At 63.9% G+C, this 40,628-nt stretch carries 40 protein-coding genes (1 of these 40 cut by a window edge); 23 read left to right on the top strand and 17 right to left on the bottom strand.

What is annotated here, in order from left to right:
* The first annotated feature begins 137 nt into the window (after positions 1-137).
* Entirely contained in the window at positions 138-1,253 is a 1,116-nt protein-coding gene (locus P0D71_RS28345; RefSeq protein WP_408483162.1) for a succinylglutamate desuccinylase/aspartoacylase family protein, read from the top strand.
* A gap of 122 nt (positions 1,254-1,375) precedes the next feature.
* On the opposite strand, the gene P0D71_RS28340 is transcribed toward P0D71_RS28345, so the two are convergent.
* Positions 1,376-2,182, bottom strand: coding sequence for a MetQ/NlpA family ABC transporter substrate-binding protein (locus P0D71_RS28340; RefSeq protein ID WP_091802796.1), 807 nt, complete (start codon positions 2,180-2,182; stop codon positions 1,376-1,378).
* Between the two features lie 296 nt (positions 2,183-2,478).
* Here P0D71_RS28340 and P0D71_RS28335 point away from each other — a divergent pair, with 296 nt between their 5' ends.
* From P0D71_RS28335 to P0D71_RS28300, 8 genes are all read left to right on the top strand, one after another.
* A complete protein-coding gene (locus P0D71_RS28335) occupies positions 2,479-3,642 on the top strand; it encodes a porin (protein ID WP_091802799.1) in 1,164 nt (387 codons plus the stop codon).
* Between the two features lie 185 nt (positions 3,643-3,827).
* Positions 3,828-4,394 (top strand): TetR/AcrR family transcriptional regulator, encoded by a 567-nt coding sequence (locus P0D71_RS28330; protein WP_091802805.1) that lies wholly within the window; start codon positions 3,828-3,830, stop codon positions 4,392-4,394.
* 157 nt (positions 4,395-4,551) lie between these two features.
* Positions 4,552-4,980: an organic hydroperoxide resistance protein gene (locus P0D71_RS28325; RefSeq protein WP_408299641.1), complete on the top strand. Its 429-nt coding sequence runs from the start codon at positions 4,552-4,554 to the stop codon at positions 4,978-4,980.
* A gap of 46 nt (positions 4,981-5,026) precedes the next feature.
* Positions 5,027-6,046: an alpha/beta hydrolase gene (locus P0D71_RS28320; RefSeq protein WP_408483171.1), complete on the top strand. Its 1,020-nt coding sequence runs from the start codon at positions 5,027-5,029 to the stop codon at positions 6,044-6,046.
* A 141-nt stretch (positions 6,047-6,187) separates the two neighbouring features.
* Positions 6,188-6,868 carry an alpha/beta hydrolase gene (locus P0D71_RS28315; RefSeq protein ID WP_408299639.1) on the top strand — a complete coding sequence of 227 codons (681 nt, stop codon included), beginning with the start codon at positions 6,188-6,190 and terminating at the stop codon, positions 6,866-6,868.
* Positions 6,869-7,027: 159 nt separating this feature from the next.
* Positions 7,028-7,417, top strand: a complete 390-nt coding sequence (locus P0D71_RS28310) for a DUF6232 family protein (RefSeq protein WP_091802814.1) — start codon at positions 7,028-7,030, stop codon at positions 7,415-7,417.
* A 210-nt stretch (positions 7,418-7,627) separates the two neighbouring features.
* On the top strand, positions 7,628-7,969 hold the full coding sequence (locus P0D71_RS28305) for a hypothetical protein (protein ID WP_408299637.1): 342 nt from the start codon (positions 7,628-7,630) through the stop codon (positions 7,967-7,969).
* Positions 7,970-8,220: 251 nt separating this feature from the next.
* Entirely contained in the window at positions 8,221-9,312 is a 1,092-nt protein-coding gene (locus tag P0D71_RS28300; RefSeq protein WP_408299635.1) for a hypothetical protein, read from the top strand.
* A gap of 108 nt (positions 9,313-9,420) precedes the next feature.
* Here the strand turns inward: P0D71_RS28300 and P0D71_RS28295 are convergent, their stop codons facing one another.
* Entirely contained in the window at positions 9,421-11,874 is a 2,454-nt protein-coding gene (locus P0D71_RS28295; RefSeq protein ID WP_091802822.1) for a glycogen/starch/alpha-glucan phosphorylase, read from the bottom strand.
* Between the two features lie 738 nt (positions 11,875-12,612).
* Between P0D71_RS28295 and P0D71_RS28290 the strand changes: the two genes are divergently transcribed.
* Positions 12,613-13,980 (top strand): MFS transporter, encoded by a 1,368-nt coding sequence (locus P0D71_RS28290; RefSeq protein ID WP_408483170.1) that lies wholly within the window; start codon positions 12,613-12,615, stop codon positions 13,978-13,980.
* A gap of 182 nt (positions 13,981-14,162) precedes the next feature.
* Here P0D71_RS28290 and ltaE read toward each other — a convergent pair whose 3' ends face one another.
* From ltaE to P0D71_RS28275, 3 genes are all read right to left on the bottom strand, one after another.
* Entirely contained in the window at positions 14,163-15,170 is a 1,008-nt protein-coding gene (gene ltaE / locus P0D71_RS28285) for a low-specificity L-threonine aldolase (protein ID WP_408483161.1), read from the bottom strand.
* 150 nt (positions 15,171-15,320) lie between these two features.
* Complete coding sequence (locus tag P0D71_RS28280; RefSeq protein WP_408483160.1) at positions 15,321-16,091, bottom strand: peptidoglycan DD-metalloendopeptidase family protein; 771 nt, start codon at positions 16,089-16,091, stop codon at positions 15,321-15,323.
* 174 nt (positions 16,092-16,265) lie between these two features.
* Entirely contained in the window at positions 16,266-16,577 is a 312-nt protein-coding gene (locus tag P0D71_RS28275) for a cupin domain-containing protein (RefSeq protein WP_408348011.1), read from the bottom strand.
* Positions 16,578-16,823: 246 nt separating this feature from the next.
* Here P0D71_RS28275 and P0D71_RS28270 point away from each other — a divergent pair, with 246 nt between their 5' ends.
* Positions 16,824-17,144: a hypothetical protein gene (locus P0D71_RS28270; RefSeq protein ID WP_011491138.1), complete on the top strand. Its 321-nt coding sequence runs from the start codon at positions 16,824-16,826 to the stop codon at positions 17,142-17,144.
* Positions 17,145-17,359: 215 nt separating this feature from the next.
* Here the strand turns inward: P0D71_RS28270 and P0D71_RS28265 are convergent, their stop codons facing one another.
* The 7 genes from P0D71_RS28265 to P0D71_RS28235 form a co-directional block, all read right to left on the bottom strand.
* On the bottom strand, positions 17,360-17,677 hold the full coding sequence (locus P0D71_RS28265) for a DUF4148 domain-containing protein (protein ID WP_091802832.1): 318 nt from the start codon (positions 17,675-17,677) through the stop codon (positions 17,360-17,362).
* Positions 17,678-17,942: 265 nt separating this feature from the next.
* A complete protein-coding gene (gnd, locus tag P0D71_RS28260; protein WP_091802836.1) occupies positions 17,943-19,352 on the bottom strand; it encodes an NADP-dependent phosphogluconate dehydrogenase in 1,410 nt (469 codons plus the stop codon).
* A gap of 145 nt (positions 19,353-19,497) precedes the next feature.
* Positions 19,498-20,130: a DUF938 domain-containing protein gene (locus P0D71_RS28255; protein ID WP_408483159.1), complete on the bottom strand. Its 633-nt coding sequence runs from the start codon at positions 20,128-20,130 to the stop codon at positions 19,498-19,500.
* 14 nt (positions 20,131-20,144) lie between these two features.
* Positions 20,145-20,750: a pyridoxamine 5'-phosphate oxidase family protein gene (locus P0D71_RS28250; protein WP_408483158.1), complete on the bottom strand. Its 606-nt coding sequence runs from the start codon at positions 20,748-20,750 to the stop codon at positions 20,145-20,147.
* 42 nt (positions 20,751-20,792) lie between these two features.
* Complete coding sequence (locus P0D71_RS28245; protein ID WP_091802846.1) at positions 20,793-21,662, bottom strand: NAD-dependent protein deacetylase; 870 nt, start codon at positions 21,660-21,662, stop codon at positions 20,793-20,795.
* A 50-nt stretch (positions 21,663-21,712) separates the two neighbouring features.
* On the bottom strand, positions 21,713-21,937 hold the full coding sequence (locus P0D71_RS28240; protein ID WP_091802851.1) for an oxidoreductase-like domain-containing protein: 225 nt from the start codon (positions 21,935-21,937) through the stop codon (positions 21,713-21,715).
* A 78-nt stretch (positions 21,938-22,015) separates the two neighbouring features.
* A complete protein-coding gene (locus P0D71_RS28235) occupies positions 22,016-22,780 on the bottom strand; it encodes an SDR family oxidoreductase (protein ID WP_408483157.1) in 765 nt (254 codons plus the stop codon).
* On the opposite strand from P0D71_RS28235, the gene P0D71_RS28230 reads away from it, so the two are divergent.
* Together P0D71_RS28230 and P0D71_RS28225 are read left to right on the top strand one after the other, a co-directional pair.
* On the top strand, positions 22,761-23,150 hold the full coding sequence (locus tag P0D71_RS28230) for a hypothetical protein (RefSeq protein WP_408182272.1): 390 nt from the start codon (positions 22,761-22,763) through the stop codon (positions 23,148-23,150). The two genes, P0D71_RS28235 and P0D71_RS28230, sit on opposite strands and share 20 nt — an antisense overlap.
* A 42-nt stretch (positions 23,151-23,192) precedes the next feature.
* Entirely contained in the window at positions 23,193-24,050 is an 858-nt protein-coding gene (locus P0D71_RS28225) for a polysaccharide deacetylase family protein (RefSeq protein ID WP_408182275.1), read from the top strand.
* A gap of 85 nt (positions 24,051-24,135) precedes the next feature.
* On the opposite strand, the gene P0D71_RS28220 is transcribed toward P0D71_RS28225, so the two are convergent.
* Positions 24,136-25,548: a DUF2252 domain-containing protein gene (locus P0D71_RS28220; protein WP_408347991.1), complete on the bottom strand. Its 1,413-nt coding sequence runs from the start codon at positions 25,546-25,548 to the stop codon at positions 24,136-24,138.
* 98 nt (positions 25,549-25,646) lie between these two features.
* Positions 25,647-26,660 (bottom strand): hypothetical protein, encoded by a 1,014-nt coding sequence (locus tag P0D71_RS28215; protein WP_091802863.1) that lies wholly within the window; start codon positions 26,658-26,660, stop codon positions 25,647-25,649.
* Between the two features lie 422 nt (positions 26,661-27,082).
* Between P0D71_RS28215 and motA the strand changes: the two genes are divergently transcribed.
* The 4 genes from motA to P0D71_RS28195 all read left to right on the top strand — a co-directional run bounded on the left by motA (position 27,083) and on the right by P0D71_RS28195 (position 30,189).
* A complete protein-coding gene (gene motA / locus P0D71_RS28210) occupies positions 27,083-27,952 on the top strand; it encodes a flagellar motor stator protein MotA (protein ID WP_091802866.1) in 870 nt (289 codons plus the stop codon).
* A gap of 14 nt (positions 27,953-27,966) precedes the next feature.
* Positions 27,967-28,962 (top strand): flagellar motor protein MotB, encoded by a 996-nt coding sequence (motB, locus tag P0D71_RS28205; protein WP_408483169.1) that lies wholly within the window; start codon positions 27,967-27,969, stop codon positions 28,960-28,962.
* A 90-nt stretch (positions 28,963-29,052) separates the two neighbouring features.
* Complete coding sequence (locus tag P0D71_RS28200; protein WP_408483156.1) at positions 29,053-29,736, top strand: Pr6Pr family membrane protein; 684 nt, start codon at positions 29,053-29,055, stop codon at positions 29,734-29,736.
* A gap of 165 nt (positions 29,737-29,901) precedes the next feature.
* Positions 29,902-30,189 carry a CsbD family protein gene (locus P0D71_RS28195; protein ID WP_408483155.1) on the top strand — a complete coding sequence of 96 codons (288 nt, stop codon included), beginning with the start codon at positions 29,902-29,904 and terminating at the stop codon, positions 30,187-30,189.
* 55 nt (positions 30,190-30,244) lie between these two features.
* Here P0D71_RS28195 and P0D71_RS28190 read toward each other — a convergent pair whose 3' ends face one another.
* The 3 genes from P0D71_RS28190 to P0D71_RS28180 all read right to left on the bottom strand — a co-directional run bounded on the left by P0D71_RS28190 (position 30,245) and on the right by P0D71_RS28180 (position 33,500).
* Entirely contained in the window at positions 30,245-31,057 is an 813-nt protein-coding gene (locus P0D71_RS28190) for an exodeoxyribonuclease III (protein ID WP_408483154.1), read from the bottom strand.
* A gap of 24 nt (positions 31,058-31,081) precedes the next feature.
* Positions 31,082-31,300 carry a hypothetical protein gene (locus tag P0D71_RS28185; protein WP_408299612.1) on the bottom strand — a complete coding sequence of 73 codons (219 nt, stop codon included), beginning with the start codon at positions 31,298-31,300 and terminating at the stop codon, positions 31,082-31,084.
* Between the two features lie 142 nt (positions 31,301-31,442).
* Entirely contained in the window at positions 31,443-33,500 is a 2,058-nt protein-coding gene (locus P0D71_RS28180; RefSeq protein ID WP_408483168.1) for a D-(-)-3-hydroxybutyrate oligomer hydrolase, read from the bottom strand.
* 207 nt (positions 33,501-33,707) lie between these two features.
* Here P0D71_RS28180 and P0D71_RS28175 point away from each other — a divergent pair, with 207 nt between their 5' ends.
* From P0D71_RS28175 to P0D71_RS28150, 6 genes are all read left to right on the top strand, one after another.
* Positions 33,708-34,460: a 2Fe-2S iron-sulfur cluster-binding protein gene (locus tag P0D71_RS28175; protein ID WP_408483153.1), complete on the top strand. Its 753-nt coding sequence runs from the start codon at positions 33,708-33,710 to the stop codon at positions 34,458-34,460.
* Positions 34,461-34,471: 11 nt separating this feature from the next.
* On the top strand, positions 34,472-35,473 hold the full coding sequence (locus P0D71_RS28170) for an FAD binding domain-containing protein (RefSeq protein WP_408182293.1): 1,002 nt from the start codon (positions 34,472-34,474) through the stop codon (positions 35,471-35,473).
* Entirely contained in the window at positions 35,470-37,692 is a 2,223-nt protein-coding gene (locus tag P0D71_RS28165; protein ID WP_408483152.1) for a xanthine dehydrogenase family protein molybdopterin-binding subunit, read from the top strand. The genes P0D71_RS28170 and P0D71_RS28165 overlap by 4 nt, the downstream gene beginning before the upstream one ends.
* A 280-nt stretch (positions 37,693-37,972) precedes the next feature.
* Entirely contained in the window at positions 37,973-38,560 is a 588-nt protein-coding gene (locus P0D71_RS28160; RefSeq protein ID WP_408182297.1) for a nucleotidyltransferase family protein, read from the top strand.
* A 138-nt stretch (positions 38,561-38,698) separates the two neighbouring features.
* On the top strand, positions 38,699-40,219 hold the full coding sequence (locus P0D71_RS28155) for a UdgX family uracil-DNA binding protein (protein ID WP_408483151.1): 1,521 nt from the start codon (positions 38,699-38,701) through the stop codon (positions 40,217-40,219).
* A 256-nt stretch (positions 40,220-40,475) separates the two neighbouring features.
* Positions 40,476-40,628, top strand: the 5' end (the start) of a protein-coding gene (locus P0D71_RS28150; protein WP_408483150.1) for a PIG-L deacetylase family protein. 552 nt of this gene lie beyond the right edge of the window; only the first 153 of its 705 coding nucleotides appear in the window; its start codon is at positions 40,476-40,478; its stop codon lies beyond the right edge, outside the window.

Raw genomic sequence — 40,628 nt, 5'->3', positions numbered from 1 at the left:
ATCGGCTAAGATCGTGCGATCGAGGCGCCCGCAAAGCGCCGCCCGCCGGCCCGAGACTGACCGGCTATCAAGCAAGTTTCCCCACTGTTATCAACGAGATAGCGCGGCACGCCCAGTTGGCCGCGGATTTGAAAACCATGCAAACCCAAACCCATCCGCTGATTGCTCCGACGCTCGGCACCGCCCGCAACCTGACGAGTTTCCACTACGGTCCGGGCGGCGGCCAGAAGATTTACATCCAGTCGTCGCTGCATGCCGACGAGCTGCCCGGCATGCTGGTCTCGTGGGCACTGCGCCGCAAGCTGACGGCGCTGGAAGCGGCCGGCAAGATTCGCGGCGAAGTCGTGATCGTGCCGGTGGCCAATCCGATCGGCCTGAATCAGCACTTTCTCGGCCATCTGACCGGGCGTTTCGAAACCAACACGGCCCAGAACTTCAACCGCAATTTCCACGATCTGTCGGCGCTGGTGCAGCCGGTGATCGAGTCGCGCCTGACCGACAATCTCGACGCAAACCGCACGGCGATCCGCACGGCCATGCGTGAGGCGCTCGACGCGCAAACGCCGCAGACCGAACTCGAATCGCAGCGCCTCGCGCTGCAAAAGCTTTCATACGACGCCGACGTCGTGCTCGATCTGCATTGCGACTGGGAAGCGGCGATGCACCTCTACACGAACCCGGACCTGTGGCCGGAAGTCGAGCCGCTCGCCTGCTACCTGGACGCCAAGGCATCGCTGCTCGCGCTCAATTCGGTGGGCAATCCGTTCGACGAAATTCACAGCTTCTGCTGGTCGGATCTGCGTGGCCGCTACGGCGACCGCTTCCCGATTCCGAACGGGTCGATCTCGGTCACGATCGAACTGCGCGGCCAGCGCGAAGTGTCGTACGAGTACGCCGACCATGATGCGCAGGCGATCATCGAATACCTGACCTCGCGTGGCGTGATCGACGGCACGGCTGCCGCGCTGCCGCCGCTCGAATTCGCCGCCACGCCGCTCGCCGGCGCCGAGCCGATCGTCGCACCGATCAGCGGCGTGCTGGTGTATCGCTGTGAAGTCGGCACCTGGGTCGACGTGGGTCATGAGATCGCCGATATCGTCGATCCGCTGACGGAGCAAGTCGTCACGCTCAAGAGCAGCGTGGCCGGCGTGCTGTACGCACGGCATTTGACGCGCTTTGCGACGGCCGGTCTGGAATTCGCGCGCATTGCCGGTGCGAAGGCGTTCCGCAGCGGCTCGCTGTTGAGCAACTAAGGCAAAAATCTCGCTCGTGCCGCCTTATCGCGCGGCACGACCGCGAGAGTTCGAGCCGCAATGCAAATCGCCCGCTGAAACAGCGGGCGATTTGCATTTATGCGGCATCAGTCAAACCATGCTCAGAAAGCCGGGATGATCGCGCCTTTGAATTGCGTATCGATGTACTTGCGCACTTCGTCCGATTCGTACGCCGCCACCAGCTTCTTCACCCACGGCTGATTGCGATCCTGCTCGCGCACCGCGATCAGATTCGCGTACGGGCCTTTCAGGTCTTCGATCGCGATTGCGTCTTTGGTCGGTTGCAGTCCGGCCTTGACCGCGTAATCGGTATTGATCGAAGCCGCGTCGAGGTCGCCGAGCGCACGCGGCAATTGCGCGGCATCGAGTTCCACCAGCTTGATCTTCTTCGGATTTTCAGCGACATCGAGCGGCGTCGCGTTCACGCCGTTCGTGCCGACGCCCGGCTTCAGTTTGATCACACCGTACTTCTGCAAAAGCAGCAGCGCGCGATTGCCGTTGGACGGGTCATTCTGGATGCCGACCTTCGCGCCTTCCGGCAAGTCCTTGAGCGACTTGAGTTTCTTCGAATAGAAGCCCATTGGCGACACATAGGTCAAGCCGACGTTGACGATCTTGTAGCCGCGCTGCTTGATCTGGCTGTCGAGAAACGGCTGGTGCTGAAAGCCGTTGGCGTCGAGGTCGCCCGCGTCGAGCGCAGCGTTCGGCTGCACATAATCGTTGAATTCGATGACTTTGACGTTCAGACCTTCGCGCGCCGCCACTTTCGTCACGACCGACCAGATTTGCGCGTCCGGGCCGCTCATCGTGCCGATCTTGAGTTGTTTGTCGTCCGCGTGCGCGAACGTGGCCGTCAGCGAAAAGGCGGCGATGGCGAGCAGGTTCTGGAGGATTGTCCGGCGTTGCATGCGTCTTCCTACATGTGATGTGTTGGTAGGCGCGCATCGTCGCATGCGGCTGTGACGGCGGAAAACCAATCGTTTTTCACACGCTTATATGCACGAGCGGGAAAAAGCTTATACGCGCATGCCCTGCTCGATTTCAGCTGGCGAGGCTATGTGAGTGTCGCGCTCACGCGACAGATTCGGAAAATAAGCAAAGCTGTCACATACCTTACTCTGCGTTCCCTTAAATTTCGGGCCATCGCACGACCCGGCCAAAGAGCCCGGCGTCGCGATCGCTTAATTTTTAATCGGAGAAAGTCTTGAACAAAAAAGTATTTGCCGCCGCTACTCTCGCCGTCTTCGCCTCCGCTGCTCACGCGCAAAGCAGTGTCACCCTGTACGGCCTGATCGACGCCGGTATCAGCTACGTGAACAACTCGAAGACCGCAACGGGCCACGACAACCTCTTCAAGTACGACGACGGCGTCGCACAAGGCAGCCGTTGGGGCCTGCGCGGCACGGAAGACCTGGGTGGCGGCCTGAAGGCGCTGTTCGTGTTGGAGAACGGATTTAACAGCGGCAACGGCACGCTCGGCCAGGGCGGCGCGCTGTTCGGCCGTCAGGCGTTTGTCGGTCTGTCGCAGAACGGCGTCGGCTCGCTGACGTTCGGCCGTCAGTACTCGTTTTCGACGGACTATCTGGGCGGCAACTACTCGACCGGCGGCCAGACCGTCGCGGGCAACTACGCTTACCATATCAACGACGTCGACCAGTTGACGTCGAGCCGTATCAACAACGCAGTCAAGTTCAGCAGCGCGAATTTCGCGGGCCTGACCTTCGGCGCGATGTACGGCTTCTCGAACCAGGCTGGCGCATTCGCCGGCGCGCCGGCAACCGGCACGACCGCTGCACCGGTCGCGGGTTCGTCGCGCGCTTACAGCTTCGGCTTGAACTACGCAAACGGCCCGTTCGGCGTTGGCGCGGCATACACGGACATCCGGTATCCGGGTCAGGCAACCCCGACGTTCTCGACGGCCATGGCCAACGTGACGACGGGCACGGTCCGCGATCTGCGCACGTTCGGCGTGGGCGGCCGCTACTCGATCGGCGCGGCGACGCTGTGGGCGTTGTATACGAACACGCGCTTCGAACCGATCTCGGGCAGCTCGACGACGTTCACCGCGTACGAAGCGGGCGCGAAGTACGCGTTCACGCCGGCACTGACGGCAGGCGCGGGCTACACGTACATGCACCTGAGCGACGCGAGCACCGGCCACTGGAACCAGGTGGACCTGAGCGTCGACTACGCGCTGAGCAAGCGTACGGACGTGTATGCACTGGGTATCTATCAGATCGCTGCCGGCCGCAACAAGGGCCAGGATCTGCAGGCGCAGATCGGTTCGAGCACGAGCTACTTCAGCACGTCGGGCACGGGGTCGGACAACCAGCTGGCGTTCCGCGTCGGTATCCGTCATAAGTTCTAAGCGGGTTTCTCTCTGCAGGGAACGCGAATTCCTTGCTGGATTGAGAGTCTGGAAAAACGCCCTGCGGGGCGTTTTTCTTTTGGGACGACACAAGGACGTTCGCCGTACCCCACACACCACCCCACTTCTTCTTTAGATGCAAAAAACCGCTTGACTATCTATCTAGTAGTAGATAAAGTTCGCTCATGGAAACGACCCCGACAGTCCGCGAGCAGATTCTCGATCACGCCATCACGTTGATGATGCAGCGTGGCTACAACGGTTTCAGCTACCGCGACCTGTCCGAACTGGTCGGCGTCAAGACTTCGAGCATCCACTACTATTACCCGTCGAAAGACGATCTGGTGCTGGAGGCGGTCAACGAATACAGCAAGGAAGTGCTAGCTGCGCTGCACGCAATCGACGCCAAACTGCCGGCCAATACGAAGCTCAGCAAGTACACCCGGCTGTTTGGCAAAACGCTCGGCGACGGCGACCAGATTTGTCTGTGCGGCATGCTGGCGTCGGATATCGCGTCGTTGCCGGAGAACATTCGTGAGGCGATTCAGGCGTTTTTCAAAGCCAACGAAAAGTGGCTGGCGCAAGTGCTCGCACAAGGCGCGCAGGAGCGCACGCTGGTAGTGAACGGCAAGCCCGAGGCCGCCGCGCGTGCGCTGTACGCCGCGTATCAAGGCAGTGTGCTAGCAAGCCGGTTGTTCGGAACGAAGGCCCGGCTGGAAGATGTAGAAGCATCGTGGAAGAAATCGCAGTAGAGCTGTTACGGAGGTGGGCATCCGCCTCTTTATTTTTATCTTGCAGTCTACCTATAAGTAGATAGACTGCAAGCATGAGTTACCGGCGCGGATCACGCGTCCTTTTTTAGCCTCATTTATCTATCTAGTAGTAGATACCCAACTGAAGGAGTTGACCATGACCAAGATCGACAACGTGCTGTACCGCGCTCACGCCAAGGCAACCGGTGGCCGTGACGGCCGCGCCGTGGTGCCCGAAGGCAACCTCGACCTGAAGCTGACCACGCCGAAGCAACTCGGCGGTGCCGGTGGCGAGGGCACCAATCCTGAGCAACTGTTCGCGGCCGGCTACAGCGCGTGCTTCGTCGGTGCGATGAAGTTCGTCGCCGCGCGCGAGCGCATCGCGATTCCCGCTGACGTTTCCGTCGAGGGCAGCGTCGGCATCGGCGCGATCCCGAATGGCTTCGGAATCGAAGTGGAGTTGAAGATCTCGCTGCCCGGCATGGCGCAAGACGCGGCGCAGGCGCTCGTCGACAAGGCGCACATCGTGTGTCCGTATTCGAACGCTACGCGCAACAACATCGCCGTCACGCTCACGCTCGTCTAATCCCAAGCCCTCTTCCTGACTATTGCGCTCACCGGAGTTCATCATGATCAAGTTCGTCCCCGTGCTGCTGGCCTCTGCCCTCGCCTTCGGTTCCGCTTTTGCGGCAAGCCCCGCTGCACAAGCCACCCCCGACCGCTTAACGTCCGGCTTGCTGAGTGCGCTGAACAGCGGCAAGGGTCCCGCGATCAATACCTTGCCGCCTGCCCAGGCACGGCAAGTTCTGGTCGATGCACAGAACGGCGTGAAAGTCGATCTGTCGGGTATCGACGTCTCCAATCGCACCATCGAGCAGGACGGCATCAGCGTGCCGCTGACGATCGTCCGTCCGCACGGCGCAAGCGGAACGTTGCCCGTGTTCATGTTCTTCCACGGTGGCGGCTGGATACTCGGCGACTTCCAGACTCACGAGCGTCTGGTGCGCGATCTGGTGGTGCAATCGGGCGCCGTCGCGGTCTTCGTGAACTACACGCCTTCGCCGGAGGCTCGCTATCCGGTCGCGATCAACCAGGGCTATGCCGCCACGAAGTGGGTTGCCGCGCACGGCGACGAAATCGGCGTGGACGGCAATCGCCTCGCCGTGGTCGGCAACAGCGTCGGCGGCAACATGGCCGCGGTGGTGAGCCTGATGGCGAAAGACAAGCAAGGCCCGGCAATCCGCTTCCAGGGATTGATGTGGCCCGTCACGGACAATAATTTCAACGACGGCTCGTACAATCAGTTCCAGCAAGGCCACTTTCTGACCCGGCCGATGATGAAGTGGTTCTGGGACGCCTACACGAAAGATCCGAAGCAGCGCAACGAGATCTATGCGTCGCCGCTGCGCGCAACGACGGAGCAGTTGAAAGGCTTGCCGCCGGCGCTGATTCAGGTCGCCGAATCCGACGTGCTGCGTGACGAAGGCGAAGCTTACGGCCGCAAGCTCGACGCAGCCGGTGACGAAGTGGCCACCGTCCGTTACGACGGCACGATTCACGACTTCGGGTTGCTCAACGCGCTGGCCGAAGATGCGCCGACCAAAGCGGCCACGCGGCAACTCGCTAACGAACTGAAGCAACGTCTGCAGTAAGGCCCGCAGTAAAGCCTTTGGCAAGCGGCTGCGGCGCGGGTATCGTCGATACTCGCGCCGCGGCTGATCCGGCTCGCACGCTATGCGGTATCGTGCTGGTTCCGGTCATCCGACCATGCCGACGCCAGGGAGCAGCACGCCATGACCACCACGCCGCAGACCATTGAAATCGAAACCGCACCGAATCCTGAATTTGCCGTGATCCTGCTGCATGGTCTCGGTGCCGACGCCAACGACTTCGTGCCGCTGGTGCCGGAATTGCGTCTCGCCAATGAACCCGCCGTGCGTTTCGTGTTTCCCAACGCGCCGGAGATGGCGGTGACCGCGAACAACGGCTACGTGATGCGCGCGTGGTACGACATCCGCTCGTTCCAGTCGATCGAGCGCCAGGTCGACGAGGCGGGCATCGAAGCGTCTTGCGCATCCGTGCGGCAACTGATCGCCGGGCAGAACGAGCGCGGCATTCCGACCTCGAAAATATTTCTCGCCGGCTTTTCGCAGGGTGGCGCGATGACATACACAGTGGGGCTCACGCATCCGGCGACGCTTGGCGGGTTGATCGTCATGTCAGGTTACTTGCCCTCCAGAGCCTTTATCCAGCGTCACCTCGCACCCGCGAACCACGCAACGCCGATCTTTGCCGCGCACGGCGAATACGACGAGGTATTGCCGATCCAGCTCGGCGAGGCCGCGCGCGACTTTGCGCTGGCGCAGGGCAACAAGGTCGAATGGCATGCCTATCCGATGGAACATTCCGTGTGCGGTGAAGAAGTCGCCGCACTGCGCGAGTGGCTCGGTGCGCGTATCGCGGCACTGGCGTAGAGCGCCGGGCGCGCCGAACTCTTTCAGAATCTTGCGGCGGCAGCGGCCGGTCGCCCGCACCGCCTCGCGATCCACCTGACGGACGTCAAGAAATCCCGCACCTTTAGGCATTTGAAGTCTGGTACGCTGCGCCCTTTGCTACCGCTTGAATTGGACTCGATGGAAACCCCTTTCAATGATCGTGGCGTGTCGGTCACGCGCAATGCACTCTCGGCCGCCGGTCAGGTCTTTCCGCTGCGCGATATCGTGAGCGTGCAGGTCGTCACCGTGCAGAAGAACAAGGCCTTGCCACTCGCGATTTCGCTCGTCGGCCTCGCCGGCGCTATTGTCGGCGGGATATTGCGCTCGCCAGTCGGCATGGTGTGCGGCACGATGCTGGCCGTGGTCGGCTGGCTCACCTGGGCGACTCAGGACATCACCCATCGCCTGATGGTGCAAACCGCGAATGGCGAGCGCGAAGCGCTGATGAGCACCGATCGTGATTTCGTCGAGCGCGTCGGCGCGGCCGTGAACGAAGCCAAAAGCACAGCCGCCACGCCGAAGGTCTGACGGCGCGCTCAGCCACGCGCCGCGCCGCACGGGGCAAGCGTGGGGCAGATGGCCCACGTGGGCCACACGCCGCGCAGCGGCAAATTGCCACCCGCCGTGTTAACACAATTTTGATTCGCCGCGCAGCAGCTTTTGCGCGCCGTTGAGGCGCGCGTGGTTAGAGTGAGCTGGTGTCAACAACGCGCCGCCCGCCGGGTCGGCGCAATCACGATGCTCACTTTCGTTGCAACGTCCGATCCCTCCGCCACGCGCAACTCGCGCACGCCGCGCATGGCGCGCCGCACGCATGTGGTCGTGCCGCTCGTCATTATCGAAGTCACCGTGCCCGGCACCTCGTCGGCCAATGGGCGGCGCGCGCTACACGCCGCGCTCGGCGAAGATCTGCGTCTCTATGTCGTCACCGTCGATCAGCAACGCGAGCGCGTGACGTTTCGCGTGGAAGTGACCTCCCGCACCCTCGACGACGTGATCGGCCTGCTGACCGCCGCGCTCGATCGCGCTACGCTTGGCCGCGCGCAGGCAACCGTGATCCGTCGTCCGCGCGAACATTGACGTAGATCGAAACTTGCATGCGCCGCTTTCCCGCCGCATGCAAACCTTCACACATCTTTGCAATTGCGCTCGAGTGGCCATGTAGAGTCGCCGCTCCTGTTATTGCGTGTTCCTTCCCGCAGGCCTGCACGCGTCGCGGTTTCACTGTCCACGCAGGGGCAATCCAGTGAGATTGCTCCCGCGTGTTGTCCGCCTCGCGGCTCGCGATGCCTCGCCTTCGTCAGGGACCGCCTTTTTGCAAAGCGTAATCTATGCTCCTGTCGTCTCCTGGCGCCCCGCGCCGGCATTTGCGCCTCAGCGGGCGCCGTTCTGGCGCGGCCGCGCTCGTCATCACTGCCGCGCTCGTCGCGCTAAGCGGCTGCGCTGTCACCTTCCCCACTCCCACGCCGCCTGCGCCCGCTGCCACGCTGCTCAACGGCGGCAACGACGGCCTGCTGATTCCGCTGCAGGTGGATCGCGCCGACAGGGACCAGGCGCGCCTCGGCTTGCCGATCCAACTCGACGGCAAGGCGGTCTACATGGCACTCGACACGGGCACGCAAGGCGTGCGCGTGCTGAAGTCGGTCTTGCCCGCCACCGCCTATCCGAACGCCGGGCCGGTGAGTTCGCTGCCGTTGACGAACGGCGCACAGGTCTCCGGCGCCGCCGTGAAAATACCGATGAGCATTGCGGGGACGAAGCCGGCGCAGATCGACGCGCAAGCCGTGGACGTGGTGAATTGCCAGTCCACCTCACGGCACTGTGTGGGCATGGACGGTTATACCGCTGAATTCGGCTGGGCGTTTTCCGGTCTATTCGGCATCGGCGCGGCGCAACCGGACGACACCTGCTGCACCCAGCCGCTGCGTGCTCTGCCCGGCAATATCGGCCAACGCTACCTGGTGCATGCGAACTTCGCGAAACCTTTCCTCGTGCTGAGTCCGTCGAACGCAATCACGAAGGACTACACGATGGTGCCGATGACCGTCTTGCAGGACGGCACGACGCAATGGCCGAGAGGTTGCGTCAACGTGGGCGACAAAATGACGTTTTGCGCGCCGCTGGTGTTCGCCACGGCCAGCAGCGACATGATCCGCATCGAAATGGACAAGGCGCCGAACTGGACCGGCGACGACGACATCGGCAAGGTGCTCAACCAGGGCAACTACAATGCGGCCGTGGGCTCGGGCAAATGGGTGCATCGCTATGAAGGCGCGCAGGTCACGATCGTCAAGGCGAAACCGGGCGCCGACCGTATCGTGATCGGCCTGATGGGCATGCAGAATATCGACGTGCTGTTCGACTTCCCGCACGGCCAGATAGGCCTGCGTGCCGCACGCGAGGTCGAGAAGCTCGCGCAGTAAGCGCCGCGGTGGCGAGAGCCACTGCCACAGCCAGCGAAATGAAAAGGCCGCACGACACACCATCGCGCGGCCTTTCCGCTTAAGCCCCACATCGGAGCGCTCAGTTCGCTAATCGATCTCGAGCGGACTCACATGCCAGATGTTGCGCGCATATTCGCCGATCGTGCGATCCGACGAAAACTGCCCCATGCCCGCCACATTCTCGATCGCGCTGTCGGTCCACGCGCGCTTGTCGACGAAGCGCGCGTCCACTTCGTTCTGCGCCTTCGCGAACGCGGCAAAATCGGCCAGCACCATGTAGTGATCGCCCCAGTCGACCAGCGTGTGGAAAATATCCGAGAAGCGCAGCGGATCGTCCGGCGAAAAGAAACCCGTGCGGATCTGGTCGAGCGCCATGCGCAGCTCGGGGTTCTCTTCGTAGATTTGCCGCGGCCGGTAGCCGGTGGCGCGCAGGCTGTCCACTTCGTCGGCGGTATGGCCGAAGATGAAGATGTTCTCGCGCCCCACCGCATCGCAGATCTCAATGTTCGCGCCGTCCATCGTGCCGATCGTCAACGCGCCGTTGAGCGCGAGTTTCATGTTGCCGGTCCCCGATGCTTCCGTGCCCGCCATCGAAATCTGCTCCGACAGATCAGCGGCAGGAATAATCAGTTCTGCCACGCTTACGCCGTAGTTCGGCACGAACACCACTTTCAGGCGGTCGCCGATCAGCGGATCGTGATTGACCTTCTGACTGACATCGCCGATCAGCTTGATGATCGTCTTCGCCATCCGGTATGCTGACGCGGCCTTGCCGGCGAACAGCACCACGCGAGGCACCCAGTCACGCTCGGGATGCGCGCGAATCTGGTTGTAGCGCACGATCACGTGCAGCACGTTGAGCAGTTGCCGCTTGTATTCGTGAATGCGCTTGACCTGCAGATCGAAGAGCGCATCCGGATCGAAACGCAGCTTGGTGTGATGGGCGAGGCGATGCACGAGCCGCAGCTTGTTCTGCCGCTTCGCTTCACGGAAGGCCTCAATAAAACCGCTGTCGTTGCGCAGGTTTCGCAGTTGCTCCAGCTCGAACAGATTGGTGCGCCAGTGCTTGCCGATCTGCTGGTCGATCAGCGACGACAGCGACGGGCTCGCCTGGGCGAGCCAGCGGCGCGGTGTGATGCCGTTCGTGACGTTGGTGAAGCGGTCCGGGTAGATGCGCGCGAAGTCGGCGAAAATATCGCGGGTCATCAGTTGCGAATGCAGCTTCGACACGCCGTTCACCTTCTGACTCGCAACGATCGCCAGATAGGCCATCCGCACGCGCCGCTGCCCGTATTCGTCGACGAGCGAAATGCGGCGGATCATCTCGCCGTCATGCCCCGAATGCTCGCTGACATGCTTGAGAAACTGCGCGTTGATCTCGAAGATGATCTCGAGATGCCGCGGCAACAGGCGCGCGAGCATCTCCACGTCCCACGTCTCGAGCGCTTCGGGCATCAGCGTGTGGTTCGTGTACGAGAAAATCTGCGTGACATGCTTCCACGCCTTATCCCACTGCAGATGATGGACATCCACCAGCAAACGCATCAGCTCGGGAATCGCCAGCACGGGGTGCGTATCGTTCAGATGCACCGCCACCTTTTCGGAGAAGCGGCCGAACGTGCTGTGCGTGCGCTGATAGCGGCGAATCAGATCCTGCATGGTCGCCGAAACGAAAAAGTACTCCTGACGCAGACGCAGTTCGCGGCCGGCCGGCGTCGAGTCGTCCGGATACAGCAGGCGCGAGACGTTCTCCGACATGTTCTTCGTGTCGACCGCGTTGCGGTAGTCGCCGCGATTGAACGCGCCCAGATCGAGCTCTTCGGTCGCGCGCGCCGACCACAGGCGCAGCGTGTTGGTCGCGTCCGTGTCGTAACCGGGAATGACGGTGTCGTAGGCGGTGGCGTTCACGTGCTCCGTGTCGATCCATTCGACATGCTCGCCACGCTGCACCGTGCGCCCGCCGAAGTGAACCATGTACGTGACTTCCGGCCGCGGAAACTCCCACGGATTGCCCGCGCGCAACCAGTAGTCCGGCGCTTCGACCTGCTCGCCGTTGACGATCTCCTGACGGAACATGCCGTATTCGTAACGGATGCCATATCCGAAACCCGGAATGCCGAGCGTCGCCATCGAATCGAGGAAGCAGGCCGCGAGCCGGCCGAGGCCGCCGTTGCCGAGCGCGGCGTCCGGCTCGATATCGGTCAGCGCCTCCATATCGACGCCCAGACTCGCGAGCGCTTCCTTCATCTGGTCGTGGATGCCGAGCGCCAGCAAGGCATTCGTAAAGGTCCGGCCGATCAGGAATTCCATCGACAGGTAGTAGACGCGCTTCACGTCCTGTTCGTACTGCAGGCGCGTGGTCTTCATCCAGCGCGCGACCAGCCGGTCGCGCACGGCAAGCGCCGCGGCGTGCAGCCAGTCATGCGGATGCGCGGTGACGGCGTCCTTGCCGACACCGTACATCATGCGGTTGGAAATTGAGCGCCGTAGCGCGTCGACGGTACTGTTGAGCTGGTCGAATTCCAGATCGACGGCTGTCATCGAAGCCTCCGGGGAAAGAGCGACGCGGCATACGCGAACCGCACAGATGACGGACGGGAGGCGCGTGCCGGTCAGGCGGGTTAAGAATCAGAGTAGGACATTCTACGGCCACCGGGCACCGGCGAGCGCGAGCGCGAGCGCTTGCTCACGCACATGCCATGCCCGCCGACACACGGTAGCACACCGCTTTTTCGCACACGGGCGGTGCAACGCGCGTGTGGATGGCACTGCGCGCGTGCATCGGCTGCGCAAAACAGGCAAACGATTGCGTATCTCCAGATACGCGGTGAGTGAAAGCAACGCCATTATTTTTTCGCGGCATGACGCGCGGATGAATGCGGCTATGGACCAGGTGTGTGGTGGAATGAGAGCGCATCGTCTGCCAGGCGGTTGTGCCGGAAGGCGTGTCACAACGTGCGCACCGGCCAGTTCGTGGACGCCGCCCGGGCTTGACCGTTAGTTGCAATATGAACGTGAAATCGATGCGCTCCGCGCCGTCGTCTTCAGCACGATTTCCGCGCCTCTGTAACAATCGCTACATTCGCCGCGCGCCCTGCCCTGATACGCTTCAAAAACGCCGGATTCAGGCTACGCGCGCCTATCGCCAAGCAACCCCTGCCGCTCGCGCACCACGCTTCTCGACTCGTGCTGCGCGTCGGCATGCCTAACCCGACGAGCCACGCCTTGTCCGACAAACCCAGCGCAACCGCAGCCCAGCCCTTCCCGGCGGACGCACCGATGTCCGCCGCCAACCGCCGCGCGATGGCCGCGATCATGCTCGCCGTCGCGCTCGCCACGCTCGACACCGCCATCGCCAATACCGCGCTGCCCGCCATTGCCGCCGACCTCCACGCGGCGCCCGCGGCGTCGGTGTGGATCGTCAACGCGTACCAACTCGCGATGGTCGCGACACTGCTGCCACTTGCCGCGCTCGGCGATATCGTCGGGCATCGGCGGATCTATATCAGCGGCATTGCGCTGTTCACGCTGGCATCGCTGGCGTGCTCGCTCGCGTCGACGCTGCCGCTGCTCACCGCCGCGCGCGTCGTGCAAGGCCTCGGCGCGAGCGCGATCATGAGCGTGAATACCGCGTTGATCCGCTATCTGTATCCGCCCCACCGGCTTGGACGCGGCCTCGGCACCAACGCGCTGATCGTCGGCGTGTCGTTCGCGGTCGGGCCAACGGTGGCTTCGCTGATTCTGTCCGTCGCCGCGTGGCCCTGGCTGTTCGCGGTCAACGTGCCGCTCGGCCTGCTGGCTTTGGGCTTCGCATGGCCGGCCTTGCCGCACACCGAACGCGGCAGGCACAACTTCGATCCGGTTGCCGCGCTCCTGAATGTGGTCACGTTTGCCGCGCTGATCTTCGCGCTCGGCGAGGCGGCCCAGCGAGCCTCGACGCAACTGGTGCTGAGCGCCGCGGCGATCGCGGTCGTGTTCGGGCTGTTGCTGATTCGCCGCGAAGCCGGCCACCCGGCGCCGATGCTGCCGGTCGATCTGTTCCGGCGGCCGGTATTCGCGTTGTCGGCGGTGACCGCGGTTTGCTCGTTTGCCGCGCAAGGACTGGCGTTCGTCTCGCTGCCGTTCTACTTCGAGGACGTGCTGCATCGCAGTCAGGTCGAAACCGGCTTTCTAATGACGCCGTGGCCGGTGGTGGTCGCGCTCGCCGCGCCGCTGGCGGGCAATCTGTCCGATCGCTATCCGCCGGGGCTGCTCGGCGCGATCGGCCTCGCGGTGATGTCGGCGGGGATCGCTTCGCTCGCGCTGTTGCCGGTTCATCCGCACGTGCTCGACATCGGCATTCGCATGGCAATTTGCGGCGCGGGCTTCGGCTTCTTCCAGTCGCCGAATCTGAAAGCGTTGATGGCGAGCGCGCCGCCTGAGCGCAGCGGCGGCGCCAGCGGGATCGTTGCGACCGCGCGGCTGCTCGGGCAGACGACCGGCGCCGCGCTGGTCGCGTTGAGCTTCGGGATTGCGGGCCGGCATGGCCCGACGCTTGCGCTCAGCACCGGCGCATTCTTTGCGGGCGCGGCGAGTCTGGCGAGCGGGTTGCGTTTGCTGGCGCCGTCACATCGGTCGGGTGTGCACGCGAAAGCGTCGATGAAATGAACAAAGTGGGCGCCTTGGGGTGACAGTGCGTCCGCTTTGTTTTTGGTGCTTTGCTTTTGGTGCTTTGCCTTACCGCGTTGCCTCGCCGCAATGCCGCGTTTTCGCGGCGGGGCGCTGCTCTGCCCCGCTGCGTTCCAGCCTTCCTTGCAGCCTACCTAACCGCGCGCCACACCGGCAGCCACTCACCGCGCCGCGAAATACGCCTTCACCGCAGCGATGAACGTATCGATATCCCCGCGCGACACGTCCTTATGCGTCACGAATCGCGACGCATACAGCATCTGCGTGAGAATCCCGCGCTCCTTGAGCCACGCTTCGAGCGGCGCGCAATGCTGCTGCGGAAACTGAGCGAACACCATATTGGTCGCGACCGACTGCACCTTGACGTGCTCGATGCCTTCCAGACCCGCTGCCAGATGCGCGGCGTGCGCGTGGTCGTCGGCGAGACGCTCGACGTTGTGATCGAGCGCGTACAGGCAAGCGGCCGCCAGGATGCCGGCCTGACGCATGCCGCCGCCCAGCACCTTGCGCCAGCGGTGCGCCACGTCGATCAGCGCCTGGCTGCCGACCAGCACTGAGCCGACCGGCGCGCCGAGTCCCTTCGAAAAACAGATCGAGATCGAATCGAACGGTTCACACAATGCCGCGACCGGCTTGCCCGACGCGACCGCCGCGTTGTAGACGCGTGCGCCGTCGAGATGAACGGACAGCCCGCGCTGACGCGCAAGCTGCACGGCCTCCGTGACATAAGCCGCCGGCAGCACCTTGCCGCCGATGGTGTTCTCCAACGCCAGCAACCGCGTGCGTGCGAAGTGGTCGTCGATGGGCTTGATCGCGGCGGCGATCTTCTCCAGCGGGATCGAACCGTCCGCGGCATTCTCGAGCGGCTGCGGCTGAATGCTGCCGAGCACTGCGGCGCCGCCGCCTTCGTACTTGTAGGTGTGAGCCAACTGCCCGACGATGTATTCGTCGCCGCGCGCACAGTGCGCCATCAAGGCAGCGAGGTTGCTTTGCGTGCCGCTCGGGAAGAACAGACCCGCCTCCTTGCCGGCGCGTTCGGCAGCCGTGGCCTGCAGACGCAGCACGGTGGGGTCGTCGCCCCAGACGTCGTCGCCCACTTCGGCGGCCGACATGGCCGCGAGCATCGCCGGACTCGGACGGGTTACGGTATCGCTGCGCAAATCGATCATTGTGTGTCCCTGTGCGTCTATGAATGACTGCCTGCGACGGCCGGTCGCCACACCGCTGCGTCGCTGCCGACGGGCGAGCCCGCCGCAGGCAGTTTAGCCACACAGTATATTCAATTAACGCTGCGCTGAAATCGCGCTAAACAGGAAGCTTCATCCGCCCGGCTTCGGCAGCCAGGCAAGCGGATCGACGGGCTGGCCGTTCTGACGGACCTCGAACTGGATCGACGCGACGCCGCGGCTGTCCACCCCGACTTCGCCGATGGTTTGCCCTTGCGCGACCGCGTCGCCTTCCTTGACCAGCAGCGTGCTGTTCTGCCCGTAGGCGGTAATCAACGAATCGTCGTGTTTGATGATGATGAGCGGGCCGTACGCTTCGATACCCGAGCCCGCGTAGACCACGCGGCCGGTGGCGGCCGCCTTGACCGGATCGCCCGGCCGTCCGCCGATCACGATGCCGTTCGACTTGCCCGGCGCGAACGCTTTCAGCACCGGCCCGCGAACCGGCCATTGCAACACGCCTTGCTGTGGCCCGGCGGACGCCGTGGGCGCGCCGGGCGCCGTAGCGGGACCATTCGGCGCGACAGCGACTGGCGGCGTCACCACACTGCCCGAGGCCATTGGCGGCGACACCCGCAGCACTTGCCCCGGATTGACTGCGGCGTTGGCCGCGAGGCCATTCCACGCCGCGATTTCCTGAGGTTTATGGCCGTAAGCCGACGCAATGGCGCCGATCGTGTCACCCGGATTGACCCGGTAAAAACCGGCGGGAACAGGAACCGTGCTGAGCGTGGTCGGCCGGGACGGCGTGCTGCTGTAAAACGGCGTGCTGTCCCACGGCATCGTCGTGCAGCCGCTGAACATCACGCCGAGCGCGGCGGCTGTCAGCCACCGGGTCCCCGTCAATTGCCATGGTCTTGTCATGTGATTTTCCTCGACTCTTTATTCAATCAATCGGATTCAATCGATGGCCAAGCATTTGCCGTGCCGCGCGTCGCGCGCGATCTCCCACGCCCTCGCGGCGCCTCGGCGGCTCTCCATTATGCCGCCGCGCGCGACGATCACCGCGCCGGTATGGCACCGCCCTTGCGCCAACCTTCAGACGCTGCCCTCCGACTCGACCACCAGAATGCGCGCCGCGCCGATCGGATGAGCCACATGTTCGGTACCCACCGCGGCGTAAAACACGTCGCCCGTTTCCAGAACGGCCGACTTTTCGACTCCGCCCTCGCGATAGCGCATCTCGACGCGGCCATCGAGCACGGCGAACACTTCCTCGCCGTCGTTGACATGCCACTTATAGGGTTGATCGGTCCAATGCAGCCGCGTCGTAATGCCGCCCATGTTGGCGATATCGAGCGCGCCCCAGGCGCGCGTCGCGGTGAAATCCTTGCTGCGAATGATCTTCATGGTCACCAGACAGTTGAGAAGAAACAACGCCGCCAGTCGCGGCCCGTCGGGCGCGGCGGCCTGGCCCGACCGGTGCGAGCCCCGTGGCGGCAGGCCTCATTATAGGTGTGGCGGGCGGGCTGCTCGCCACCAACGGGCCGTGCGGCCGATTCGTGTGACCATTGAATCATTGGAGCCCTGGCCTATACTCAGTCTTGCTGTCTGCACGCCATAAGCTAACGTCTGAAATCTGCGAGGGAGTTGAGGATGAACAAAGCCACTTTTCTGGCCGTGCAACTCAACGTCGACGATATTGCGGCGTCGCCGGGTCTGGTCGAGCTTTTGAACACGCACCTGGTTTTCGCCGCCGACGTGGCCGAAGCCGCCGACGCGCTGGTACAACTGGCCAGCGTTGCCGGGTTGTCGAGTGGCGTGGAAGCGAGCGTCGAGATTCCGGCTGTGGCGATCGAGCGTTTGCGCGAGGCGCTCGACAATCTGAGCGGCTACGACGAATCCTGGCTGCTGGCCCTCGAACCCAGCCGCGCCTTGTTCGATGAAATAGGCCGCCGGCATCGCTCGCTGCATTAAGACGTACTCCCCGCCCACACCCGCCGTGCCACGACCCCGGCGCGCATTCGCGGGCGCCGCTGGTCCGCCGTTTTTTTTCACCGCCCGGCCCTCCACAGATGCGTGCGCCCCCAAGCCGTGCCGTAAACGACAAACGCCGCCCGGCAATCCGGACGGCGCTTCCATTTGCGCGTCGCCTGTCAGCCAGGCGACCTTTCCATCACATTCGGCGCGAATTAGTTGCCGAAGTAGACCGAGTTACGGTCGTTGCTGCTCAGCGGACGGCCGGCTTGCGAACTGCCGGCGATAGGTGCGCCGTAGCCGCTGTTCACGGCTTGGGCAGTACCGTTTTGAGCATCGACGCGAGCCTGAGCGGCCTGCAGGTTAGACGGGTAGTCGGTATGATCGCCCACCGGGTTGTAGCCGGCCTTTTCCAGTTGAACCAGTTCAGCGCGGACTTGAGCGCGCGTCACCGGCTGGTTCGATTGAGCAAACGAAGCAACGGGAGCAACCAGAGCGGCGGCAACGACGACTGCAGAGATAAGGGACTTCATGATGTAAACCTCCAGAACTTGTTTTAATGCGCCTGGGACTTGGTGTCCCGCAGCGGTTAAGTAGAAGTTTAGGAGTGTCGACACCTAGGGGAAACCCCTAAAACGACGAAACTCTATTTCAAAAATAGCAATAGTAGGCGGCGCATCGCCCGTCCAGCCTACCTCTGCGCCGCCCTTCAGCAACAATTTCCTGTCTCGAATTTAAAGCGCCTGCGCAGCCCGGCACGCCTTGATGCAAGGACGCGCCGGGCCGTCATTCAAACGCTCAGCTCCAGTTCGCGTGGAAGCTGCCCGGCTTGTCGGTGCGTTCGAAAGTATGCGCGCCGAAGAAATCGCGCTGTGCCTGCACCAGGTTCGCCGGCAGGCGTTCCGAACGATACGCGTCGAAATACGCGATTGCCGACGCGAAAGCCGGCACCGGCACGCCCGCGTTGATCGCCGCGATCACCACCTCGCGCAAGGCCGACTGGTAGTTCTTTGCGATGTCGCGGAAATACGGATCGAGCAGCAGGTTAGCGATCGCTTTGTCCTTCGTATAAGCGTCCGTGATTTTTTGCAGGAAGCGGGCGCGGATGATACAGCCGGCGCGGAAGATCTTCGCGATCGTGCCGAAATCCAGATCCCACTTGTACTCTTCCGAGGCGGCGCGCAGTTGCGCGAAGCCTTGCGCGTACGAGATCACCTTGCTGAAGTACAGCGCGCGGCGCACCGACTCGATGAACGCCTGACGCTCGGCGGCGAGCGGCTTGGCCGCCGGGCCCTCCAGCACTTTGCTCGCGGCCACGCGCTGCGTCTTCAGCGACGACAGCACGCGCGCGAACACGGCTTCCGTAATCAGCGGCAGCGGCGCGCCGAGATCGAGCGCGTTCTGGCTGGTCCACTTGCCTGTGCCCTTCTGCGCGGCGCGATCCAGGATCACGTCGACCAGATCCTTGCCGGTTTCTTCGTCTTTCTTACTGAAAATCTTCGAGGTGATTTCGATCAGATAGCTGTCGAGTTCGCCCTCGTTCCACTCGGTGTAGACCTTGCCCAGCTCTTCGTTCGAGAGTCCGACCACCTGCTTGAGCACCGCGTAGCTTTCCGCGATCAGCTGCATGTCGCCGTATTCGATGCCGTTGTGCACCATCTTCACGAAGTGGCCCGCGCCGTCCGGTCCCATATAGGCGACACACGGTTCGCCGTCCGGCGCCTTGGCGGCGATTTCGGTGAGGATCGGGGCCACGAGGTCATAGGCGTCGCGCTGGCCGCCCGGCATGATCGACGGGCCTTTCAATGCGCCTTCCTCACCGCCCGAGACGCCGGTGCCGATGAAATGCAGGCCGGACTTGGCGAGATCCTGATTGCGGCGGATCGTGTCGGTGAAATGCGTGTTGCCGCCGTCGATCAGAATGTCGCCCTTGTCGAGCAGCGGTTTCAACTGGTTGATCGTGGCGTCGGTGCCCTCGCCTGCCTTGACCATCAGCAGAATGCGGCGCGGCTTTTCCAGCGACTCCACGAATTCTTCCAGCGTGAAGGCCGGCACCAGCTTCCTGTCCGGATATTCGGCGACGAGTTCGTCGGTTTTTTCGCGGCTGCGGTTGTACACCGACACCGCGTGGCCGCGGCTCTCGATGTTGAGCGCCAGATTGCGGCCCATGACCGCCAGCCCCACCACGCCGATTGCCTGTTTGCCCATGTGAATTCTCCAGAGTCCAAAAAATGTCGTGACGCCGCGCCGGAAGGAACGTCGGCGGGCGTCGAGGGTGAAAGAATAAAAGAATTGCCGGCTTGCCGCTCGCCGGCAGGCAGCGGGCGGCGCAATTCATTGCGTCGAACGTTAGTCAGACCCGCGCCGCACCCGCGCGTTTCGTCAACAGCAGACTGAAATTGTTGGCCGGCATGGCGACCGGCTCGTCGCACACGAATCCGACCGAAGCGCCCAACGCCACCACGGCTTCCATGTCGCGCACGCCCCATGCCGGGTCGCGGCCGCGCAACTGCTGATCGAACGCCTCGTTGCTCGGTGAAGTATGCGCGCCGCCGCGTTTGTAAGGACCGTAGAGATACAGCACGCCGCCCTCCACGAGACGGCGGCTCGCCCCCGCGAACAGCGCCTGCGTCGCGCTCCACGGTGAGATGTGAATCATGTTGATGCAGACCACGGCGTCGAGCGTATCCACGCCCCAATCCGGCTGATGCACGTCGAGCGCGAGCGGCGCGCGCACGTTCGCGAGCCCCTCGTGCGCGATCCACGCCGCGATCGACTCGCGCGCTGTGGCATCGGCATCGCTCGGTTGCCAGTCGAGCCCGGGCATGGCGCGCGCAAAGCAGATCGCGTGCTGGCCCGTGCCGCTCGCAATTTCGAGCACGCGGCCGGTGGCCGGCAGCGCTTCGCGCAGCACGGCGAGAATCGGTTCACGGTTGCGTTCGGCGGATGGCGAACGTTGCCGCAACGCCAGATGGGAGTCTGTCATGGTCAGCTTTGGTTTCAGTACAAGGCCGTGCGCACGCGTTCGGCGAGTTCGCGATCGTAGGTCGCCGCGTCGAACTGCGCACCGTTGATACGCCGATGAATCTCGCCGGCGCTCGGCAGGCGCGAGCGCTCGACGTAATGCGCCGGATCCCACAATTTCGAACGCACCAACGCTTTCGAGCAATGAAAGTAGACGCTGTCCACGTCGATCAGCAGCACGGTGCGCGGCAGTTTACCTTCGACAGCGAAACTGTCCAGCCATTGCGGATCGTCGGTAATGCGGCCGCGCCCGTTCACGCGCAAGCTCTCGCCCACGCCGGGAATGATGAAAAGCAGCGCCAGACGCGGCTCAACGATGATATTGCGCAGACTGTCGAGGCGATTGTTGCCAATGCGATCCGGCAGCGCGAGCGTGCGTTCGTCGACGATACGCACAAAGCCCGGCGCGTCCCCGCGCGGCGAACAGTCGAGGCCTTCAGGGCCGGCGGTGGCGAGCACGGCGAACGGCGCGACTTCGATGAACGCGCGATAGTCTTCGTTGATAAACGAAATCTCTTTACGCACCGCGCGCTCGTGCGGCTGACCGTAGAGGGCTTCGAGCTGTGCGATCGTCGTCAACATGGGTTTTCCTTTCGGGTTGCGTTCTCTTGTCGGGCCGACCGTTCAATCCAGCGCCAGCCGGCCGGCCAGCGCGGTCAGCGTCTCGGCGCACGGCGCCGCGATTTTCAGCGACAGCAAAGGATCCGCGCGCGTGCGGCCCAGGTTGATCGCAACCACCGGCTTGCGCTGCTTTTGCGCCCACACGCAAAAGCGGTAGCCGGAGTAGACCATCAGCGACGAGCCGACCACGAGCACGGCGTCCGCCGCGTCGAGTGCATGCGAGGCCGCCTCCACGCGCTCCTTCGGCACGCTTTCGCCGAAGAACACCACCGCGGGCTTCAGCAGGCCGCCGCAGTTCGGGCAGGCCGGAATGCGGAACCCGCCAAGGTCGTGCCACTCGAGATGCGCGTCGCCATCCGCGGCGGTTTCGGCCGTCACGTTCAGGAGCGCGGGATTGTCCGCTTCGAGGGTCTGCTGGATCGACGCGCGCGAGTGCTGCATGCCGCAGTCCAGACACGTCACACCGTTGATACCGCCATGCAGTTCGATCACCTCGCGGCTGCCCGCCCGCTGATGCAGGCCGTCCACGTTCTGCGTGACCAGCGTCGGCACATGGCCGGCCGCTTCGAGCCGCGCGAGCGCGGTATGCGCGGCGTTGGGCTCGGCGTGGGCGACCACCGGCCAGCCGACCATGCTGCGCGCCCAGTAGCGCTGGCGCATGGCCAGCGTGCCGAGAAACTCCTGCAGCGTGATGGGCGGCGAGCGTTTCCATTCGCCGTTGTCGTCGCGGTAGCCGGGAATGCCCGAGTCGGTGCTGATGCCCGCGCCGGTCAGCACGAACAGCCGCGGATAACGCTGCACGAAGCGATGCAGGTCGTCCAGCGTGTGCGATTCATTCAGGGGTTCGAGAGGCGCGGACTGAAGGTCGGTCATGACGGGGCTGGGTGAGAACTGCGGCCTCGAGGCGAAACCTCGAGCGCCGTTCAACGGCGCGTGCGCGGCTTGCTTCGCCGCGCCGCCGTCACGTGCTGCGCTGGCCGCACTTGCTGCCGCGCCTGCCACTCGGCGAGCGCGGCTCGATAACGTTCGAGCGCTTCGTCATAGCGATCGAACACACACGGATTGCAGCCGCTATGACAACAATCGTCGAGATCGGGCGGCACGGGCGGCACCGGTTGCGGGTCGTCCTCAGGTGTGGCTCGGGGCACGGCGAAGCGGGTTCCATCGAGGCGGAAAGCGCCCAGTATAAGTTGATCCGGCGCGGCTTGCTGCTCGCGCTCCGGCCATCACCCCCGGCCGACGAACGGCATCTTGCTCGCCATGATGGTCATGAACTGCACGTTCGCCGTGAGCGGCAGTTCGGCCATGTGCAGCACGGCGTCGGCCACATGCTGAACGTCCATCAGCGGCTCGACGGCGATCTCGCCGTTGGCCTGCGGCACGCCGCGCGCCATGCGTTCGGCCATCTCGGTCGCCGCATTGCCGATGTCGATCTGCCCGCAGACAATGTCGTATTTCCGGCCGTCGAGCGACACGGCTTTCGTGAGGCCGGTGATCGCGTGCTTGGTCGCGGTATAGGCAATGCTATTGGGCCGCGGCGCATGCGCCGAGATCGAGCCATTGTTGATGATGCGGCCGCCGCGCGGGCTCTGCGTTTTCATCAAACCGAAGGCCGCGCGCGTGCACAGGAACACGCCGGTGAGGTTGGTGTCGACTACCGAGCGCCATTCTTCGATCGAGAGTTCGTCGATATCGACGGGCGAACCATTGCGGCCCGCGTTGTTGAACAGCACGTCGAGCCGGCCGCGCCGTTCGCGGATCGTGTCGAACAAGGCAGCGACGCTGTCCGCATCCGTGACGTCGCACGCCACGGCCAGCGCGTCGCCGCCGAGTTGCTGCGCTTCCTGCACGATTGCGTCGAGCGGCGCCTGCCGGCGGCCGGCCAGCACGACGCTATAGCCGTGCTCCAGCATCTTGAGCGCACACGCGCGGCCGATTCCGCTGCCCGCGCCCGTCACCAGCGCGACCTTCTTGATTCCCGTTCCCGTCACGGCACGTCTCCTCGTTGTGCAGATCATGCAAACTGGCTGCAAGCTTCATGAACCGCGGGTCATCCTTGCGGAACCTGCAACCCTGTACGTCGGACATCGGCGAGGTGCCGACGATCACATCATCGTCGGCCAGTTGATAGGCGCTCGTCAAACCCACCACGCCTCAAGGAAATCGTTCGCCGCGAGCCTGGCGCATCGCAATGCGCGCAGTAAAAGAGCAGATGTGCCGCTACATCACCCAGCGGACCCGATTGTCGCGAAGCACAACGTCTTTCAGCGTGCTTTCACATTTTACCGCTCCTGTCGGCGGGCACGTCGCGGCGCGCATCAATGGTATCGTTTGCTGTTGCGCGTCACGCGCGCGATGTAAGGCCTTCGCAGGACGAAGGAAGGAAGACAGGAAGCACGCTTGATGAAAGAACTCTCCACGCCGCCGCATGGCACCCACCGCACGCCGCCGCGCCGCTGGCCGCGCACCGGTTATCCCGCGATGCTCACGGCCACCGCCGCATGGCACGTTTTCGTGCTGGCCGGATGGCTGCTCGCGCCCGCGGCATGGCCCTGGTGGCTCGCCGCGATCTTTGTGAATCACGCCATTTTCACGGTGGCCGGACTGCTGCCGCGCACCTCGCTGCTCGGCCCGAACTGGACGCGCCTGCCCGCTACCCCGCGCAACGCCGACGCGATCGCGCTGACCATCGACGACGGCCCGGACCCGGTCGTCACGCCGCAAGTGCTCGATCTGCTCGACGCCTTCGGCGTGCGCGCCACCTTCTTCTGTATCGGCGCAGAGGCGCAGCGCTACCCGGCGCTCACGCGGGAGATCGTCGCGCGCGGCCATGCGCTCGAAAACCACTCGCAGGTTCACGTACACACGTTTTCCGTGACGTTTCCGGGCGCGCTCACGCGGGAGATCGATGCCGCACAACGCACGCTCGAAACACTGAGCGGCGAGCGGCCGATGTTTTTCCGCGCACCGGCCGGCCTGCGCAACATCTTTCTCGAACCGGTCTTGCGCAAGCTCGACCTGCGCCTCGCGGCGTGGACGCGGCGTGGCTACGACACGCGCGAGCGCGATCCGCACGTGGTCACGCGGCGCCTGCTCGACGGTCTCGCGCCGCGGGACATTCTCTTGCTGCACGATGGCAACGCAGCCCTCACCGCCGACGGCACGCCATTGATCGTCGCGGTGTTGCCGAGTGTGATCGGCGCAGCGCGGCAGCGACAGCTGCGTTTCGTGACATTGCGCGAGGCGCGCGCCGACGGCTGAGTCTGCGTTTCGTGACGTTGCGCGAGGCGTTGCGCGGCCCGCCCGCCACCTAGCCCGGCGAGCCGCGCGATCGCGAATGCATCCGCTATACGCGGAAATCCGCCGCCATATCCTCGTCCGTGCGCGCTTCCAGCTCGCCGCCGCGGCATGCCTTCAGGAACACGTCGTAATCGCGTTCCACCTGGTCCGCGTAGGCCATCGCGTAGCCGGTGAGCGCTTCCGCGAACTGATCGCCGCGGCCGATATACGCGCTCACTTCGATTGCCTGCCCGCTCGCCTTGGCATGCGCCCGCGCCATGATCCAGCCGCATAAGCGCGCATAACCATCCAGCAGGTCGGAGTCGAACAACTCGATGTTTGCCGACAGCTTCATGTCGCGCAACTGACGAAAGTAGAAATGCCGCCCCAGCGGTCCCGTCGCCCAGCCGAGAAAGATATCGCTAGCGGCCTGCAGCATGCGTTGCCCCCGCACGACGCGTTCGCCCTCGTGCTTGATGGCCGGCGACTTGTAGAACTGCGCGATGACCGAGGGTCGCGCCTCCTTGATTTGCAGGAACAGCGGCTTGCCCATGTGATCGACCAGCAGCATCACCATGCAGCGCGTGCCGACGCTGCCGACGCCGACCACTTTGAACACGAGGTCCTGCATGGTGAAATGGCCCAGCAGTTCGCGCCGGTCGTGCGACAGCGTTTTCTCGTATTCGCCCCACATGCGTTCGACCATCTTGCGCCAGTTCCCGCTTCTGAATGCTTCGGTCTCTTCCGGCGTGAACAGGGTGTTGGCGCCGAGCACGTGGAACAGAGCCGGTGGCGCGTCGCGAATGGTCCAGTGATCGCCGTCGTGCTCCGCCATTTTCTCGAGCAGATTTTCGTGCGTCCGGCTCGCGGCCTTTTCCATGCCGCGCCGCACGGTGCGGCGGCGTTCAGGCGTCAAGGCGGTTTCCGCCATCAACTCGAAGCTGATGCGGTCGTACCAGAGTTCGAGCGCGCCGCATTGCGCATAATGTGCCATGCGGTCACGATATTCGGTGACCGCCGTCATCACCAGACTTTCCGCCGTGCCCCGGCTCAGACGCATATGACGAGCGGCGACCACGAGGCTCGCGGTCAGTCGTTTCAGGTCCCACTCGAATGGTCCGACCGACACCTCGTCGAAGTCGTTCAGATCGAAGATGAGTTGCCGCTCGGGCGTGGCGAAACCGCCGAAATTCATCAGATGCCCGTCGCCGCAGATCGGCATGGTCAGGCCCGTGTCGCTCACTTTGCTGAGATCGTGCGCCTGCAGGATCGCGGTGCCGCGAAAAAACGCGAAAGGCGAGGCGGCCATGCGCCCGTAGCGCAGCGGCACGAGGTTGTGCACCCTGCCCTCGCTGCTTTGCTTGAGCAACTCGATCGGATTGCGATGCAGTTCGCCTACCGCTTTATGGCTTGAACGTTTCGAGTGCTCACGGGCGGCGCGGCCCCGGGCCTCCCGCTCGGCGATGGTGCTGGCTTTCATGCTGTTCTCCGTTTTTCCGAGTCTTGACTTGCGGTTCGAGAGACTGCTTCTGCTTGCATGACAACACTTGACGCCTGGCGCGTGGGCCTTCACCCAATTCACCAACGATAGCCCAGCCCGCCGAAAATCACATCCGAATCGCGATCATAGCGGGTCACGACGCGGTTCCATTCGAGCCGCGCGTCCCAATGGTCGCTTAGACGATACGAGCCCGCAATCGTGACGAGACCGGAGAACTTGCCCGCGCCCGGCCCAGGCGACGCGCTGTTTTCGTTCTCGTTAATCGCGTAGTAGGCGCCGAGGCCGAGCGCGAGCGCAACCTTGTCGTTGAGAAACGCGCGGGTGGCCCATAACTGGCTGGTGAAACCGTCGCGGCGCGCCACCTTGCTGCTGCCTTCGTGGAGATAACCGATCGTGACGTCGAGATACTTCGCGAGGCCGCGCCGGTACTCGATTGCGCCGCCGAACGCGCTCGGCGAACTGGTTGAATTGACGATGGTTTTGCCGAGATACACCGCCACTTCGTTATTGGTGACTTTGTGCGTGCTGCCGCTCGCCCAGTCGCGCGGACCGGGCGAGTCCGGGGCGTCGAGCTGATAGCCGACACCGAACATCACGCTGGTCGCATCCGGCCCACGCTGAACGTGCACGCGATTCAACTGGAGCTGCGTGATCCACCGGCTCGACGCGTAGTATGCGGCGCGCACGCTGTACACCACGCCCCAGCCGTGAGTGTCGGAATAACTGCCGCCTTCCGCGGCGGTGGTCGTATCGAAGTAGCGGTACGGGCCGACGCCCGCTTGCAGAACGAATTGCGGGTTGCCCACGGGAATACGCCCCCACAACTGGATCATCTGACCGTCGCGATGGTGGTTCGGAATATGCCCTTCGTTAAGCCACGTGAAACTGCCGGCGAAGTATTGACCCAGACCTTCCTGATAATTGAAAGCCCATGTATAGGTGTTCGTGCTGCCCGCACGCGAGCCGCCACCGAACAGCGAAAACTCCTGGGCATGACCGAGGGTAGAGATGAATAGCAGGCTCACGCCTGTGATACAGGCCGCCGCCTTGGGAATCAGTCGACTTTGAACAGTAGATTCTGGTTTTCGCATGCGGCATCCCCTTCCCGGTTGAGTCATTGGTACTGCCGGTGTCAGTAGCGGACGGAACCGTGACGCGACAGGGCGCCGCCTTAACGGCCGTCGGGACAAATCGATCGTCATGCTACCAGAGCGATCGGTAAAAAGTTACCTATCAGTGGGCATCAGCGGCATCTTGACTCGGTATGTGGCCGGACCCGGAAAAACACGAATTGCAATCCGAAAATCGCAAAATGCGGACAGATTTACCGACCTATATCAAGAACTAACCGATTGGTGAATTTATTTCGCATTTTAAGCGGCTCAGCACTTCAGCATCACCGGATTCAGCCGTTTACCGGTACATACGGAAGATTTGTGACGCGCGAGAAAAGCCTTTGAAATAAGGGCTTTTCTAATCGAACGCGGGGCAGCGCAAGATAATCGGAGAAAGTATGTTTGTTGCAATCGGCTGGGTTTTAGTGATCGGTTCGGTGATTGGCAGTTTTATCGGCGTGGGCGGCCATCTGCCGGCGCTGATACAACCATTCGAACTACTGTGCATCTTCGGCGCGGCAATCGGCGCGTTTGTCGTGAGCAATCCGACTTCCACACTGAAGAAAACCCTCAAGGCGATTCCGTCATGCTTTAAAAGCGGTGGCTACACCAAGGAGAAATATCTCGAGCTGATCGCGTTGCTTTACGAGTTGCTCCAGAAGGCGCGCAAGGAAGGCATGATGTCGCTCGAAGTCGACGTGGGCGCACCCGAAGAAAGCGTGCTTTTCCAGAAGTATCCGCATGTGCTGGAGGACCATCATCTGCTCGACTTCATCGTCGACTATCTGCGCATGATGTCCGGCGGCAATGTGAACGTGCTCGAAGTGCAGGATCTGATGGACGAGGAACTGGCCACGCATCACGCGGAATCGACCGTCGCGGCCAACGCCATTCAGAAAATGGCGGACGGCCTGCCCGCCTTCGGTATCGTCGCCGCGGTCATGGGCGTGGTTCACACCATGGGCTCGGTTGGCGCGCCGCCCGCCGTGCTCGGCGAAATGATTGCAGGCGCGCTGGTCGGCACGTTCCTCGGCATCCTGCTCGCGTATGGCTTTATCGGCCCGCTGGCCGATCTGCTCAACGCCAAAGGCCGCGCTGAAGCCAAGCCGTATCAGTGCGTGAAAGCCGTGCTGCTCGCATCGCTGTCCGGCTACGCGCCGCCGATCGCCGTCGAATTCGGCCGCAAGGTGCTGTTCACCGCGGACCGCCCGAGCTTCCAGGAACTCGACGACGCCGTGCGCGCCACCAAGATGCCGAAGTCGGCCTGACGCGGAGCGGCATGATGAGCGAAAGAAAATCGCGGGCGTCACGGGAGGAGCAGGCGCCGGCGCCGGTGATCGTGCGCCGCTCGAGAAGAGGCGAAGATCATGGCGGCCATCACGGTGGCGCATGGAAAATCGCGTACGCCGATTTCGTCACCGCAATGATGGCGTTCTTCCTGCTGATGTGGCTGCTCGGCTCCACGTCGAAGTACGACAAGCAGGGTATCGAGGATTATTTCAACACACCGCTGTCGAGCCTGCTCGGCGGCAACGAAGGCACGGCTGCGGCGCGTCCGAGCGTGGTGCAGGGCGGCGGCCGCGACATCTCCGATACGCGGCCCGGCGACGGCAGGAAGAGCCAGACCGAGACCCAACCCGCACCGTCCGCGACCGTCGCGCCGACCGTGGCGCCATCCGACGCGGCGCGCCTCGAACAACTGAAGGCGAAGCTCACCACGCTGATCGAACAGAGCCCCGCGTTGAAGGCGTTCAAGGATCAGATCCGCATCTCGATCACGAATGAAGGGCTGCGTATCGAGATCGTCGATTCGCAGAACCGCCCCATGTTTCCTTCCGGCAGCTCGAAGCTGCAACCTTATGCGGTAACGATCCTCACGCAGATCGGCGCCGCGCTCAACGACGTCGACAACCGCATTTCGATCGCCGGCCATACGGATGCGGTGCCCTACACCGCGGGACCGGAGGGCTACTCGAACTGGGAACTGTCGTCTGAACGCGCCAACGCCGCGCGCCGCTCGCTCGTTGCCGGTGGCATGCATGGCGAAAAGCTGCTGCAGGTGCGCGGACTGGCGGACGTCTTGCCGCTGAACAGCAATGTCGCCGATGAGCCGACCAACCGGCGCATCAGCATCCTGGTCCTGAACAAGGCCGCCGAGCTGGCATTTTTCCACGATGGCGGGCGCACTACCATCGACGAAGCCGTTCCGGCGAGTTCAGCCATTCCCGCAGTAGTGGAACGCTTGAAGCCTGTGACCGGTTCGCATAGCACGCCATAGTATTTCTTCTGCCTCGCGCTTGATCGATCCAGCGCGTGCGCTCGGTCACGCACACTGCAAAGCCAATGCAGTGTGTATAAAATCGAACGCATGCGCCCTGCCCCTTCCGAGCACCGGGAGCCCGAGCTTCCGCTGCATACGCCAAGTGTTTCGTCGGTGACGCTGGCGGCGATCATCGCCGTCATTGCGTGGATCTCGATCGTCGCGCAAGCCGACGTCACGATCGACCGCACGCTCGCGCGCGGGTTGACCGTGCTCGACGGCATCTCCCGCATGAGCAGTTACCTCACCAATCTGACGGCGCTCGCCTGCGCGATCTGTTTTACCTGCGTGGCGTTACGCGGGCACAGATCGGCGCCCGCGCGGTTTTTCCGGCAACCTACCGTCGTCACCGCGGTGGTGGTGTACATGGTGTTTGTCGGCATCGCGTACAACCTGCCGTTGCGAGGTTACTGGACGCCCACGGCATTCCGGCTGCTGCTCAACGAATCGCTTCACAGCGTCTTGCCCATGCTGGCCGCGCTTTACTGGGTGCTGTTCGTACCGCGCTTTCATTTGAGGCTGCGGCATTGTCTATTGTGGCTGGTGTATCCGCTGGCCTATCTCGGCGTCACCTTCTGGCGTGGGAGCCTGTCGGATTTCTATCCCTATCCGTTCATCAATGTCGAGCGGCTCGGAATCCGGCACGTCGTGGTGAATTCGGCGCTGCTGTTCGGCGGCTTTCTGATGCTGATGGCCGTCTTCGTGGGCATCAATTCCAGACGGCGGCGCTGATACGTTCCCGCTTCGTCAATTCTGCTTTTTCCCGGGCGCGCTTCTTGCGCCCTGTCTGGTGGACGTAAGCCGCGCCTTTCAGGGCGGCGTGCGCGGATCCTTGGTGTGCGGGTGTTGCGATTCGCAATGGCTCGCACGTAAATATGACAATGGGAGCAAAAACGTATGGACACCAATTCGGCAGCGAACAAAGTGGAAGGCGCAGTCAAGGAAGTCGCGGGAAAGGTTCAGGGCGTGGCCGGCGATGTGCTGGGCGATACCGGTACCCAACTGGCCGGCAAGGCCAAAGAACTGAGCGGCAAGGCCCAGCAACTGTGCGCGAGCACCACGAGCCTAGTGCGTGAAACGACGGCGGAAAGTCCGTTCACGGCGATCGCGGTGGTGGCTCTCGCCGGTTTCGTGGCGGGCGCGCTGTGGGCGCACGGCGCCGCTGAGCGCGACTATCGCCGTTGATTGTCGACGCGTTTGATCACCGGGCGATCGGCTTCTGGCGATCGCCCGTTTCGCTTTATGCGCTGCTTTTCTTGCGGCGTCCCGCACCCATATCAAGTTCGACCCACGCGGGCGCGTGATCGCTCGCGTGCGGCTCGCCACGCACCCACCGATCGACACCCGCATCGCGCAAGCGCGGCGCGAGGTCGGCGCTCAGCAGCAGATGGTCGATGCGCAATCCGGAGTTGGTGTCCCAGTGGCGGCGAAAATAGTCCCAGAAGGTATAGACCCGTTCTTCGCCGAAATGCGTTCGCAATGCGTCGGTCCAGCCTTGCGCGAGCAATCGCTGATAACGCTCGCGGCTCTCGGGTTGCAGCAGCGCGTCTTTCAGCCAGGAGCGCGGGTTGTAAATGTCTTCGTCGGTCGGAACCACGTTGAAGTCGCCCGCCAGCACCACTGGATGACCGCTCTTGTAAAGGTTCGCCGCGTGCTTGATCAGCTGATCGAACCACGCCAGCTTGTAGTCGAATTTGGGGCCGGGCTGGGGATTGCCGTTGGGCAGATAGAGGCACCCCACCAGCACGCCGCCAACCGCGGCTTCGAGATACCTGCTATGGGTGTCCGCCTCGAAACCCGGCAGGCCGCGGCGGCTCTCCAGCGGCGCCGCGCCTTTTGACAGGATCGCCACGCCGTTCCATGCGCTCTGCCCTTGCCAGATCGCCCCATAGCCCGCGTCGCGCAGCTGCTCGGCGGGAAACGCGCTGTCCACCGCCTTGAGTTCCTGCAGGCAGACAATGTCGGGCGTCTCGCGTTCGAGCCATTGCAACAGCGCCGGCAGGCGCGAGCGGATTCCGTTGATGTTGAAGGTCGCGATTCGAAGCCTGGCCACGACGTGTCCTCCCTGCAATGCGCGTTATTGCGCCGCCGCGTCGCACCATTCCATTGCGTAGGACTTCGCGCATGAAATGGCGTCGGCTTCACTGGAAAAGGCGTCGATGTCGCCGGAATCGTGCGACCGGACGTGTTCGTTTTTCTGCGGCACGTGAGTGATCTTCGCTCTCGCGTGGTAGAGGCCGTCTTCCGCGTGGCGGGCGCGGCAATCGATATGGAAATGCCTGTAGTCGAACTGCATTCGTTCTCCTTTGAACACGCTTCACTTCACCTGCCATAGCATCGCTTATACCCGGGCGGGCTTGCTCGCGAGCAGCGATTCGCGCAGGCCGGCTCGCGCGCGTGACGGCCGCCGCGAGCCGGTGCATTCAGCTATGCGCGATTCAGTTCGGCACGTTCACCGAGCCATTGCTCACCGTAATCGCGTTGACGCCGGGGCTCGCCGCGATCGCCGGCAGATTGGCCGTGGTCAGTTGCGGCGCGGCGCCCGGCGAGCCGCCACGCGGTATGGTGTGAATCACCTGGGACGGCGGCAATGGCGTGCCGTTTTTCAGATGGCTCCACATCAGATTGAGCGCCTGAATGTTGTAGTAATGCAGCGGCACGAAGCGTGAATCGAAGCCCGCCACGCCGAGGAACGCATCGAAATGCTGGGCGTTCGTCACTTCATAGAACGATAGCTTGCTCGCGCCGCCTTCGCTCAGCTGGTTCAAGCCGAGATACGGCCGCGACGCGTGGTTGATCGGCACCAGGGCATCCGCGCGACCCTGCACGATGATGGCGGGCTTGCCATGCAGGTTCGCATTCACACGAATGGCTTCGACGCTGCCGGTGAGCGTGCCGTTGGTCCACAGCGTGCGCAGACAGGAGGCCCCCGCAAAGCTGCCGTCGGCGCTCGCCAGCCGATGGTCCGCCGCGCCTGCGCCCGGGTTGAAGACGAGGTTGATGCCGTTGGTCGGAGGCACGCCGTTGCCATTGCCGAACACCGTGAGCATCGGCGACACCGCCGGCGTCACGCCAGCCGCTCCCGCCGCGCTCGTCGTGCCGAAGCTGAACGCGCAGAGGTTGGCGGTCACGCTCGCTTTCGCGTACGCATCCGCATAGGTCACGGCAACGGCCGGCACCGCCTGCGAGTCCCACATCGGCGCTTGCAGCACGTCGGAGTCGGTCTGATAGCCGTTTTGATGCAGAAGCGCGAGCGCGTTGATCGCCTGGGTCGTCGTGTTCGTGCCCGCGATCACACCCGCGCTCGCCAGCGACGTGCATCGCGCGGTGCGAATCGACGTGGTGGTGGCGAGCGGCAACGCCGTCAGATATGGCGCGCCGGCCGCGGCGGGCGCGAGTGCCGCGCACGGTTGCAGCATATTGGCGAGCGTCATGTAGTCGGCGAGCGGCTTGCCGAATGCGCCGACCGGCACGCCGCCCTGCGCCACCGAAACCTGCGCGGGCAGCCGCAAATTGATCTGCGGCTCGCCCACGACCACCGCGGTGATCCAGCCGGACGTGTCCTGTTCCGCCGCCGCGAGCGACGCGCCGCCGCCGTTGCTCACCGAAGCCGCGATGGTCGTGATGCTGCCGTTCTCGTAGCGCACGTTGCGGGTCGCTCCGTTGAGCGTGCCATACGAGTCGTTGAGCGCCCAATACGCGAACTGGATCGCCTGCAAGGTATTCTTGCCCCAGTCCTTCTCCGGATTCTGCTGCGAGTGCGCGTGCTTGAATGCGTAGCGATTCGGGAACTGGTTGTTGTAAGTCGCGAGATCGGTATTGCCGAGGTTGGCCGTGAAGAAACTGTTCTTGCCCGCCGCAGTGGCATCCTGCAACGTGCCGTCGATCAGCGTAACCCGATTGGAAGACAGCTCATGCGCGCCGTTGCCGCTGCCTTTATCGTTGTAGGCCACCGCGCAACCGCGCTTGAGACCCCACTCGCCGGCCGCCGAAATCGCGCCGTACACGCCGCGCGAACCGGATGACGTAGCCGTGACAATGCACGGCTGATCCGGATTGAAGCTCGCCGGAATCTGCACCAGCATGGTGACGTTCTGCGTGCCGCTGCCGTCGTCGGCGAAGGCGAGATATTCCTTGCCGGCGATCTTGCCCTCGCCGAGCGTGTCGTTGCCGTTCAGGTCGACATTGGGTCCCCAGAAACGTCCATAGCCCCCGTTCGCGGTCATGTCCACGAGCGCGCGATAGTTCGCCCAGATAGCGAGGCGCCGCAGTTCGGCGGCAGTCGGTTGCGCAGCGTTGGCAATGGCTGGCGCCGTGGCCGAAGCGAGGCCGGTCTTGCCGAGACCCGCGGTGAGCAGGTCGTCGGTATTGCCGTCGTAGGACTGGGTTCTTACCGAGGCACTGGCGATAAAGCTCGGCAGCGTGTTCGTTGGCGGCGGCGAATTGACTTCATCGCTGCCGTGGCATGCGCTCAACACGACCGTCACGGCCACCATGGCGGCCAGGGTTCGTACCAGCGGCACGGGTCTCGACGCGGGCTTGAATCGGGGCATTACTGTCATTGGCTGTCTCCGATATTTGCTAATACCGTTGTGTATGCAACGGCACCGAAATTGCTGCGTGATGTCCAATGGATCGCGACGCTTCGGATACCGACGCATCGCTAGCCTGCATCGACCTTTCAACGGAGTCAACAGAACGTCATGTCCACGCATAACGAATGTCAGGATCCGAGTGACGAGTCAGCCGCCACCCCACCCCAACCTTCACGCCGCCGCTTCCTTCAATCGGCCGCCGCTGCCGCCACGATCGGCGCGGCGCCGCATCTGCGCGCGCAAACCCAAACCCCTGCCGCACCGCCGGTCCAGGCTCGTCAAGCCGTACCGCCGCGCCCGGTCACGTTGACCGTGAACGGCCGCCCGTACACGCTGCAACTCGAGCCGCGCGTGACCCTGCTCGATGCACTGCGCGAATACGCGGGCCTGATGGGCACGAAGAAAGGCTGCGATCGAGGACAATGCGGCGCCTGCACGGTGCTTGCCGATGGCCGCCGCATCAACGCCTGTTTGACGCTTGCCGTGATGCACGAGGGCGAGACCCTCACCACGGTCGAAGGGCTCGCCAGCAATGGCGCATTGAGTCCGATGCAGCGCGCGTTCATCGAACACGACGCCTTTCAGTGCGGTTACTGTACGCCCGGGCAGTTGTGCTCCGCGACCGCCCTGCTGAATGAATTTCGTGCCGGCACGGCGAGCACCGTCACGGCCGATGTCCGCAGCCGTCCCGCACAACTCTCCGATGATGAAATCCGCGAACGCATGAGCGGCAATATTTGCCGCTGCGGCGCGTACGCGAACATCGTGGCCGCCGTGCGCGCGGTGCATGAAGGCGGCGGTCAGAACAGCAATGCTGCGGGCACCGACACGATGGGCAGCGGCAACAGCCGCAACGCCTGAGGAGCGACAGCATGGATGCGATCTCTTACGAGCGCGCCGGCGACGTCGCCGGTGCAGTGCGGGCGGCTCAGCAACCGGGCGCGGTGTTCATCGGCGGCGGCACCAACCTGCTCGATCTGATGAAGGGCGGCGTAGCGCGGCCGGTGCGGCTGATCGATATCACGCATATCAGCGGCCTCGATACGGTCACGACACTGCCCGATGGCGGCGTCCGGATCGGCGCGCTGGTACGCAATAGCGATGCCGCCAACCACGCGCTGGTGCGCGAACAATACCCGTTGCTCACGCAAGCATTTTTGTCGGGCGCGTCGTCGCAGTTGCGCAATATGGCGACCGTAGGCGGCAATCTGCTGCAACGCACCCGTTGCGGCTACTTCTACGACACGGCCTTCACGCAGTGCAACAAGCGCATGCCGGGCAGCGGCTGCGCGGCGCTCGACGGCCACAATCGCACGCATGCGATTCTCGGCGCGAGTCCCCAATGCATTGCGGTGAATCCGTCGGATATGAGCGTGGCGCTGGCCGCGCTCGACGCCGTGGTACGCGTGAGCGGTCCCGCGGGCGAGCGGATCATTGCGTTCGCCGATTTCCACCGGCTGCCTGGCGAGCGGCCCGATGTCGATACGACCTTGCAGCCTGGCGAACTGATTACCGCCGTCGATCTGCCGCCGCCGCTCTTCAGCGCGAACTCCCATTACCTCAAAGTGCGTGACCGGGCCAGTTACGCATTCGCGCTGGTCTCCGTTGCCGCCGCGTTGCAGATGGACGGCGACCGCGTGAGGACCGCGCGTATCGCGTTAGGCGGCGTGGCACACAAGCCGTGGCGCGCGAGCGCGGCGGAGCAGATGCTCAATGGCCAGCCGCTCACGCAAGCCACGCTGAAGAACGCCGCCGCGGCCGCGTTACGCGAGGCCCGGCCGCAACACGACAATCGCTTCAAGGTGCAGCTCGCGCAGCGCGCGATCGTGCGCGCCGTGAATCAGGCCGCCGGCCGCGCGGGAGGTGTCGCATGAATCTGATCGGTCGACCGTTCGACCGCACCGACGGTCTGCTCAAAGTCACCGGCGAAGCGCGCTATGCCGCCGAATTTCCCGAGGCGCGTCTTGCGCATGCGGTGCTCGTCACGAGCACGATCGCGCGCGGCACCATTGCCTCGATCGACGCGAGCCGCGCACAGGCGCTGCCCGGCGTGCTGCTCGTCATGACGTATCAGAACGCGCCGCGCTTGCCCAATGGCGGCAAGCCCGCGTTGGCGCCACCCGCCGGACGCCGCCTGTCGCTGCTTCAGGACAACGAGGTTCATTACAGCAACGAGCCGGTCGCCGTGGTGGTGGCCGACACGCTCGAACATGCCACCGACGCCGCGCGCCAGTTGCGCATCACCTATCAGAGCGGCGCCGCGGTCACGGACTTCGCGCAAGCCAAACCGAACGCGCACGTACCCGACAGGCCGCAAGGCCGGCAAACCGACACGCAACGCGGCAGCTTCGACGACGGCATGCAAAGCGGCACGGTGCACGTCAACGCGACCTATACCACGCCGATCGAACATCACAACCCGATGGAGCCGCACGCCACGATGGCGCGCTGGGACGGTCCGCAGCTCACGCTCTACGATTCGACCCAAGGCGTTAGCAGCGCGGCGCAGGCGGTCGCGAAGACGCTCGGCATGTCACCCGCCGACGTGCGCGTGATTTCGCCGTTCGTCGGCGGCGGTTTCGGTTGCAAGGGTTCGTCGTGGTCGCATGTGTCGTTGTGCGCGATGGCGGCGAAACAGACCGGGCGCCCCGTGCGGCTCGTGCTCGAACGGCCGCAGATGTTCGGCCCGGTCGGCGCGCGTCCGCACACCGAGCAGCACTTCGTGCTCGCGGCGCGACGCGACGGCACGCTGACCGCGATGCGTCACGACAGCCTCTCGAACACTTCGGTGATCGAAGACTGGACCGAGACCTGCTGCATGGTCACGCGCATGCTGTACGCGGTACCCAATCAGGTGACCACGCACCGCATCGTGCCGCTCAATCTCGGCACGCCGACCTTCATGCGCGCGCCGGGCGAAACGACCGGGTCGTTCGCGCTCGAGTCCGCGATGGACGAACTCGCCGTCGCCTTGCACATGGACCCGCTCGCGCTGCGCCTGAAGAATTACGCCGAGGCCGATCCGCAGGAAAACAAGCCGTGGTCGGGCAAGTCCTTGCGCGAGTGTTATCAGATCGGCGCCGAGAAATTCGGCTGGTCGCGGCGCACGAGCGAGCCTCGCTCGATGCGCAACGGCGGCACGCTGATCGGCATGGGCATGGCCACCGCGACCTATCCGGCCAATCGCAGCGAAGCCAGCGCCATTGCGCGGATCTTGCCCGACGGCACTGCGATGGTCGCATCCGGCACGCAGGATATCGGCACCGGCACCTACACCGTGATGACCCAGGTGGCCGCCGACGCGCTCGGCTTCGCGCCGGAAAACATCCACTTCGCGCTCGGCGATTCGTCCTTGCCGCGAGCGCCGGTGTCTGGTGGATCGCAATCGGCGGCGAGCGTTTCACCGGCCGTGCGCGACGCGGCGAGCCAGGCGCGCAGCCAGTTGATCGCGCTGGCGCTCGCCGATCAGGCTTCGCCCGTACACGGCATCGCGCTCGACGACATCACCGTGGAAAACGGCTGGGTGACGAGCCGCTCGCAACCGGGCAAGCGCGATCCGGCGGCGGCGATCATCGCGCGCTCGGGCGGCAAGCCGATCGAGGCGATCGCGACCGTCAAGCCCGGCGACGAAAAGCAGAGGTACTCGTTTCACTCGTTCGGTGCGGTATTCGTGGAGGTGCATGTGGATGCCGACCTCGGCACGATCCGGGTACCGCGCGTGGTGGCCGTGTACGACGTGGGGCGCGTGCTCAACCAGAAGACGGCGCGCAGCCAGTTGATGGGCGGCATCGTGTGGGGTGTCGGGGCGGCGCTGCAGGAAGAGACTTCGGTCGACACGCGCTATGGCCGCTTCACCAATGCGAATCTCGCGGAATATCACGTGCCGGTGAATGCCGATATCGGTTCGCTCGACATTACCTTTATCGACCGGCCGGATCCGTATATCAACTCGCTCGGGGTACGCGGCATCGGCGAGATCGGCATTACGGGCGTGCCGGCGGCGATTGCGAACGCGGTGTATCACGCCACCGGCGTGCGCGTGCGCGATCTGCCCATTACGCGGGACAAGGTGATGGGCACGATGCAGGTGTGATGCGTGGGTCTTCGCGTGGGTCTTTGCGTCGGCCTTTGCGTGGGCCTTTGCGTCCGCGCTGGCCGTCGCGTTCGCGTGCGCCGTTACGTTGGCGTGCGCCAATGCGTTCGCATACGCCGATGCGTTTCATGGTGACGCCGATTCGTTTCGATCGACGTCGCCAAGTTATGCAAACGCATCGCGATATCGAACAGCAAGCGCCATGCATACGCATTGGCGCTTGCCTACAGCTGCGTTGCATCGCACAATCGATCTCATCTTTTGCTCCCGGTGTCCGTCCATGGCCTACGCCTCGCTCGCCACTGGCGTGTTGCTCGCCGCCGGCTTCGGTTCGCGCTTCGACCCGGACGGCCTGCACAATAAACTGCTTGCACGTATGCCTGACGGCACCCCGGTCGCGCATGAATCCGCGCATCGGCTGCTGCGGGTCGTGACGCGGGTGCTGGCCGTGGTGCGGCCGGGTTCGGACGCGCTCGCGCGGCTGCTCAACGACGCCGGTTGCGACGTGGTGTTCGCGCGCGATGCCGAACGCGGCATGGGCGCGAGCCTCGCGGCCGGCATCGAGGCAAGCGAAGGCGCTGAGGGCTGGATCGTCGCGCTCGCCGACATGCCGCGCATCGCCACTTCAACGATCGAAGAGGTGGCGCGCGCGCTCGACGGCGGTGCGTCGCTGGTCGCGCCGTTTTATCAGGGGCAGCGGGGGCATCCGGTCGGCTTCGGCATCGAGCATCGCGACGCGCTGCTAGCGCTCGATGGCGATACCGGCGCAAAGTCGTTGTTCATGTCGCAACGGGTGACGCGATTGGATGTCGACGATGCGGGCATTTTGCGCGATGTCGATACGCCCGAGGATTTACGCGACGTCTAGGCGTGACGCCCCGGCCGGGGTCGTTGTGACGCGGCAGGCTTGATCCGGACGGGCGTTCAGGCGCATACTGTACATTCATACAGTATTTTGTCCGCGAGGGTTGGCGCTTTACGTTGCGCATGGCCGCGGCGCGCCCGCATGAAACGCATTTCTATCGAACCGACTTTCGCCGCGTGGCGCCGCGCGGCGCGGGAGTTACTGCTGCAAGAGGTCGAGCCGGCGCGGATCGAATGGGTCGAGTGTGATTCGGACGCTTCGAGCCATTCAAGCAATTCGAGCCATTCGGGCAATTCGAGCCTTTCGACCAATGCCGACACTCACACCCCCAATGTTCCGGATAGCCCCGCCACCACTCCGGCGGTCGCCGCTCCCGCCGTTCCTCGTGAACTGCTCGCCCGGCTGAAAACCGCGGCCTGCTTCCGCGCCCCGGACCGCTGGTCCTTGCTCTACCGCATTCTGTGGCGTTGGACGCGCGGCGAGCGCCACGTCCTCGATCTGCTGGACCACGACGGCGCGCTGCTAGATCAGCGTATTCGCTCCGTGGAGCACGAAACCGACGATCTACTACTGCTCACCCTGTTCAGGCGGCGCGATCCGTCCATGGGCCTGCCGGAATTCGTCGGCTGGTACGAGCCGCATCATGATCTGCTGGAGCGCGCCGCCGCACGCTTCGCCGAGCGGATGGGCGATTCCACGTGGATGCTGGCGACGCCACAAGGCGCGGCGTTCTGGAACGGCATGCTGCTGCGAATCGACCGGCCGTCGGCGGATAACGGCGAGCACCCTCTCTCCGCGAGCCGGCAGCACTCGCCAGCCATGCAGATGTTGCCACCGGGCGCCATGGCCGGCGAAGCCACGACCAGCGAACCCACCGAGGCGCTCTGGCTCGCGTATTACACCAGCGTCTTCAACGGCGCGCCGGCGCCCGTGCCACTGCGCTACTGGAGAACCCCGCCCGCGGGCCCGCCGCTGCCCGCGCACCTCGCACGCGAGCGCAGCCGTATCGGCGCGCAGAGCGGCACCGTCACCGTCCCGGACATGCCGCCCATTGAATATTCGGCGATCGCGCCACCGTTGCGCGAGCCGACCGGTCCGCTAACCACCTGCCGGCGCTGCGCGTTGTGGCGCAACGCGAAGCAGGCCGTCGCGGGCACCGGTCCCGCTCAGGCGGCGATCATGGTGGTCGGCGAACAACCCGGTGAGCATGAGAACCAGACCGGCGAGCCCTTCACCGGCCCCGCCGGTCAGTTGCTGGACACCGTGCTCGCGCGCGCCGGACTCGAACGCGCTGCGCTGTATCTGACCTATGCCGTCAAGCACTACAAGTGGGAAACGCTCGATCAGCAGCGCGTGCACCGCACACCCGCGCTGCGCGAGGTCGAGGCTTGCCAGTATTGGCTGGAGCAAGAGCTTGCGCAGGTCGCGCCGCGAGTGGTCGTTACGCTCGGCGCGACCGCGCTGAAGGCGCTGACCGGTGCGCACGTCAATCTATCGGAATATCTGGGGCAGACCATCGATCACGGCGGGCGGCTGATCGTGCCGACGTGGCACCCATCGTATGCGTTGAAGACGGTTGACGCCCGGTTGCGCGAGGATATCGTCGCGGGGATGGTGGCGGCGTTCAGTCGCGCGGCGGCGCTGGTGGCCGAAGGGGCATAGCGTTCGCGCCTGGCCAGACGATTTTCCAATACAGAAAATCAGCTTAAGCGCTCACATGTGACTCCTTAAGGCGTCTTATCAATCACATGTGCGTGGTCAGGCACGCCACTTGCGCCCCACAAAAGCGCCGCGCAAGCCCCGCCGATTCCGCCTAAGCTGATGTGACGCCGCGTTTTCCCGCGCACCAGCGGGACGCTCGGGGCACAGTCGGCCAACCTCATCACAGCCCGCGCGTCGCGAACCCATCACACGTCCCATGAGCGAAACCAGCCCGCGCCTTTTCATCGTCTCGCCCCATTTCGACGACGCCGTTTTCAGCTGCGGCGCGTTGCTCGCCGCGCATCCCGACGCCGCGGTCTGCACAGTGTTCGCCGCGCCGCCCGAGCAGCCGATGCATACCGAATGGGAC

This window comes from Paraburkholderia sp. RL17-383-BIF-A, assembly GCF_046028015.1.
In the GTDB taxonomy this organism is placed as follows: domain Bacteria; phylum Pseudomonadota; class Gammaproteobacteria; order Burkholderiales; family Burkholderiaceae; genus Paraburkholderia.
Note: the sequence above shows the minus strand (reverse complement) of the source record. Positions and strands in the feature narration are given on the sequence as shown.

Coding starts and splice junctions, on each gene's coding strand:
- ltaE (WP_408483161.1), bottom strand. CDS start 15,170: ATGATCGATTTGCGCAGCGATACCGTAACCCGTCCGAGTCCGGCGATG.
- P0D71_RS28265 (WP_091802832.1), bottom strand. CDS start 17,677: ATGAAGTCCCTTATCTCTGCAGTCGTCGTTGCCGCCGCTCTGGTTGCT.
- gnd (WP_091802836.1), bottom strand. CDS start 19,352: ATGGGCAAACAGGCAATCGGCGTGGTGGGGCTGGCGGTCATGGGCCGC.
- P0D71_RS28280 (WP_408483160.1), bottom strand. CDS start 16,091: ATGACAAGACCATGGCAATTGACGGGGACCCGGTGGCTGACAGCCGCC.
- P0D71_RS28300 (WP_408299635.1), top strand. CDS start 8,221: ATGCTCCTGTCGTCTCCTGGCGCCCCGCGCCGGCATTTGCGCCTCAGC.
- P0D71_RS28170 (WP_408182293.1), top strand. CDS start 34,472: ATGGATGCGATCTCTTACGAGCGCGCCGGCGACGTCGCCGGTGCAGTG.
- P0D71_RS28290 (WP_408483170.1), top strand. CDS start 12,613: ATGTCCGCCGCCAACCGCCGCGCGATGGCCGCGATCATGCTCGCCGTC.
- P0D71_RS28215 (WP_091802863.1), bottom strand. CDS start 26,660: ATGCGAAAACCAGAATCTACTGTTCAAAGTCGACTGATTCCCAAGGCG.
- P0D71_RS28165 (WP_408483152.1), top strand. CDS start 35,470: ATGAATCTGATCGGTCGACCGTTCGACCGCACCGACGGTCTGCTCAAA.
- motA (WP_091802866.1), top strand. CDS start 27,083: ATGTTTGTTGCAATCGGCTGGGTTTTAGTGATCGGTTCGGTGATTGGC.
- P0D71_RS28245 (WP_091802846.1), bottom strand. CDS start 21,662: ATGACCGACCTTCAGTCCGCGCCTCTCGAACCCCTGAATGAATCGCAC.
- P0D71_RS28250 (WP_408483158.1), bottom strand. CDS start 20,750: ATGTTGACGACGATCGCACAGCTCGAAGCCCTCTACGGTCAGCCGCAC.
- P0D71_RS28275 (WP_408348011.1), bottom strand. CDS start 16,577: ATGAAGATCATTCGCAGCAAGGATTTCACCGCGACGCGCGCCTGGGGC.
- P0D71_RS28155 (WP_408483151.1), top strand. CDS start 38,699: ATGAAACGCATTTCTATCGAACCGACTTTCGCCGCGTGGCGCCGCGCG.
- P0D71_RS28200 (WP_408483156.1), top strand. CDS start 29,053: ATGCGCCCTGCCCCTTCCGAGCACCGGGAGCCCGAGCTTCCGCTGCAT.
- P0D71_RS28340 (WP_091802796.1), bottom strand. CDS start 2,182: ATGCAACGCCGGACAATCCTCCAGAACCTGCTCGCCATCGCCGCCTTT.
- P0D71_RS28180 (WP_408483168.1), bottom strand. CDS start 33,500: ATGGTGGCCGTGACGGTCGTGTTGAGCGCATGCCACGGCAGCGATGAA.
- P0D71_RS28345 (WP_408483162.1), top strand. CDS start 138: ATGCAAACCCAAACCCATCCGCTGATTGCTCCGACGCTCGGCACCGCC.
- P0D71_RS28330 (WP_091802805.1), top strand. CDS start 3,828: ATGGAAACGACCCCGACAGTCCGCGAGCAGATTCTCGATCACGCCATC.
- P0D71_RS28195 (WP_408483155.1), top strand. CDS start 29,902: ATGGACACCAATTCGGCAGCGAACAAAGTGGAAGGCGCAGTCAAGGAA.
- P0D71_RS28175 (WP_408483153.1), top strand. CDS start 33,708: ATGTCCACGCATAACGAATGTCAGGATCCGAGTGACGAGTCAGCCGCC.
- P0D71_RS28220 (WP_408347991.1), bottom strand. CDS start 25,548: ATGAAAGCCAGCACCATCGCCGAGCGGGAGGCCCGGGGCCGCGCCGCC.
- P0D71_RS28295 (WP_091802822.1), bottom strand. CDS start 11,874: ATGACAGCCGTCGATCTGGAATTCGACCAGCTCAACAGTACCGTCGAC.
- P0D71_RS28225 (WP_408182275.1), top strand. CDS start 23,193: ATGAAAGAACTCTCCACGCCGCCGCATGGCACCCACCGCACGCCGCCG.
- P0D71_RS28305 (WP_408299637.1), top strand. CDS start 7,628: ATGCTCACTTTCGTTGCAACGTCCGATCCCTCCGCCACGCGCAACTCG.
- P0D71_RS28185 (WP_408299612.1), bottom strand. CDS start 31,300: ATGCAGTTCGACTACAGGCATTTCCATATCGATTGCCGCGCCCGCCAC.
- P0D71_RS28325 (WP_408299641.1), top strand. CDS start 4,552: ATGACCAAGATCGACAACGTGCTGTACCGCGCTCACGCCAAGGCAACC.
- P0D71_RS28315 (WP_408299639.1), top strand. CDS start 6,188: ATGACCACCACGCCGCAGACCATTGAAATCGAAACCGCACCGAATCCT.
- motB (WP_408483169.1), top strand. CDS start 27,967: ATGAGCGAAAGAAAATCGCGGGCGTCACGGGAGGAGCAGGCGCCGGCG.
- P0D71_RS28270 (WP_011491138.1), top strand. CDS start 16,824: ATGAACAAAGCCACTTTTCTGGCCGTGCAACTCAACGTCGACGATATT.
- P0D71_RS28255 (WP_408483159.1), bottom strand. CDS start 20,130: ATGACAGACTCCCATCTGGCGTTGCGGCAACGTTCGCCATCCGCCGAA.
- P0D71_RS28310 (WP_091802814.1), top strand. CDS start 7,028: ATGGAAACCCCTTTCAATGATCGTGGCGTGTCGGTCACGCGCAATGCA.
- P0D71_RS28160 (WP_408182297.1), top strand. CDS start 37,973: ATGGCCTACGCCTCGCTCGCCACTGGCGTGTTGCTCGCCGCCGGCTTC.